The 57,671-nt window shown below is 68.6% G+C and carries 45 protein-coding genes (2 of these 45 cut by a window edge); 21 read left to right on the plus strand and 24 right to left on the minus strand.

Going from position 1 to position 57,671, the window contains the following annotated elements; translation table 11 throughout:
• Positions 1-1,476, minus strand: the 5' portion of a protein-coding gene (locus HL658_RS04785; RefSeq protein ID WP_180280701.1) for an ABC transporter substrate-binding protein. It extends 516 nt beyond the left edge of the window; only the first 1,476 of its 1,992 coding nucleotides appear in the window; the start codon lies at positions 1,474-1,476; the stop codon falls past the left edge of the window.
• 233 nt (positions 1,477-1,709) lie between these two features.
• Between HL658_RS04785 and HL658_RS04790 the strand changes: the two genes are divergently transcribed.
• On the plus strand, positions 1,710-4,013 hold the full coding sequence (locus HL658_RS04790) for an NADP-dependent malic enzyme (RefSeq protein ID WP_180280702.1): 2,304 nt from the start codon (positions 1,710-1,712) through the stop codon (positions 4,011-4,013).
• Positions 4,014-4,037: 24 nt separating this feature from the next.
• Here HL658_RS04790 and HL658_RS04795 read toward each other — a convergent pair whose 3' ends face one another.
• A complete protein-coding gene (locus tag HL658_RS04795; RefSeq protein WP_180280703.1) occupies positions 4,038-5,150 on the minus strand; it encodes a hypothetical protein in 1,113 nt (370 codons plus the stop codon).
• Positions 5,151-5,608: 458 nt separating this feature from the next.
• Between HL658_RS04795 and HL658_RS04800 the strand changes: the two genes are divergently transcribed.
• On the plus strand, positions 5,609-8,854 hold the full coding sequence (locus tag HL658_RS04800) for a DEAD/DEAH box helicase (RefSeq protein ID WP_343055007.1): 3,246 nt from the start codon (positions 5,609-5,611) through the stop codon (positions 8,852-8,854).
• A gap of 139 nt (positions 8,855-8,993) precedes the next feature.
• On the opposite strand, the gene HL658_RS04805 is transcribed toward HL658_RS04800, so the two are convergent.
• Together HL658_RS04805 and HL658_RS04810 are read right to left on the minus strand one after the other, a co-directional pair.
• Positions 8,994-11,219: a hypothetical protein gene (locus tag HL658_RS04805; RefSeq protein WP_180280705.1), complete on the minus strand. Its 2,226-nt coding sequence runs from the start codon at positions 11,217-11,219 to the stop codon at positions 8,994-8,996.
• Between the two features lie 413 nt (positions 11,220-11,632).
• Entirely contained in the window at positions 11,633-12,679 is a 1,047-nt protein-coding gene (locus HL658_RS04810; protein ID WP_180280706.1) for a glutamine synthetase beta-grasp domain-containing protein, read from the minus strand.
• Between the two features lie 862 nt (positions 12,680-13,541).
• Here HL658_RS04810 and HL658_RS04815 point away from each other — a divergent pair.
• Entirely contained in the window at positions 13,542-13,721 is a 180-nt protein-coding gene (locus HL658_RS04815) for a DUF2735 domain-containing protein (RefSeq protein WP_180280707.1), read from the plus strand.
• A gap of 4 nt (positions 13,722-13,725) precedes the next feature.
• Here the strand turns inward: HL658_RS04815 and HL658_RS04820 are convergent, their stop codons facing one another.
• Positions 13,726-14,982, minus strand: a complete 1,257-nt coding sequence (locus HL658_RS04820) for an Hsp70 family protein (RefSeq protein ID WP_180280708.1) — start codon at positions 14,980-14,982, stop codon at positions 13,726-13,728.
• 112 nt (positions 14,983-15,094) lie between these two features.
• Here HL658_RS04820 and HL658_RS04825 point away from each other — a divergent pair, with 112 nt between their 5' ends.
• On the plus strand, positions 15,095-16,156 hold the full coding sequence (locus tag HL658_RS04825; protein ID WP_246337315.1) for an extracellular catalytic domain type 1 short-chain-length polyhydroxyalkanoate depolymerase: 1,062 nt from the start codon (positions 15,095-15,097) through the stop codon (positions 16,154-16,156).
• Between the two features lie 41 nt (positions 16,157-16,197).
• Positions 16,198-16,623: a hypothetical protein gene (locus HL658_RS04830; protein WP_180280710.1), complete on the plus strand. Its 426-nt coding sequence runs from the start codon at positions 16,198-16,200 to the stop codon at positions 16,621-16,623.
• A 3-nt stretch (positions 16,624-16,626) separates the two neighbouring features.
• Here HL658_RS04830 and HL658_RS04835 read toward each other — a convergent pair whose 3' ends face one another.
• The 6 genes from HL658_RS04835 to HL658_RS04860 all read right to left on the minus strand — a co-directional run bounded on the left by HL658_RS04835 (position 16,627) and on the right by HL658_RS04860 (position 23,470).
• Positions 16,627-18,393: a hypothetical protein gene (locus tag HL658_RS04835; RefSeq protein WP_180280711.1), complete on the minus strand. Its 1,767-nt coding sequence runs from the start codon at positions 18,391-18,393 to the stop codon at positions 16,627-16,629.
• A 155-nt stretch (positions 18,394-18,548) separates the two neighbouring features.
• Positions 18,549-19,175, minus strand: a complete 627-nt coding sequence (locus HL658_RS04840) for a glutathione S-transferase family protein (protein ID WP_180280712.1) — start codon at positions 19,173-19,175, stop codon at positions 18,549-18,551.
• Positions 19,176-19,192: 17 nt separating this feature from the next.
• Positions 19,193-19,876, minus strand: coding sequence for an N-acetylmuramoyl-L-alanine amidase (locus HL658_RS04845; RefSeq protein WP_180280713.1), 684 nt, complete (start codon positions 19,874-19,876; stop codon positions 19,193-19,195).
• A 39-nt stretch (positions 19,877-19,915) separates the two neighbouring features.
• Positions 19,916-20,794: a DMT family transporter gene (locus tag HL658_RS04850; RefSeq protein ID WP_180280714.1), complete on the minus strand. Its 879-nt coding sequence runs from the start codon at positions 20,792-20,794 to the stop codon at positions 19,916-19,918.
• Positions 20,791-22,620 (minus strand): ABC-F family ATP-binding cassette domain-containing protein, encoded by a 1,830-nt coding sequence (locus tag HL658_RS04855; RefSeq protein ID WP_180280715.1) that lies wholly within the window; start codon positions 22,618-22,620, stop codon positions 20,791-20,793. Before HL658_RS04855 ends, HL658_RS04850 begins: the two co-directional genes overlap by 4 nt.
• 100 nt (positions 22,621-22,720) lie before the next feature.
• Positions 22,721-23,470, minus strand: coding sequence for a TerB family tellurite resistance protein (locus tag HL658_RS04860; protein ID WP_180280716.1), 750 nt, complete (start codon positions 23,468-23,470; stop codon positions 22,721-22,723).
• 300 nt (positions 23,471-23,770) lie between these two features.
• On the opposite strand from HL658_RS04860, the gene HL658_RS04865 reads away from it, so the two are divergent.
• The 5 genes from HL658_RS04865 to HL658_RS04885 all read left to right on the plus strand — a co-directional run bounded on the left by HL658_RS04865 (position 23,771) and on the right by HL658_RS04885 (position 31,640).
• On the plus strand, positions 23,771-24,331 hold the full coding sequence (locus tag HL658_RS04865; RefSeq protein ID WP_180280717.1) for a GNAT family N-acetyltransferase: 561 nt from the start codon (positions 23,771-23,773) through the stop codon (positions 24,329-24,331).
• A 126-nt stretch (positions 24,332-24,457) separates the two neighbouring features.
• Positions 24,458-24,841, plus strand: coding sequence for a hypothetical protein (locus HL658_RS04870; RefSeq protein WP_180280718.1), 384 nt, complete (start codon positions 24,458-24,460; stop codon positions 24,839-24,841).
• Positions 24,842-24,948: 107 nt separating this feature from the next.
• A complete protein-coding gene (locus HL658_RS37625; protein WP_180280719.1) occupies positions 24,949-29,112 on the plus strand; it encodes a PAS-domain containing protein in 4,164 nt (1,387 codons plus the stop codon).
• Between the two features lie 123 nt (positions 29,113-29,235).
• Complete coding sequence (locus HL658_RS04880) at positions 29,236-29,640, plus strand: response regulator (RefSeq protein ID WP_180280720.1); 405 nt, start codon at positions 29,236-29,238, stop codon at positions 29,638-29,640.
• A gap of 5 nt (positions 29,641-29,645) precedes the next feature.
• Positions 29,646-31,640: a response regulator gene (locus tag HL658_RS04885; RefSeq protein ID WP_180280721.1), complete on the plus strand. Its 1,995-nt coding sequence runs from the start codon at positions 29,646-29,648 to the stop codon at positions 31,638-31,640.
• A gap of 36 nt (positions 31,641-31,676) precedes the next feature.
• On the opposite strand, the gene ggt is transcribed toward HL658_RS04885, so the two are convergent.
• The 6 genes from ggt to HL658_RS04915 form a co-directional block, all read right to left on the minus strand.
• On the minus strand, positions 31,677-33,434 hold the full coding sequence (ggt, locus tag HL658_RS04890) for a gamma-glutamyltransferase (protein ID WP_180280722.1): 1,758 nt from the start codon (positions 33,432-33,434) through the stop codon (positions 31,677-31,679).
• 101 nt (positions 33,435-33,535) lie between these two features.
• On the minus strand, positions 33,536-33,832 hold the full coding sequence (cowN, locus tag HL658_RS04895; protein ID WP_180280723.1) for a N(2)-fixation sustaining protein CowN: 297 nt from the start codon (positions 33,830-33,832) through the stop codon (positions 33,536-33,538).
• Positions 33,833-34,044: 212 nt separating this feature from the next.
• The gene (locus HL658_RS04900; RefSeq protein WP_180280724.1) at positions 34,045-35,073 is read right to left on the minus strand and encodes an acyltransferase family protein; all 1,029 of its coding nucleotides are present in this window, start codon (positions 35,071-35,073) and stop codon (positions 34,045-34,047) included.
• Between the two features lie 69 nt (positions 35,074-35,142).
• Positions 35,143-35,829 carry a LytTR family transcriptional regulator DNA-binding domain-containing protein gene (locus HL658_RS04905; RefSeq protein ID WP_180280725.1) on the minus strand — a complete coding sequence of 229 codons (687 nt, stop codon included), beginning with the start codon at positions 35,827-35,829 and terminating at the stop codon, positions 35,143-35,145.
• A gap of 78 nt (positions 35,830-35,907) precedes the next feature.
• Positions 35,908-36,486: a TlpA family protein disulfide reductase gene (locus tag HL658_RS04910; RefSeq protein ID WP_343055008.1), complete on the minus strand. Its 579-nt coding sequence runs from the start codon at positions 36,484-36,486 to the stop codon at positions 35,908-35,910.
• A gap of 103 nt (positions 36,487-36,589) precedes the next feature.
• Positions 36,590-38,059, minus strand: a complete 1,470-nt coding sequence (locus HL658_RS04915) for a methyl-accepting chemotaxis protein (protein WP_246337316.1) — start codon at positions 38,057-38,059, stop codon at positions 36,590-36,592.
• Positions 38,060-38,392: 333 nt separating this feature from the next.
• Between HL658_RS04915 and argH the strand changes: the two genes are divergently transcribed.
• From argH to lysA, 3 genes are read left to right on the plus strand one after another with little or no spacing between them, the layout of a single operon-like run.
• Positions 38,393-39,805, plus strand: a complete 1,413-nt coding sequence (argH, locus tag HL658_RS04920; protein ID WP_180280726.1) for an argininosuccinate lyase — start codon at positions 38,393-38,395, stop codon at positions 39,803-39,805.
• A complete protein-coding gene (locus HL658_RS04925; protein ID WP_180280727.1) occupies positions 39,802-40,089 on the plus strand; it encodes a hypothetical protein in 288 nt (95 codons plus the stop codon). Before argH ends, HL658_RS04925 begins: the two co-directional genes overlap by 4 nt.
• The gene (lysA, locus tag HL658_RS04930) at positions 40,074-41,348 is read left to right on the plus strand and encodes a diaminopimelate decarboxylase (RefSeq protein WP_425485319.1); all 1,275 of its coding nucleotides are present in this window, start codon (positions 40,074-40,076) and stop codon (positions 41,346-41,348) included. Before HL658_RS04925 ends, lysA begins: the two co-directional genes overlap by 16 nt.
• A gap of 31 nt (positions 41,349-41,379) precedes the next feature.
• On the opposite strand, the gene HL658_RS04935 is transcribed toward lysA, so the two are convergent.
• Positions 41,380-41,871 carry a class I SAM-dependent methyltransferase gene (locus HL658_RS04935; protein WP_343055009.1) on the minus strand — a complete coding sequence of 164 codons (492 nt, stop codon included), beginning with the start codon at positions 41,869-41,871 and terminating at the stop codon, positions 41,380-41,382.
• 239 nt (positions 41,872-42,110) lie between these two features.
• Here HL658_RS04935 and recA point away from each other — a divergent pair, with 239 nt between their 5' ends.
• From recA to alaS, 3 genes are all read left to right on the plus strand, one after another.
• Positions 42,111-43,190, plus strand: a complete 1,080-nt coding sequence (gene recA, locus HL658_RS04940) for a recombinase RecA (protein WP_180280728.1) — start codon at positions 42,111-42,113, stop codon at positions 43,188-43,190.
• A gap of 82 nt (positions 43,191-43,272) precedes the next feature.
• Positions 43,273-44,067 (plus strand): response regulator, encoded by a 795-nt coding sequence (locus HL658_RS04945; protein WP_180280729.1) that lies wholly within the window; start codon positions 43,273-43,275, stop codon positions 44,065-44,067.
• A 122-nt stretch (positions 44,068-44,189) separates the two neighbouring features.
• Entirely contained in the window at positions 44,190-46,859 is a 2,670-nt protein-coding gene (alaS, locus tag HL658_RS04950) for an alanine--tRNA ligase (protein ID WP_180280730.1), read from the plus strand.
• A 1-nt stretch (position 46,860) separates the two neighbouring features.
• On the opposite strand, the gene HL658_RS04955 is transcribed toward alaS, so the two are convergent.
• Positions 46,861-47,193 (minus strand): Mpo1-like protein, encoded by a 333-nt coding sequence (locus HL658_RS04955; RefSeq protein ID WP_246337317.1) that lies wholly within the window; start codon positions 47,191-47,193, stop codon positions 46,861-46,863.
• Positions 47,194-47,289: 96 nt separating this feature from the next.
• Here HL658_RS04955 and HL658_RS04960 point away from each other — a divergent pair, with 96 nt between their 5' ends.
• Positions 47,290-48,135: an AAA family ATPase gene (locus HL658_RS04960; protein ID WP_180280732.1), complete on the plus strand. Its 846-nt coding sequence runs from the start codon at positions 47,290-47,292 to the stop codon at positions 48,133-48,135.
• 22 nt (positions 48,136-48,157) lie between these two features.
• On the opposite strand, the gene ccoG is transcribed toward HL658_RS04960, so the two are convergent.
• Both ccoG and HL658_RS04970 read right to left on the minus strand, forming a co-directional pair.
• Positions 48,158-49,642, minus strand: coding sequence for a cytochrome c oxidase accessory protein CcoG (gene ccoG / locus HL658_RS04965; protein ID WP_180280733.1), 1,485 nt, complete (start codon positions 49,640-49,642; stop codon positions 48,158-48,160).
• A 106-nt stretch (positions 49,643-49,748) separates the two neighbouring features.
• Positions 49,749-50,294, minus strand: a complete 546-nt coding sequence (locus tag HL658_RS04970) for an HD domain-containing protein (protein WP_180280734.1) — start codon at positions 50,292-50,294, stop codon at positions 49,749-49,751.
• Between the two features lie 51 nt (positions 50,295-50,345).
• Here HL658_RS04970 and HL658_RS04975 point away from each other — a divergent pair, with 51 nt between their 5' ends.
• The 3 genes from HL658_RS04975 to HL658_RS04985 all read left to right on the plus strand — a co-directional run bounded on the left by HL658_RS04975 (position 50,346) and on the right by HL658_RS04985 (position 53,882).
• Positions 50,346-51,539, plus strand: a complete 1,194-nt coding sequence (locus HL658_RS04975) for a vWA domain-containing protein (protein ID WP_180280735.1) — start codon at positions 50,346-50,348, stop codon at positions 51,537-51,539.
• A gap of 73 nt (positions 51,540-51,612) precedes the next feature.
• Complete coding sequence (locus HL658_RS04980) at positions 51,613-53,055, plus strand: NADP-dependent isocitrate dehydrogenase (RefSeq protein ID WP_180280736.1); 1,443 nt, start codon at positions 51,613-51,615, stop codon at positions 53,053-53,055.
• Between the two features lie 464 nt (positions 53,056-53,519).
• A complete protein-coding gene (locus HL658_RS04985) occupies positions 53,520-53,882 on the plus strand; it encodes a GcrA family cell cycle regulator (RefSeq protein ID WP_180280737.1) in 363 nt (120 codons plus the stop codon).
• A gap of 77 nt (positions 53,883-53,959) precedes the next feature.
• Here the strand turns inward: HL658_RS04985 and HL658_RS04990 are convergent, their stop codons facing one another.
• The 3 genes from HL658_RS04990 to HL658_RS05000 all read right to left on the minus strand — a co-directional run bounded on the left by HL658_RS04990 (position 53,960) and on the right by HL658_RS05000 (position 56,738).
• Complete coding sequence (locus HL658_RS04990) at positions 53,960-54,601, minus strand: exopolysaccharide biosynthesis protein (protein WP_343055010.1); 642 nt, start codon at positions 54,599-54,601, stop codon at positions 53,960-53,962.
• Between the two features lie 119 nt (positions 54,602-54,720).
• Positions 54,721-55,944: an NADP-dependent isocitrate dehydrogenase gene (locus HL658_RS04995; protein ID WP_180280739.1), complete on the minus strand. Its 1,224-nt coding sequence runs from the start codon at positions 55,942-55,944 to the stop codon at positions 54,721-54,723.
• A gap of 209 nt (positions 55,945-56,153) precedes the next feature.
• Positions 56,154-56,738 (minus strand): LOG family protein, encoded by a 585-nt coding sequence (locus tag HL658_RS05000; RefSeq protein WP_180280740.1) that lies wholly within the window; start codon positions 56,736-56,738, stop codon positions 56,154-56,156.
• Positions 56,739-57,011: 273 nt separating this feature from the next.
• On the opposite strand from HL658_RS05000, the gene HL658_RS05005 reads away from it, so the two are divergent.
• Positions 57,012-57,671, plus strand: the 5' portion of a protein-coding gene (locus tag HL658_RS05005; protein ID WP_343055011.1) for a LysM peptidoglycan-binding domain-containing protein. 501 nt of this gene lie beyond the right edge of the window; 660 of the gene's 1,161 nt are visible here — the first part of the coding sequence; its start codon is at positions 57,012-57,014; its stop codon lies beyond the right edge, outside the window.

Genomic DNA, 57,671 nt, shown 5'->3' on the forward strand with positions numbered 1-57,671 from the left:
GGAGTCGGGTCGGTCGCGGCGCACCAGAACCGTGAAGGACAGCGGGCGCCCGTCCGGCAGCAGGCGCAGCCCGTCGGCATCGGGCCGGTCCAGGCCGAGCCCGCCAAGGATCGCGTTGGCCCGATCCGGGTCATGGTCCAGATACTGGTGCGCCAGCCTTTGGTGGTAGTACCTGGATTCCGGACGCGGCGCGATCTGATAAGGCTCCCCCTTGCCGCCGAAGACCTCGTCGATGATCGCGCGGCGGTCGATCAGCAGCGACAGCGCCACACGGAAGTTCCGCTGCTGCAACAAGGTCCGCCACACCGGATCCCGATGCGTGAGGTTGAAGACGATCGGAACGGTATTGGCGTCGGTCGGAAGCAGCGGCAGCGCGCGGTACCGGTTGCCGCCCTCGGCGAGCGCCCGGGCCGCGAGGTCGTTGACCACGAAGTGACGCGCCTGAAGCCCCACGCGCCCGGCCCGCACCAGGACCGGGAGTTCGGCGGCGGACGTGGTGAGCGCCGTTTCGATCCGGTCGATGTAGGGCAACTGCCCGCCGGTGGAATCGATCTTCCAGTAATACGGATTGCGTTCGGCAACCAGCACCGGCGGCGATCCGGCCTCCAGCCGGTCGATCACCCAGGCTTCGAGGGTCGGCACCGGCTCCGCCGGCAACGAGGCGGTGCCGTCCGCGTCCCGCCGGCGCAGCAGGGCGTCCGGACCGGACGGCGCGCGCAGAAGCTGGGATTTGATCAGGAACCGCTCGACCCAGTCGCGATACCCCTCCGCCTTGGCTTCCCGGTCGGCGTCCGGGTTGTAGCGGAGGTGATAGCGGGTGAGCGCGTGCTTGGGCAGGTCGGTCGGCCCGCGTTCCATCTGCCCCGCCGCGAGCTGCAGGGGGAACAGGCTGTTGGGTGCCGGGAAGGTGAAACGCAGCGTGTGCGCGTCCGGCGTTTCCAGCCGGGCGCCGGCAACGGGGCTGCGCAGGATGCTGGGGGCCGCGGCCGTGATGTCGGGGTTGTTCAGGACATCCTCGAACCAGAACACCACATCTTCGGACGTCATTGGCCGCCCGTCCGACCAGCGCAGCCCGCGGCGCAGCCGGAAGGTGAAGCTGCTGGCGTCGGCGTTCGATTCGAAGGATTGTGCGACATTCGCAACAACCCGCGTCCACATCGGATCCCAGCGCACCAACGGCTCGTAGCCGATGGTGCGGTAAAGCAGAAGCCCATCGTAGCGACTGACCATCGCCAGCCCCCAGCTTCCGCCATAATCGCCGGGCCGGTCCAGCGGCTGGAGGAGCATGGGATTGTCCGGCAGCCGGCGTTCCACCGGTGGAAGACTTCCCGCTGCCACCCGTTGCGCCAGGACCGGCGCCTCGCGGAAGAACTGCGCACCGGCATAGGCCGGACTGAGCGAGCACAGCACCGCGACCGCCGCACCGAGCCGGCGGCGACCGCCCCCTGTTCCTGCGGTTCCCCCATTGTAGAGCATTCGCTTCCTTCCTGCTCGCTGTGCGTGAGCATACAGGAACCCGCGCCATGTCCGGAAGCGCACGGATTGAATCAAATCCACCATCAAATCTGGCGCTTTCCAGGACGCCGCGGTACGGCTCCGATGACGTTCTCCCGTTCCCGCCCGCCGTCATATGCGGTATAAGCGCGGGGGGAGAATCGGCGTGCGGTCGAATTAACCGAAAACCAGTTAATAGGGATGGAGAAAGGCTCATGACGGGCGATCTGGATGCCATGGCGCTCGAATATCACCGTCGTCCGCGACCCGGCAAACTCGCCATCGTCGCGACGAAGCCGATGGCGAACCAGCGCGACCTGGCGCTTGCCTACTCCCCCGGCGTGGCCGCCGCCTCCATGGCGATCGCCAAGGATCCCGCGCAGGCCGCCGAGCTGACGGCGCGCGCGAACCTCGTGGCCGTGGTCACCAACGGCACCGCGGTGCTGGGGCTCGGCAACATCGGGCCGCTGGCCGCCAAGCCCGTCATGGAGGGCAAGGCCGTCCTCTTCAAGAAGTTCGCCGGCATCGACTGCTTCGACATCGAGATCGCCGAGACGGACGTAGACGCCCTGATCGACACCATCGCCCGGCTGGAGCCCAGCTTCGGCGCCATCAATTTGGAGGACATCGCCGCCCCCGCCTGTTTCGAGGTGGAGCGGCGCCTGCGCGAGCGCATGCGCATCCCGGTGTTCCACGACGACCAGCACGGCACCGCCATCGTGGTGGGGGCCGCGGTCCTCAACGGGCTGAAGCTGGTCGGCAAGGAGCTCGGGGACATCAAGGTGGTGTCCACCGGCGGCGGTGCGGCGGGGATCGCCTGCCTGGACCTGCTGGTGATGCTGGGGATCAAACGCGAGAACGTGTGGCTGGTCGATCTCGCCGGTGTGGTCCACAAGGGCCGCAACGAGCAGATGAACCCCTTCAAGGACGCCTACGCCCGGGACACGGACAAGCGCACCCTGGACGAGGTGATCGACGGCGCGGACCTGTTCCTCGGCCTGTCCGGGCCGAAGGTTCTGAAGCCCGAGATGGTCAAGCGCATGGCGACCAATCCGCTGATCCTGGCGCTCGCCAATCCCGAGCCGGAGATCATGCCCGACCTGGCGCGCGAGGTTCGGCCCGACGCCATCATCGCCACCGGCCGGTCGGACTTCCCCAACCAGGTCAACAACGTGCTGTGCTTCCCCTTCATCTTCCGCGGGGCGCTCGACGTGGGCGCCACCACGGTGACGGAGGAGATGAAGGTCGCCGCCACCCACGCCGTGGCCAACCTCGCCCGCGCCGAGCCGTCGGACGTGGTGGCCGCCGCCTATGGCGGGGAAGAGCTGCGCTTCGGCCCGGACTACATCCTGCCCAAGCCCTTCGACCCGCGGCTGATGATCGAGGTGTCGTCGGCGGTCGCCAAGGCGGCCATGGACAGCGGCGTCGCCACCCGGCCGATCGCCGATTTCCACGCCTACCGCGAAGTGCTGGCGCAGCATGTGTTCCGCTCCGGCCTCGTGATGAAGCCGGTGATGACCAAGGCCAAGCAGGCGCCCAAGCGTGTCGTCTACACCGAGGGCGAGGACGAGCGCGTGCTGCGCGCCGCCCAGGTTGCGGTCGATGAGAAGATCGCCGAGCCGATCCTGATCGGCCGTGGCGACATCATCGAGAAGAAGATCGCCGAGCTGGGGCTGCGCCTGAAGCCGGGCAAGGATGTCGAGGTGATCGAGGTCATCCGCGACCTGCGCTATCACAATTACTCCGAAATCTACCGCCGCCTGATGGGCCGGCGCGGCGTGTCGCCGACCCACGCGGCCAACGTCGTGCGCACCCAGCCCACGGTGTTCGGCGCGCTGATGGTGCGGCGGGGCGAGGCGGACGCCATGGTCTGCGGCACGACCGGCCGCTATGGCGACCATTACCAGCACGTGATGGACATCATCGGCCTGCGCAAGGGCGCCAAGACCGCGGGCGCCATGAACCTGCTGATCCTGGAGAAGGGCACCTACTTCCTCTGCGACACCTACGTGAACCCCGACCCGACCGCCGAGCAGGTGGCGGAGATCGCGCGGCTGGCGGCGGAGGAGGTGCGGCGGCTCGGCATCGAGCCGAAGGTGGCGCTGCTCTCCCACTCCAATTTCGGCAGCGCCGACACGCCCAGCGCCCGCAAGATGCGCAAGGCCTACGAGCTGATCGCGGCGGAAATGAACGACCTGGAGGTGGACGGCGAGATGCACGCCGACGCCGCCCTGTCGGAGGCCATCCGCAACCGGGTGCTGCCGGACTCGCGGCTGCGGGGGGAGGCGAACCTGCTGGTCATGCCGACGCTGGACGCCGCCAACATCGCCTTCAACATGCTGAAGGTGCTGGGCGACGCGCAGAATGTCGGACCGATGCTGCTGGGCGCCGGCCGGCCCGTGCACATCGTCACGCCGTCGGTGACAGTGCGCGGCCTTCTGAACATGACCGCGGTCGCCGTGGTCGATGCCCAGCTCGCCGCACCGGTCAACGCCGCGCCGCGGCCGGCAGCCGAGTAACCGGGGTAGGGCAGGGGCGGGCGGTCAGAAGGCTGCCCGCTGCTCCCGCCGGCGGTCCAGCGCCACATCGAACTGGCGCAGCATGTCGTACATCGACTCGAAGAACAGCTTCTTGTCCACCGCCTGCCGCATGAAGCGGCTGTAGGTGTGGACGAGGCTGTTCAGCGCCGAGATGCAATAGCCCATCAGCCAGTATTTCTGCCGCACCGTGCGCAGGAATTCGCGGAACGGGTGCGGGTTGCCTTCCATGAAGGTGCGGAAGCAGGTCTCGTACTCGCCGAGGATCGAGCGGATATCGTTCAGCGCCCCCTCGATCTGCTTGCCGACCTTCTCGATGTACATGAGCAGGTTGGTTTCGAACATCTTGTGCGCGCGCAGGTCGATGGGCAGGCAGTCCGGCGACTTCAGCCATTTCACGATGTTCCGGATGGGCGGGGCCAGCCGGCGGAGCTGGTATTCGTAGAAGGTGATCCCCTTCCAGGCGCCGAACACCGGCTCGGCCTCCGACTGCTCGATGCCGAAGGCGGTGACGAACAGGCGTGCTTCCGGCATGTCGGTGTGCCAGATGGCCTGCAGGAAACGCTCGATGCGCTGGCCGACCCCCTCCGGAATGCCGAGCGCCTTGCGGATGATCGGCTCGATCCGGCCGCCGATCAGCAGGCGGATTTGCGCCTCCTCGTCCTCGTTGATCTTCAGGTAGCGCGGATCGATGGAGAGCCGCTCCGCCTCGAATCCGATCTTCAGCAGGAAGGCGTCCAGCGACGGGATGCTGTCGATGGCGTCGAGCACGGCGAGGTCGTGCAGCGTCGCCTCTTCCTGGCTGGCCATGTCGATCCCAAACAGCTCGTCCAGGACTGCCTTGTAGTTCTTGCCTCGCATGTAGACGGCGTAACCGCCGGCTCGCGGCGCCGTCGTGGTGTGCGGAACATACAGTCCCGTCTCGATGGGCCGGACGAACACCTCGCTGGGAAGCATATCCTCCGATGATTCCGCCGCCGAGTCGAGCTCGTCATTGAAATTCGGGTACTTGAAGACAATGCAGTTGTTCAGCGCCGCGGTTTTGAACAGCAGTTTCTCAGGCTCAATGCCTTGGCTGAGCTGCAGGACGTGGAAGGATACGCTCGATCCACCGGTCATGATTTGTTCAAGGATGGGCGACGTACTTTCGCTCTTCCGATCCTTGCGGCGGTTGGGAGGCATCATGGCCGAGGATACTCCTTCACGACGAGATACGCTGTACCCGACACCGCTTCGGAAATGACGTGTCGAGCATCCTGGTCTCCACAACCAGAAATACAATGCCTCAAATTTGATTCATTTATTACCCTAGACTGATACCTTTATTCGGTCAACAGCGGTTTTGTGAGCAAACTAACCGCTGTTCATTTTAATTAACCAAGTTTATTTACGATTTTTTCATAGCCGCCTTTCGTTCGTGTGCGCTGCAGCGTGAAGGAACCGCGGCGGATGACTGGATTGTCGGCGCAAGGGTGGCTTTGCCGCTCCGCAGGCACTATGGTGCCGGGTTCCCGTTCCCCACTCCCCCGGTCCGGATGCCTTCGTCACTGCCTGCCCTGTTCGATTCCCCGCCACCCGTGGCGGCTCCCTTCGCCGAGGAGGATCTGGCGCGCGTCTTCGAGGCGCGGACGCTGCGGCGCGGGCGCGATCTGGTGCTTGCCGGCGCGGTGCGGATCGCCCGTGGACCGGGGCGGGTCGAGGCGCGCGTGACCGATCTGGGCCGCGAGCTGGCGGTGATGGTGGCCCCGGTCTCGCGCGGGCGCCGGGTCGCCTTCGACCGGACCTGCGGCTGCGGACGGCCGGGCTGCGCCCACATGGCCGCCGCGGCACTGGCTGCGCTGGACGCATGGCCGGAGTGGCGGCGCACCTCGCTGCTCGATCTGATGGGTGAGTCGTCCGCCCCGCCTCCTACTGCGGCGCCGGTTCCGGCGGCGGCCAGAATGCCCGTGCGGCCTTCCGCATTGGCGCCGGTGCCGCGCCCGGTCCTGCACAGCGTTCTGTGGCGGCTGGAGCCGGGCAAGGACGACGTTGCGCTGTACGTCGCCGCCAGCCTCGTGCCGACCAGCGGCCCGGGAGCCGGGGAGGGGGAACCGGCGTCGCCGCGCGACGTGCTGGAACGGGCCGCTCCCGACGCCGAGGAGGATCGCAACATCGCCCGCCTGCTCGGCGGCGGCGGTGTGGTGCGCACACCCGTCCTGAAGGTGCGGCGGGATGCGGTCGACCGCATCCTGCGCGCCCTGCTGGCAACCGGCCGGCTGCGCTGGCACCGCGGTGGGCGGTTGGTCGAGGGGCCACCGCGGGCGCTCCGCGCCTTCCGCGACCAGAAGACCGGCAAGCTGCGGCCGAGCGGGTTGGCGCCCGGATCCGTCCTGGTGCGCGGGCTCGCCTATTGGTGCATCGATGCCAAGGCCGGGCAGATCTGCCCGATCGAGCTTCAGGTGGTGGATCTGCCGAAGCCGAAAGCGCCGGTGGTCGCCGCGTCCCCCGTGCCGGTGCCGGCGCACCTGCGCCCCGACCCGCCCGCCGCGGCGCCGCGGGCCGGTGGCGGCGACGCGGCGCGCATCGTCGAGCGCACACCGAGCGTGATCGCGCGGCTGGGCCGCGTGGTGTCGCCGTCCGACGGGCTGGTGGATGTGCTGCGCCTGTCCTTCGACTATGGCGAGGACGGAACCCCGGTCGAGATCGACGCCGACGACCAGCGCCAGTTCGCCCGCGCCGAGGATGTGGACGGCTCGCCCCTGTTCATCCGCCGCGACCGTGATCTGGAGCAGGAGGCTCTCCAGCGCCTCGCCACGCTGGGATTCGCCCAGGCCCGCATCGATCCGCCGAAGGGTTCGCTCAACCCCCGCGGCGCCCGCGTGCATTGGCTGACCGGGCGCGATGTCGCCGAGCGCTGGCAGGACTTCATGGCCGTCCAGGCACCGGCCCTGCGCGCCGATGGCTGGGTGGTGGAGATCGGGGCCGATTTCGGCGCCCGCGTGGTGGAGCCGGGCGGGGAGGTGGCGGTCGCGGTCCGCGACGCCGGCGACGGCTGGTTCGACCTGGACGTGGGCGTCGAAATCGACGGCGAGCGCCGCCCTCTGCTGCCGATTCTGGCCGGCTTGGTGGAGCGCGGCGGGATGAGCGCTGCCCGCGTGATCGACGGTCGCGCCCATGTGGTGCTGGAGGACGGCTCGGTGCTGGCCCTGCCGGCCGACCGGGTGGAGCGGCTGCTCAGCGTGGTGGAGGCAATGATCGATCAGGCGCGCCGGGTGGACAACACCCTGCGCGTGCCGCTGGCCGAGGCCGACGCGCTGGTCGATATCGACGATCTGATCGCCCGGCGCCCCGACAGCGCGCGGCAGATCACCGCCTTCCTCGACCGCATGCGGGCCGACGAGCCGCTGCCGGAGGTTCCCGTCCCCTCCCGCTTCCGGGCCGAGCTGCGCGATTACCAGCGCGCCGGACTGGCGTGGCTGCAGGGGCTGCGGGCGGGCGGGGTGGCCGGCATCCTAGCCGACGACATGGGCCTCGGCAAGACCGCGCAGACCCTGGCGCACATCGCGGTGGAGCATGACGCCGGGCGGCTGGACGAGCCCTGCCTGATCGTGGTGCCGACCAGCCTCGTCCCCAACTGGGTGGCGGAGGCGAAGCGCTTCACGCCGCACCTGTCGGTGCTGGTCCTGCACGGGCTTGAGCGGCACGGGCTGCACGGAGAGACCGACCGCGCCGACATCGTGGTGACCACCTACGGTGTGGTCGCCCGCGACCTCGAGGTGATGAAGCGGCGGACGTGGCACATGATCGTGCTGGACGAGGCGCAGGCCATCAAGAACCCGGACAGCAAGGCCACCCGCGCGGTCTGCGACCTGAAGGCGCGGCACCGGCTCTGCCTGTCCGGCACGCCGGTGGAGAACAATCTGGGTGAACTGTGGAGCCAGTTCGCCTTCCTGATGCCGGGGCTGCTGGGCGACCGCAAGGATTTCCAGAAGCGTTTCCGCAACCCCATCGAGAAGCGCGGCGACGCCACCCGCGCCAGCCTGCTGCTGCGCCGCATCCGTCCTTTCCTGCTGCGCCGGACCAAGGCCGACGTCGCCAAGGAACTGCCGCCCAAGACCGAGGTCATCCGGCGCATCGAGCTGGATTCGGCCCAGCGCGACCTCTACGAGGCGATCCGCCTGTCGGTGCACGAGAAGGTGCGCGCGGCCATCGCCGCGGCCGGCATCCAGCGCAGCGCCATCACCGTGATCGACGCGCTGCTGAAGCTGCGGCAGGTCTGCTGCGACCCGCGTCTGGTCAAGGTCGCCAACGACGTGACCGACAGCGCCAAGCTGCAAAGCCTGATCGACATGGTGGAGGAGATGGTGCCGGAGGGGCGCCGGATCCTGGTCTTCTCCCAATTCACCTCGATGCTCGACCTGATCAAGGCGGAATTGGACCGGGTGGGCATCGCCTATGTGGAGCTGACCGGCCGCACCCGCGACCGGGCGGAGCCGGTGGCCCGTTTCCAGCGCGGCGAGGTGCCGGTCTTCCTGATCAGCCTGAAGGCCGGCGGGCGCGGCCTGAACCTGACGGCGGCCGACACGGTGATCCACTACGACCCGTGGTGGAACCCGGCGGCGGAGGACCAGGCGACCGACCGCGCCTACCGCATCGGCCAGGACAAGCCGGTCTTCGTCTACAAGCTGATCGCCACGGACACGGTGGAGGAACGCATCCTCGACCTGCAGCGCCGCAAGGGAAACCTGACCGCCGCCACCATCGAGGGCACCGGCACCCTGACCGGCGCGCTGGAGGATGGCGACATCGATTACCTGTTCCAGAAAGCGGAAGGGGAGGGGTGACACCCGTCAGGCGCATTCCACTTTCCGCACGCCGCTGTCCCACCGCCGCGGGTGTGACGGGAGGTCGCGAGCAACGCCGGCACCGGGCGTATCGGGCATCCCGGTGCCGGTCACGTTAACGGCGACGGATAAGATCGATTCATGCGCGGACGGTTTTTACCAGATCGGGAAAGCGGACGAGCTTGTCTTTGACCTGATCCAGGCCGAAGCCGGCAAGGAATGGAGTGGCGAGGTCGTTCAGCGTGTCGAGCCGCTCCAATCCCGTGTAGTGCAGCAGAACGGCCAGCAACAAAGCAACAGCCACGGAGATCATCGTCGCCATCCCATCGATGGTGCGAATGCGTCGCTCGACGTTCGAGTTTTCCAGAACCTCGATGTCTATCGCGGACTTATAAAGCTCTACGCTGCCACGGGCGATCCGGCATTCGACGGTCAATGGCTTGCCCGGTTCGGGCGGCGGGAGAAATGGTTTCAGGAGCGGCCAGGAACGAAGCGATTGCACCGGCTGTGTCGGCTTGCGGAAGAAATGCACGCAGATGCGTCCCAAGGCGTTGGACGTGCCGTCTCCGAACGACCATTCATAGTCACGCTGTGCTGCAAGCGGGCTGCGATTCAATCGGTCATCATCGAAACGGAATTCGAAGCGCGCCGTTGTTCCCGCCTTGGGTTTGGTCGGGGCGCAAACGATCCGGCCAAGCCCGTTCGTGACGGCCTCGTCGATTTCCTTGTTGGTGACACCGTCCTCGGCGGCATCGAGAAGGTCGCGTGCACGGCCGAGGCCACGATCCCCCGCTCGGATCGCCTTGAGAAGGTCGTCCCTGAACCCGTTCGTCCCCAACTCCGGATAACGGAGCAGCAGTTCCGACTTGTACCGCATGACATACAGATGCGCCTGGAAACAGGACTGGTCGAAATCGATCAGGTGGGATCGATCGATCTGGACATCCCCCTCCATCGCCACCAAAGCCGCCGGCAAATCGATCGTGACGAGTTTCTCGATGAACGGATCGTCGATCAAGGACCCTTGAGAATTGTTTACCCGTTCCAGAAGGCGTGTGATTTCCGTCTTCAGGGAGGCTTTCATTCGATCCGTGTCATCGATCGCGCCGGCAAGCGCCTCGGCATCGGTGCATACGGTCTCCGCCAGAACCAAGTTGCTTCGCAGGATCGCATCCTCGCAGCGACTGATGAGATGGGTCAGTTGCGGAATGGTGCTGGGCGGCAGATCATCAAGCCGGACGATTCGTGTGCGCAACGGGGTCAGGCGATCGAAACACGCCGATTTCTTTTCAAGGTCGGCGACTTCCGTTTCGAGCTGATCGAGTTGAGGCGTCGCATTCATCGCGTACCATGCGACGTTCTGAATGGCAAGCGACAGTCGGTTCCGTTCGACGTCCAGCTTCAACGCTGCCGGACCGCGTCGGCTCGAGTCCGGCGCCGTTGATCCGTCGAGGCTGGCGATGCGCCGCATGATTTCGGCCTTTCGGCGAACCACCGGCAACCAGGTGTTTATGGCCAGTGACAACAAGGCGCCCATTCCCACCAAGAGGAAAACGCCTAGAATGTTCCACCTCTGATCGTAGTTCGGCGCCACCGCGATCGACATGGTCTGCTTCGGTAGCTTTTCGTCCGTGTCCTTGATCTGCAAAAGCCCGTCGTAACGGCTGCCAAGCGACTGAAGGGGCATCTCCACCGTGACCGGCTGCGTGTGGCCGGGTGCCAGCGTGAAGGTTGACGGTTGGATCGTTGCGTCGATCCGTCCCGCCATCCCGTTGAGGGGCACCGCGAACTCCAGCGCGATGTTGCGCGTCGGGGCCGCCGGTGGGTTGGTGAGCTCAAAGCTGAAAATCCGGTGATGCGGCCCGTCCGGGCGGAACAGGAGGCCCCCCTTCACCATGATCCCGGCAGACTGGCGCACGGAAAGCGGCGGAACCCAGCCGGCGTCGAGGGCTTCGATCACAAGCCGCCCACCACTCTTGTCGCCGACCCTGACATCCAGGAAAGCCCGGTAGGGGCCCGGTGGGCTCAAGCCCGAAAGCTCCGCGGGAATCCGCAGGATCGCCATTGGCGGTACGTTGGCGATGATGGTTCCATCCTGCAGTCGAACCACAGGATCGCCTTCGGCCGGTTTCAGTTGGAATTTGCCGGATGGTTCAGGCACCAGCTTCACCGGAACCGGTTTGCTGCTGCCATTCTCCAGTATTAAGGTCTGAGTGGCGACGTGATTGGAAGCGCTGACCAGGGGGACTGCCGGCTCCGTCCAGACCGTGACCGCTTCCATCGAAAGGCCGGCCGCCGAGGCCCCTGCCGATGGGAACAGGATGAGCGACAGTGCTGCCACAATCCGACACACTACGAGGGACATCTCTACCTCCCCGCGTATGCCGCCGTTTCACCGGACGCAGATGCACCGTTGCGGATGCGCAATCCGTAGCCGGTCAGGCGAGCATGTTTTTCCCTGATCGAGCGTGGCCCGGCAATTGAACGGAATCAACCGGAGAAATTGGAACGAAGAATTTCTCCCCACCGGAAAGTGTCGCGGAGCGTGTCGTGCCGGTGCTTCAGCGAAGCCTTGGGCATCCAGGTTTCGGCGGATGGGGGATGGCGTTTTGATGAGCCGCGCCGCGCGATGGCCCGAAGGGCCGAAGGGGTATTCATCAGGCTGGCTCCCCGGCCAGCATCCATCACGGCGCTGGAACACCCTGGCCTTTCGCGGCCTTGATCCCGCCGGACGGAGTCACGGCGCGGACGCTCGCACGCCCGCGCCGTGTTGGACCATTACGCCGCAACCGTCTCGGTCGCTTCCGCACTGGTCGGAACCGTGGAGATGGTCTTCAGGATCTGCGAGGCGATCTGGTACGGGTCGCCCTGGGAGTTCGGTCGGCGGTCTTCCAGATAGCCGCGGTAGTCGTTGCGCACGAAGCTGTGCGGCACGCGGATGGACGCACCGCGGTCGGCCACGCCGTAGCTGAAGGTGTGGATCGACTGCGTCTCGTGCTTGCCGGTCAGCCGCATGTGGTTGTCCGGGCCGTAGACGGCGATGTGGTCCGCACGCGCGGCCTCGAAGGCGGCCATCAGCTTCTCGAAATACTCCTTGCCGCCCACCTCGCGCAGGTAGGTGGTCGAGAAGTTGGCGTGCATGCCCGAGCCGTTCCAGTCGGTGTCGCCCAGCGGCTTGCAGTGATACTCGATGTCGATGCCGTACTTCTCGGTCAGCCGCTCGAGGAAGTAGCGGGCGAGCCAGATCTCGTCGGCGGCGCGCTTGGAGCCCTTGCCGAAGATCTGGAATTCCCACTGGCCCTTGGCGACCTCGGCGTTGATGCCTTCGTGGTTCAGGCCGGCGGCGAGGCAGATCTCGAGGTGCTCCTCGACGATCTGGCGGGCGATGCTGCCCACCTTGCTGTAGCCGACGCCGGTGTAGTACGGACCCTGCGGGGCCGGGTACCCGTTCTCCGGGAAGCCCAGGGGCCGGCCGTCCTTGAAGAAGAAGTACTCCTGCTCGAAGCCGAACCAGGCGCCTTCGTCGTCCAGGATGGTCGCGCGCATGTTCGACGGGTGCGGGGTAACGCCGTCCGGCATCATCACTTCGCAGAGCACGACGGCGCCGTTCTTGCGCTCGACGTCCGGAACGATGCGCACCGGCTTCAGCACGCAATCGGAGCTGCGGCCTTCCGCCTGCTTGGTCGAGCTGCCGTCGAAGCCCCACAGCGGCAGCTGTTCGAGCGTCGGGAACTCGTCGAACTCCTTGATCTGCGTCTTGCCGCGCAGGTTGGGTACCGGCGTGTACCCGTCGAGCCAAACATACTCGAGCTTGTACTTGGTCATTGTTGGTCTCTCAATGGCTGATGCCACAGGGCTTGCGGAAGACCCGGTGTGTGCCTGACGCACCGACCCGTCCGGACGGCAGGGACGGAGATGGAGAAAGCACAAGCCGTGCCAGACAGCGGAAAGAGGCAGGACCTATGGCCTTTCCACGCCGGGAAACCGCTCGGTCCCGCCCAACGCCGCAGATGTGCTCGAGTTTTGCGCAAGTTCTCGGTGCAAAAACAGGCGCGATGAATAATTTGCGCGCATATTAGGCGTCTGCGAAACTCGGGGTGAGGGCTGCGCATCCAAAAGTGGATTTACTGACCTTGCCCTCGTGCGTTCCTTAAGTTTTTTGCAGTCGCGAACGATTTCGATTGCACGTGATTTGGCAATGCAGCACCCTACTGGCACGGATATGTGTTATTCACCTGGACTTGGGGCCGCAGGACCTGTTTTGCGGCCTCCTTTTCCTTTTAGGTGGGGAATTCGCTGATCCGTTGCCGGCACGCGCTGTGCCGCATCCTGCGCAATCCTGCCCCGCCATCGCTGTTGAGCTTCCGTGCATCCCGAGAAGCGTGACCAACATCGATTCCGGCCACCGTGCTTCGGAAACCAGCCACCGGGAAAGCCGAAGTCTCCCGTTATTCGTGCCGAAACTGCAGGCAAAAGCACTGTCTGCTTAAGGAATGGACGATTGTAGCTGTTCTTTTCGCAACTGCATCATTCAAGACGTGGCGCAAAAAACAGCACAATGATCACTGCCAATCATACAGTCAGGTGATACTTTTGGATGAGGCGACGATTTGCGCTTGGGATCAAAGTTTGTTACGGTGTGTTTAGTCTGATGCTTCGAATGCACCATCGGACGGAGGACCGAACCATGATCCACGCTGTCGAACCCAGGACCGCCACCATCTACCAGTTCCCCCTGAAGGCACGCCGGACCGCCCCGGCCATGACCGAGGGGCGCGTTGCCCAGCCCGTCGTCACCGACGGCTGGTACCATGAAGCCGCGGTTCAGGAGGCGGTCGACGAGGCCACGCGCCGCCGCACGCGCTGATGCCTCAGCGCCTGCCGTAACGGCGCCCGGCCTCGATCGCCAGCCCCTGGCCGACCGAGCCGAAGGTGTCGCCCTCGATCACGCGGGCTCCCGGCAGGCGGCCGGTGATGGCCCGGCGGACGTGCGGCAGCAGGGTGGAGCCGCCGGTAAGGAACACGGCGTCAACCCGTGTCTCGTCCACGCCCGCGTCGCGCAGGCAATCCTCGGTGCGCGCGGCAATGCGGGCCGCCAGTGAGGCGGTCGCTTCCACCATGGCCTCGGCGGTGACCGCGGGCTCCTCCCCGCCGTCGCGCCAGCCCAGATGCAGGACCGTGCGCGGGGTGCCGGTCAGCGCGATCTTCGCCCGCTCCACATCCATCGCCAGGGCATGGCCGCGGTGTTCCTCCACCACGTCGAGCAGGCGTCCGATCAGGTCGGGGCGTGCGGATTCCCGGTGGATGCGCTTCAACTCCGCCACCGATTTGGCGGTGTACAGGAAGTTGATGCGCGACCAGGTGGCCAGATCCAGATAGACGCTGCGGGGGGCCAGCAGCCCGGCCCGCTTCATCGGGCTGCCGAAGCCCAGCATCGGCATCACCGCCGACAGGCTGAGATCGCGGTCGAAGTCGGTGCCACCGATGCGCACGCCATCGTTGGCCAGGATGTCCGCGGCGCGGTCGGTGCGGTGCCGCCGCTCCGGCCCGATGCGGACAATCGAGAAGTCCGACGTGCCGCCGCCGATGTCGGCGATCAACGCCAGCTCCTCCCGGTCCACCTGCATCTCGTAATCGAGCGCCGCGGCGATCGGTTCGAACTGGAAGGAAACGTGGCGGAAGCCGACGGCCCGCGCGATCTCTTCCAGGGCACGTTCAGCGGCGGCATCGGCATCGGCATCACCATCCACGAAATGGACCGGCCGGCCATGCACCACCGCGTCGAGCGGCCCGCCGGCCTGCGCCTCGCCGCGCCGCTTCACCTCGCCGAGGAATTGGGCGATCACGGCCCGGAAGCTGATGCGGCGAGTGTCGAGCTGCGTGTCCGCGTCGATCAGGTCGGTGCCCAGCGCCGACTTGATGGAGCGCATCAGGCGCCCATCCGCCCCGGCCACATAGGCCTCGATCGCCGCGCGGCCATAGGCGGTGGAGTGCGTCTCGAAATCGAAGAACAAGGCACTCGGCAGCGTGACGCTGGCGCCTTCCAGCGGCAGGAGCCGCGCTCCACCTACCCCGCCGGTGCCCAGCGTCGTGTTCGATGTGCCGAAATCCAGACCGCAAGCCGTCATGCCGCCCTCCGCCGATCAGGGGCGCGACGCTATAGCGGTGTTGGCCCGCCGGATCAACCCGCTATGATGCTGCGTTGCACAATCCCGTCCCGCCCGAATGGATCCTTCCGACATGTCCCAGCCGACCCGACGCAGCGCTCTGCGCGACGCCCTGACGCTGCTCCGCCGCGCCCTGGCAAAGCTGAGGGGGCTGCTTCCGCAGGATGCCCGCCGGACGGCACCCGACGGCCGACCGCCCGTCGCCGAACCCCCGCCGGCTGCGGCTCCGGCTGCGGTTCCGGCACCGGCTGCAGCGCCGGCCGGGCAGGGGCGATTCCTGGAAGGCAGCGTGGAGGCCGCGGCCGGACGTCGCGACTACAAGCTGTACGTCCCGGCCAATCTCCCGGCCGGCCCCTGTCCGCTGCTGGTGATGCTGCACGGCTGCACCCAGTCGCCGGACGATTTCGCGGCGGGGACCCGCATGAACGCGCTGGCCGAGGAACACGGTCTTCTGGTCGTCTATCCGGCCCAGCCGGAGTCGGCGAACGGCTCCAGATGCTGGAACTGGTTCAGCCCGGCGGATCAGCGGCGCGACGGCGGCGAACCGGCCCTTGTCGCCGCCATCACCGATCGGGTGATGGCGGAGCATCGTGTGGATGCGGCGCGGGTGTATGTGGCCGGCCTGTCGGCCGGCGGGGCAATGGCGGCCATCCTGGGCGCCACGCATCCCGACCGGTACGCCGCCCTCGGCGTGCATTCCGGCCTGCCCTGGGCGGCGGCAAGCGGGGTGCCGTCCGCCTTTGCGGCGATGCGCCGGGGCGTGTCCGCGCTTCGCCCGCTCCCGCGGCTCGACGGTGTCCGGGGCGCGCCGCCAGTCATCGTGTTCCACGGCGACGCCGACAAGACGGTCGCCGCTGTCAACGGCGAGCGCGTGGTCGAGCAGTACAGCGCCGCGTACGGCGACGTGACGCTGGTGGCGGAGGAGGGCAGTACGCCCGACGGCCGCGCCTGGGTCCGCAGCGTCGGCCGCACGCAGGACGGGGCGGTGGTCCTGGAACAGTGGGTGGTGAAGGGAGGTGGTCACGCCTGGTTCGGCGGCAACCCGGCCGGCAGCTACACCGACCCGGCGGGTCCCGACGCCTCGTGCGAGATGCTGCGCTTCTTTCTCGGGCATTCTCGCGCGAACATCCACTGAACGAATTCACAACGCCTCGGAAACACGCTAGATATGGAGGCATGCCGATCCTCCGACGCTATCGCTGGTTCTACCCGATCGACTGGCCGCAGATCAGCCGCCATGTGCGGTTCGAGCGGGCCGGCGGGCGGTGTGAACAGTGCGGGCGACCGCACGGGGAGCGCGTGCGCTGCCTGGGCGACGGGCGCTGGCTCGACAGCGCCGGAAACACCTGGCGCGACGGGCAGGGGCGGCCGGCTCCCTGGCCCGACATGGTGGAGTATGCGGGGTCCCGCGTGACGCGGGTGGTGCTGGCCGCCTGCCACCGCGACCACAACCCGGCCAACAACCGGCCACGCAACCTGATGGCGCTCTGCCAGCGCTGCCACATGCTGCACGACCGGGAGGAGCACCGGCGGCGCTTCCGCATCACCATCCTGCTGCGACGCGCGCTGGGAGACCTGTTCCTCGGGCTCTACCGCTACTGATGATCAGGCCGGCTCCAGCGCCTCGACCGGCTCGACCGTCACTCCGGCGTTCGGCGGTGCCGCCCACAAGGTGATCGTCTCGCCGTTGGTGCCGGTGACATTCTCCGGCAGCACCAGCTCGACGCCGGCGGGTGGGACCGGGGTATCGACGGCCAGCGTGAAAGCATCGGCGGTGCCGATCGCCCGCAACTCCTCGCCCGAGGCCAGCCGCAGGATAACTGGATAGTCGGCCGTTTCCAGGCTGCGGTCGAAGAACAGGGTGATGCGCCCGGCCCCCTCCCCGGCCTCGCGGCGTTGCGCGCGCACGATGCGCGGCGGCTCGTCGTACCCGCTGCGCGCCACGAAGGCCGGACCTTCCAACGGCATCTGTTCCGTGCCCTGCAGTTGCCCGGCCTCGAACCGCTCCGGCTGCCAGCCGTCGGGCACACCCCAGCTCTCCAGCGACACATACTCCCCCGCCACCGGCTTGGCGATGCGGAAGTCGCCACTGGCTCCATCGACGAAACGGAAGTCGGGATCGTAGGTGCCGTGCGTCTCCTGCCCGTTCTTCGTGAGCACGGACGGGAAGGCCCGGTTGTTGAGGTCGTAATCGAAACGTACGGAGCGGTCCCAGCCGTCGGCCATGAATTTGGAGCCGACCAGCGCGCGGTCGGGGTTGCACACCCCGGGGGCATGGTCGCATTCGGCGCAGAACTGCACCGCGTTGTTGCGGTGGATCAGGTTGCGGGTGCTGCCTGCCTTGATCTCGTCGATGCGCAGGTACCAGGAATTGTTGAAGGACTCGAAGGGGCCGGTGGGGTAGGGCGGCTCCGGGTCGAATTTCAGAACGCGGCCGCCGGTGTTGTCGTCGATGACCGTTCCCGGCTTCTCGGTGAACCAGCCGCGGTTGGCGAACACCGCCCAATAGCCGCCGCCGACGCCGTCGAAGGACAGCCAGGCGTGCGCGTTGCAGATGCTGTTGTGGTGGATCCACAGGTTGGTGGCGGTGCCCTCCGGCTCGACCACATTGTCGCGCACGCGGTCGTAGGCGTTGCCGTACACCTCGACATCCACGTTCAGCCGCCCGTCCGCCGCCTCGTCGCGGGCCCGCAGTCGCAGGGCGTTGTAGGCGTAGCGGACGCTGTTGTTGCGGAACACCACCCCGCCGGCGATGCCGTCGGCCCCCAGCAGGGCGCCGTTCAGGTAGCGGTAGGAGACGTGGTGCGTGTGCTCCCAGGTGATCTGGGTCCATACGGCGCCGGACGGGTCCTGCGTCCAGTCGCAGCCCTCCACCAGGATGTTGCGGCACCCCTCGCCCCGCGCGAACACGAAATAGAGGCTGTCGATCGCCGTGATGTTGCGGACGGCGACGTAGCGGCTGCCCTCCATGTAGACGAAGCAGGGCCAGCAGGAATCGACCACGAAATCCTCGATCACGATGCCCTCGCAATCCAGGATCTGGAAGAAGGCGTAATCGTCCTGGCGCGGCAGGTCCGGATAGAGCGGCACCGCGGCGTTGGTGCCGCAGAGCAGCGTGCGCGATCCCAGCCCGCGGATCGTTATGGGGTTGTCCGGCGTGGCCTTCAGCCCGCTGAGCCGGATCGGCATGGCGTCGGCCTGCGTGCCCGCGCCATGGCTGTTGAGCGGCGGCCAGTACTTGTTGTCCAGGAATTGCAGCACGTCGCCGCCCTGGAGCTGCTGCTGGAAGGCTTCCACCAGCGAAAACGTCTCCTGGATGCAGCCGTCCACGACACGGACATCACCGAGATAGGTGACGTAGAGCGTGCGCACGCAGCCGTCCTGAACAATCGGGGGGCGAACCCCCTCCACGCAAACGCTCATGTCCCGCCCTGCCCCCGAACCGCTTTGCAATTATTCGGGTATGAGCGGGCAATGGCGGTTCGTCAAGCGGCGGACAGCGCCGACCCCGGCAGCGCGGATCCCGGTCAGGCCATCCCGTTGCGCGCCACCACCGGGGCGAAACGCGGGTCGGCGGTGCAGCGGTCGGCGATCGCGGTCAGCTTCGGCGCGTGCTCCGCGAACCACGGCCGGCGCGGCTGCCAGGTGACCATGACCGCAAGGTAGAGGTCGATGGCCGAGAACCGCTCCCCCAGGAACCAGGGGGTGGCCTTCGCGGCCTCCTCCACCTGGCGCCAGAGGCCGCAGCGATACGCGCTCGTCCGCCGCACCAGTTCCTCCTGCGCGTCGGTGCCGGAGACCCAGCGCGTGGGGTCGTCGGCGACGGTGAAGGTCGGGTAGACGCTGCCGACCAGATAGAGCAGCCAGCGCAGGAACACCGCCCGCTCCGGCGCGTCGGCGGGCGGCACGATCCCCGCCTGCGGGTGGCAGTCGGCCAGATGCAGCACGATGGCGGCGCTCTCGGTCATCACCGTGCCGTCCGGAAGCACCAGCGTGGGCACCTGCATCAGCGGGTTCACCCGCGCCAGCTCGTCGCGGTGCGGACCCGCTTCCCAGGGCGGCGCCTCCGCCACGCGGTATGGCTCTCCGGTGTGGTGCAGCAGCGCTTCGACCACGAAGGATCCGGCCCGTTGGGCCGCGTAGAGCGTGTGCATGGGCGGCGTCCTCTCGCTCATCGACCGGTTTGCCTCAGCAACGCGCGAAGGCGTCGCAGGGTTTCCTCGTCCGGTGTTCCGGTCAGGTGCTCGGGATGGAAATGGCGCTGGAAGGCGAGCAGGGCGAGCGGTTCTGCCGGGTCGTAGCCGTACCGGGCAAGCAGCGCGTCCGCGGCAGCGACGGAAACCGGGGTGCCGTCTTCCGGGCCCGGTTCCGGCCACAGCCCGACGCCCTGCCGGGCAAGCCAGGGCCAGTCGAACAGCTCGCCGGGGTCCTGCTTGCGGGAAGGCGCGATGTCGCTGTGGCCCAGCACATCCTCCGGCCGGATGGCGTGGCGGGCAACGATGCCGCGGCAGAGCTCCGCCACCGCTTCCATCTGCACGGCGGGAAAGGGGCGGTAGCCGAATTCGTGGCCGGGGTTGACGATCTCGATGCCGATGGAGCGGCTGTTGACGTCGGCGGCACCGCGCCAGCAGCCGGCACCGGCGTGCCAGGCCCGCCGCTCCTCCGGCACATGGGCGTAGACGGTGCCGTCCTCGTCCACCGTGTAATGGGCGCTGACCTCCGACGCCGGGGTGCAGAGCCGGCGCAGCGCGGTGGCTGCGTCCCGCATGCCGGTGTAGTGCAGCAGCAGGATCTCGATCCGGGCGCCCTCGGCCCGCGGCCCGTGGTTGGGAGAGGGGAGGGCGACCATGTTCATGCCGGGGGCCTCATGCCAGTCGCCTCATACCGGGGGGCCTCATGTCGGGTTCGACACCTTGTCGCTGACCGTTCCCGGACGCCGTAGCACGATCACCCCCACCCCGGCCACCGTCAGAAAGCCACCGACGGCGAGCGTCAGAGTGAACGGGTCGTCCAGGATCAGGACTCCCGACAGCACGCCGAACACCGGCACCAGAAGCATGGACGGCACGACCTGGTTCACATCGTAGACCCGGAGCAGCCGGTACCAGATCCCGTAGGCCACGATGGTGGATGCGAGGGCCGTGTAGACGAGCGCCGTCCAGCCGGACGCGGTGGCGTGGGTCAGCGCGTGCCACTGCCCCTCCTCCACCAGCAGTGACAGCACGAAAAGCTGGGGGGCCGCCAGCAGCGCCAGCCAGGCGTTCAGCGTGTAGCCGTCGATGACGCCGATGCGCTTGATCTGCATGCTGGCGCAGGCGAAGGCGAAGCTCGCCGCCACGATCAGCGTCAACGGCCAGAGGCTGCCGCTCATCCTCGGCTCCCCGGCGATCAGCGCCACGCCGGCGAAGGCGATCCCCATCCCCGCCGCGCGCCGCCAGCCCAGCCGGTCCTTGAAGAAGACCGCCGCCAGCAGGGACGAGAAGGGCACCTGCAACTGCGCCACCACCGAGGCGGTGGCCGCGTCGACGCCGCCGATCCCGGTGAACATCATGGGGAAATGGATGCTGCCCAGGATCACCGACAGCAGTGCTATGCCCGGCAGCTTCTCCCGCGGCACGCGCAGGAAGGGGAACAGGACGGCGGCCACCAGACAGAAGCGGACGCAGGTTAGGAAGAGAGGCGGGAAATCCTGGAGGCTGACCTTGGCAGCCACGAAGTTGAAGCCCCACAGGCCGACGACCAGCAGGGCCAGCAGCGCGTCCTTCGCGGTCATCCGCGACCGCCTTCCAGTTCCTCCCGCAGCGCCTCCAGCTCCAGCCAGCGCTCCTCGGCGGCTGACAGCTCGGACGTCGCGGCCTCCAGCCGCGCGGTGGAGCGGGTGAAGCGGTCGGGGTCGCGCGTGAACAGCGCGGAATCGGCGAGCAAGGTCTCCAAGCCCCGGATCTCCTCGGTCAGACGGTCCATGCGCGCCGGCAGTTCGTCCAGCTCGCGCTGGTCCTTGTAGCTCAGCTTGCCCTTCGCCTTGGGCGCGGCGGCGGCCGGTGTGGCCGGCTTCGCCTTGGCCGGCGCCGCGGCCCGGTCGGCGCGGGCGGGGCGCTGCAGCAGATAGTCGGAATAGCCGCCCGCATACTCGGTGGCCGTGCCGTCGCCCTCCAGCGCGATGGTGCTGGTCACCAGCCGGTCCAGGAAGTCGCGGTCGTGGCTGACCAGCAGCAGCGTGCCCTGATAGTCGGCCAGCACCTCTTCGAGAAGGTCCAGCGTGTCCATGTCCAGGTCGTTGGTCGGCTCGTCCAGCACCATCAGGTTGGACGGGCGGGCGAACAGCCGGGCCAGCAGCAACCGGTTGCGCTCGCCGCCCGACAGCGCCTTGACCGGGCTGTCGAGCTGGCGGGTGTCGAACAGGAAGTCCTTCAGATAGCCGGCGACGTGGCGCGGCTGGCCGTTGACCATCACCTTGTCGCCGCCATGCGGGCAGAGCACGCGGCGCAGCGTGTCCTCCGGATCCAGCGCCTCGCGCTTCTGGTCGTAATAGGCGGGCTCCAGGTTGGTGCCCAACCGGACCGTGCCGCTGTCGGGCGCCAGCTCGCCGGTCAGCATCTTCAGCAGGGTGGATTTGCCGGCCCCGTTCGGCCCGATCAGCCCGACCCGGTCGCCGCGCAGGATGCGGGTGGAGAAGTTGCGGACGATGGTGCGCGGGCCCTCCGGGGTGTCGAAGCTCTTGGCGATGCCCTCGGCCTCGATCACCATCCGGCCGCCGCGCTCCGCCTCGGCGATGGCGAGCTTGGCCTGCTGGCCGCCCTTGATCCGCTCGGCCCGGTCCTCGCGCAGAGCGTACAGCGCGCGCACGCGGCCCATGTTGCGGGTGCGCCGGGCGGAGATACCCTCGCGCAGCCACTTCATCTCCGTCTCGATCTTGCGGTCGAGCTTCTGGGCCGCCAGCTCGTCGGCGGCGAACACCTCGGCCTGCCACTCCTCGAACTGGGCGAAGCCGCGCTCGCTCACCCGCAGCGCGCCGCGGTCCAGCCACATGGTGCGGCGCGAGAGCTTGTTGAGGAAGGCGCGGTCGTGGCTGATCAGCAGCAGCCCGCCGCGGTAGGCCTGGAGATGCTCCTCCAGCCACTCGATCGTCGGCAGGTCCAGATGGTTGGTCGGCTCATCCAGCAGCATCACGTCGGGCTCTCCCACCAGCGTGCGGGCCAGCGCCGCGCGCCGCGCCTCGCCGCCCGACAGCCCCTGCGGAGTGCGGGCCGGGGCCAGTTGCAGCCGGTCCAGCACCGCCTCGACCCGGTGCTCCTCGTCGCGCTCCGCCGCGGGCAGGCCAGCGGCGACATAGTCGTGCACGCTGGTGAAGCCGCTGAAGTCCGGCTCCTGCGGCAGATAGGCGACGCGCACGCCGGGCTGCAGGAAGAGGTCGCCGGCGTCGGGCTGGATCATGCCGGCCAACACCTTCATCAGGGTGGACTTGCCGGTGCCGTTGCGGCCGACGAGGCAGGCCTTGTCGCCGCGGGCGATGGCAAGGTCCAGCCCTTCGAACAGCGGCCGGCCGCCGAAGGTGACGGAAACGCCCTGAAGGGCGGCGATGGGTGCGGGAGGGGGCATGGCGCTGGCGTGTGTGGCGGGTCAGCAGGATAGCGGTTTCGGCGGGCGGCGTAAGGGGGCGGGTGCGCAGACGTGCCCTGCGGCCGGCCCGCGCGCGGGCTCAGACGCGGGCGCCCTGCTTCATGATGCGGTCGTAGGCGGCGTTGATGGCCGCCATGCGGTCGGTCGCCACCTCGATGAACTCGGGCGGCAGGCCCTGGGCGATCAGTCGGTCGGGGTGGTGCTCGCGCGCCAGACGGCGGTAGGCGGCCCTCACCGCTTCCTCCTCGGCGCCGCACGGAAGGCCCAGCACCGTGTAGGGATCGCAGGAACTGTCGCCATGGGTGATCCGGTGACCAGACACGAGGCGCGCGAAATCCGCCTCCGAAAAGCCGAAGATGGTGGCGAGCGTGTGCAGGTAATCCAGCTCCGCGTCGTGCATCACGTCGTCCGCCTCGGCGATCAGGATCAGACTTTCCAGCAGATCCTCCAGCACCGGATGGGCCGGGCCGAACAGGCCCGCGATCTGCCGGGCGTAGGGCTCGAAGCCGGCGGCGTCGCGGCGCGCGAGGTCGAAGACGTAGCCGACGTTGCCCAGCTCCTCGGGCTCGGCGTGGAACAGGCGCATGAAGGTATCCACCTCCACCCGCTTCACGGTGCCGTCGGACTTGGCCATCTTCGCCGCCAGCACGATCACGCCGATGGTGAAGGCGATGGACTGGGTCGCGTCCCCGTCCGCGTCGGCGGAGGCTTCCTCCCCGTCGCGCTTGCGGTCCACGGCGTGGCCGGCCAGCGTGCCGAGCAGGATGCCGATCGGCCCGCCGGTCAGCAGGCCGGCCGCCCCGCCCAGGATCTTGCCCCAGATGCTCATGCCCGTCTCCCGCCGCCAGGGCCGCCCGTCGGCCGTCGCGGCGCAGCATAGCCAGCGCGTCCACCCGCGCCAACAAGCATGAGGAACCGCCCGGTCATTCCCGCTGCTTGACCAATACGTCAATGCTGCATTGCAGCAAACGCTGTTCCGGCCTGGTTGCCGCTTCGCATGTTGCGGTGCACAATAACGCCATGACGGCCAATGGCCGCAAGAACAGGTGCGCGGATCCCGAAGGGCTCCGCGGTGACGGGTGGATGATCCAGGACGTGCGTCGGGACCAACGATGACGCGAGACCGACCATGCCCGTATTCCGCAAGCTGTTCCCCGCAGAGCGGGGCCATTACCGCGACCATCTTCTCCGGCTCGGTGTGTCCGACCGCTACGCCCGCTTTGCCGGCACGGTGGGCGATGCGGTCATCGATCGCCACGTGGCACGCATGGACTGGACCCGCACGACCGTGATCGCCGCGGTCGAGCGGGGGGCGATCGTCGGCGCTGTCGAGCTGTGCACGGATCGCACCGTCTGGCCGGACAACGCCGAGATCGCGATCAGCGTGGAGGCCGCCCACCAGAGCGGCGGCATCGGTTCCGTGCTGGTGCGGCGCGCGCTGACCGTGGCCCGCAACCGGTCGGTCGCACGGGTGCATCTGCTGTGTCTGGCCGAGAACCGCCGCATGCGCGCCATGATGCGGCGGCTCGGCGCCCGCCAGGAGGCGGATGGCGGCGAAGTGACGGCCATTGTCGAGCTGCCGCGCCCGAGCCAGTACTCGCTGGCGCTCGAAGCGCTGGAGGATGGTGCCGGCGCCGTCAACAGCCTGCTCGACCACATGCACGGCGGCCGTGCCCTGCGCGCCGCCTGAATTGGCGTTCTCCGCCGTCGGGCATAGGTCGTTTCCCCGGTCGGACCCCGCTTGAAGAGGTTCGATCGCGTAGCAAATTGTCAGTAAGGGATTGCGCAGCGAACGCTGCGGGGGTTGGAGGTACGAGTGATCAATCCGGTGATCACAGCCGCCGCCGGCTGGTCGGAGGCTGTCGAGGAGCGCGCGAAGCGCTTTCTGGACTACAGTGTCGGCACCGAGGGACCAGGTGTTCCGGTGACCGTCGCGACGCTGCTTGCGCGCTGCCAGTATGATCCGGTCGCCAGCGCACGATTCCTCATGCTGGTGCCACCGCTGACCGCCCAACGCGAGTTCGCGAAGACGGTGGCCGGCTTCCGCATCGATGGAGAGCCGTGCCCCGATCCGGCCGCGGTCGCGCGCGCCGCGCTCGCCCATGCCGGCCGCGCGGTGGCGATGGCGGACATCCATCCCGAACGGCGGTTGCTGGCCGGTGCCGTGTGCTTCCTGCTGCGGCTCGCGCGTCCGCGGTGAACCATAGGCTGCGCTGATAGGCTTGTCGCGCCATCCGCTGCGGGTTGCTACAGTCCCGCGCCGGAGCGGAACGGAGAAGCCTTGGAATGCGTGCCGGTGGTGTCGGCGTGACGGTTTTGCTTTCGGCCGGGATGGCCGCGGTAGCGGTGTTGTCCGGGCTGGCCATGGCGCTCGGCCTCGCCGCTGCCCGGCAGCTGGACATGGCGGGAACGGTGACCATGGCCGCCATGGCGGCTGCCGGTGCCGTGATCGTTGCCCTGGTTCTCGTCGTGGCGGTGGTCCGCGTCCAGCGCGGCATCGCTCTGCGCGCTGACCTTCTGGCCGCGGATGCCGCCGAAAGCCGGGATGCGCTGCGCCAGGTGACGCAGCGTCTGGAATCCCTGATCGACGGCTCCATCCAGGGGGTGGTGATCCATCGCGGGCTGGTTCCGCTGTACGCCAGCGACAGCTACGCCCGCATGCACGGTCTGGCCACCGGCCAGGATGTGGTGGCGCTGGGCAGCCTGCGCCCGCTGATCGCCACAGAAGCGCGCCCGCAGGCATGGAAGGCGCACATCCGCGCGCTGTGGGGGCGGACGGCCCAGCGGCCGGAGCGGCTGCGCGGCCGTCGGCGGAACGGCCGCCTGATCTGGCTGGAGACGGTGGACCATCGGGTGGACTGGCAGGACGGACCGGCGGTCCAGACCACGGTGGTGGATGTGAGCGCGCGCGTCGGCGCGGAAACCGCCGCGGTGGAGGTGACCTCCCAGCTCCGCTCCGCCATGGACGCGCTGGATTGCGGAGTCGTGCTGTTCGACCGCAACTGGAAGATCGAGCTGTTCAACCGCCGTTATCTGGAGCTGTGGAACCTCACCCCGTTCGACGTGCTGGACCACCCCACCATGCCGGAGCTGCTGCGCTTCGGCGCGCAGCGCGGCGACTTCCCCGGCGTCAAGCCGGACCAGTTCCTGCGGGAACGGGTGGAGCTTCTGAACGCCGGCCTTCCCTACACCTACGAGCGGCGCACCATCCTGGGGCGCGACGTGGAACTGCGCGCCACGCGCCGCGCCGACGGTGGTTGGGTGATCACCGTGACCGACGTGACCGACCTCAACCGCACGCTGATCGCGCTGAAGGAGAGCGAGGCGCGCTTCCGCGATCTGGTCGAGGGATCGCTCCAGGGCATCATCATCGTCCATGATTTCCGCGCCGTCTTCGCCAACCGGGCCTTCGCCGACATGGTGGGTTATCCGGACACGGCGTCCCTGTCCGACGGCTCGCTCATCGATCCGTTGATCCCGCAGGAGGATCGCGAACGGGTCATCCACCGGATGGCGGAGCTGGAATCCGGCCGCGCGTCGCCCGACCGTGCGCTCCGGCAACGGCTGGTGCGCCGCGACGGGCGCGTCATCACGGTCGATCTGTGCACGCGGCGCGTGGACTGGAAGGACAGTGCGGCGGTCCAGGTCACCTGCGTCGACATCACGCCGCAGGTGGAGGCGGAAGGGGCTGCCGCCGCGCGCGCGGCCCAGCTCCGCGCCGCCTTCGAGGCGATGCCCAACGGCGTGTGCATGTTCGATCGTGATTTTCGCATGGTGCTCCACAACGATCTGTACCGCCGCCTCTGGTCCTACCCGCAGGAACTCCTGGACCGTCGTCCCACCGTGCCGGAGCTGATGCGCTATTGCGCCGGCCGCGGCGACTTCGCCGGCCGTGACGTGGAGGCGGAGATCGCCGCCGTCCTGAAGGCGCTGCGTCGGGGCGAGGCCGTCGATACCGAACTGCAACTGGCGTCCGGCCCGGTGCTGGCGTTCCGCGGCTGCGGGCTGACCGACGGCGGCTATGTCTACAGCTACACCGACGTTACCGAGCGCCGGCGGGCGGAAGCGGAGCTGGAGAGCAACCGGCAGCGGCTGGACCTCGCCGTGCTCGCCACCCGTGCCGCGGTGTGGGACGAGAACCTGCGCGACGGCACCGTCTGGTGGTCGCCGGAGTACACGCGCATGCTGGGCTATGGCGCGGATGAACTCCAGCCGGCCATCGGTGTCTGGGAAAGCCTGCTGCATCCCGACGACCTGCCGGTGGTCACCGCCAAGGCGCAGCACTACCTCAGCGGCGGGACGGAGAACTACCACGCCACCTACCGCCTGCGCCGGAAGACGGGCGGTTGGGTCTGGGTCGAGGACTACGCACGCGTGCTGCGTGACGCGAACGGGCTGCCTGTGCGCTTCGCCGGCATCATGCTGGACGCCACCGAGCGGAAGGAGGCGGAAGAGAGGCTGCGGCAGGCGAAGGAGCAGGCGGAGCAGGCCGCGCGCGCCAAGTCGACGTTCCTCGCCACCATGAGCCACGAGATCCGCACGCCGATGAATGGCGTGCTCGGCATGCTGGAGGTGCTGGACCGCACGCCGCTCGACACCGAACAGCGCGACGTGCTCCGTGTCGTCCGCGAATCCGCATCGGGTCTGCTCACCATCCTCGACGACATCCTGGACTTCTCCAAGATCGAGGCCGGCCGGCTGGAGATCGAGCCGGTGGCCGTCAACCTCCGCGACCTGGTGGAAGGGGTGGCCGAACTCCTGGGCGCACGGGCGCGGGAGAAGGGGCTCGACCTCGTGTGCCGCCTCGATCTGGAGGGGCGGGAGCGGCGCTCGGTGGATCCGGTGCGGCTGCGGCAGATCCTGATCAACCTCGTCGGCAACGCGGTGAAGTTCACGGAGGCCGGCCATGTCGCCGTCGCCGTCACCAAGGGGGAGCAGGCCGGCACCGTCCGGATCCTGGTCGCCGACACCGGGCCGGGGCTGGACGCCGATCAGCGCGCGCGGCTGTTCCAGCCCTTCACCCAGGTCGATCCGTCCACCACCCGCCGGTACGGCGGCAGCGGCCTCGGCCTCTCGATCTGCCGGCGGCTGGTGGAACTGATGGGCGGCACCATCGCCGTGGACAGCGCCCCCGGGGCCGGGGCGGCGTTCCGCGTCGAGCTGCCGATGCCGCCCTGCGAAGGGACCGACGACGCGCCGGGCGGGCTTTTCGGGCTCTCCGTGTTGCTCATCGACGATTGCCCACCGGTGCTCGACGCGTTCGCCGACGCGCTGGAGCGGGCCGGGGCGGCGGTGGCCCGCTCGGCGGACGCGACCGACGGATTCGCGCGGCTGCGCCGGGCCCTGGCCGACGGACGGCCCTTCGACATCGTGGTGACGGATCACGCGCCGGGCGCCATCGACGGGCTCGGCCTGGCGGGGGCATTGAAGCGGATCCGCGGACTCGACCGGACGGGCGTGGTGATCGCCACCGTGCTGGAGGACGCCGGGCTTCTCGGCCGCGCCGACGAGGCGGGCACGGAGATCCTGCACAAGCCGGTGCGTGCGGGGCTGCTGCGCGGGGCCGTGGCGCGCGCCGCCGGGCGCATGACGCTGGAGGCGCTGCCCGACCATGCCGACGCTCGGGACGAGCGTTCCGGCGATCCGTCCGACAGCCGTTTCGTACCGCCGCCGGTGGAGGAGGCGAGGACGGCGGGGGCGCTGATCCTCGTGGCGGAGGACAACCCGACCAACCGCACCGTGGTGATGAAGCAGCTTGGCCAGCTCGGCTTCGCGGCGGAAACGGCCGAGGACGGGGCGCAGGCGCTGGATGCCGTGCGCACCGGTCGGTACGGCCTTCTGCTCACCGACTGTTTCATGCCCGAACTGGACGGCTACGAGCTCACCCGCCGGATCCGCGTGGGCGAGCGCGAGGGCGGGGGGCGTCTGCCGGTCGTGGCCCTCACCGCCAGCGCGCTCGCCGGCGAGGCGGAGCGCTGCCTGGCCGCCGGGATGGACGACTATCTGTCCAAGCCGGTGGCGATGGGCAGCCTGCACCGGGTGGTGGCGCGCTGGCTGCCGGCGGCACTCCCCCTGAGACGCCCGGCGGCAACGGCCTCCGAGTCGGTCCCCGCGGGCACCGCGGCGGTGGTCGGGGGGGGCGACGAGGTGCTCGACCTTGCCCATGTGCGGGAAATCTTCGGCTCCCTCGACGGGGCTGCCGAACTGCTGGGTTACTTCGTGGAAACCACGGAGCCCACGGTGGCTGAGGTGCTGGCCGCGGTGGCATCGGGCGACGCGGAGGAAGCGCGGCGGGCGGCCCACAGCGTCGCCGGAGCCGCCCGCACCGCGGGCGCCCTGGAGCTTGCCCGGCTGGCGTCCGCCATCGAGGTCGCCTCGGCGGCCGGCGATCTGACCGCGGCGGGGGCGATCGGCGCGTCGTTGCACGATGCGTTCGCACGTGTGCGCGAGAGGATTGCGAACGGACTGTAACTTCATCCGACGCGCGATCGGGCGTCCGTTCGCCTCCGGAGGAGTCGTGCACGTTGCCCGGGGCGCCGACTCCCTTTATTTGTGTCGGGTCAGTCGGGCGGATGCCTGTGGGGAGGCGCTGGGATGGAACAGAAGACCGTGGACTACGAGCAGTTCACCATCCTCGTCATCGAGGACCAGCCCTTCGTCCGGCGAACGATCATGCAGATCCTGACGCAGATCGGCTTCCGCCGGATCGCCGAGGCGGACAATGGCGAGACCGGGATGCAGGAGTGCATCCGCACCAACCCCGACATCATCGTCTGCGACATCGACATGAAACCGGTGTCCGGCCTGCAGTTTCTGGAGACGCTGCGCAACAGCTACGACGTGCGCAACAACCGCACCCCCGTGGTCTTCCTGACCAACCACACCGAATCCGAGATCGTGAAGAAGGCGATGTCGCTCGGCGTGAACGGGTTCGTGGTGAAGCCGCCCTCCGTCGGCGCTCTCAAGGAGCGGGTGGACCGCCTGCTGGGATCACGGTGAGCGCGATGCCGGCCATGACGGCGGTCGCCGCCGGGGATGCCGGCGCCGCGGCCCTCGCGGCACAGCTCGACACGGTGCTGGCCGCGGTCGGCCAGGGCGTCCTGGTCGTCGCACCCGACCGGCGCGTGCTGCGCATCAACGAGCCCTGCCGGGCGATCCTGCGGCTGCCGCCGGAGCTGGCGACCGCCGGCACGCCGGTCGCGGACATCGCCCGCTTCTGCGCGCAGCGCGGCGATTACGGTCCCGGCGATGCGGAGGAACAGGCGCGTGCGCTGATCGCCCTGTTCGACCTGAACGAACCGCAGAGCTACGACCGCTCGACCCCGGGCGGACCGGCCGTGACCGCGCGCAGCCTGCCGCTGCCCGATGGCGGTGTCGTCATCACCTACACCGACGAGACCGACTACCGGCACGCGGTGGACGACCTGCACACCGCCGCCGCAACGCTGGAGGAATCGGTCACCGACCATGCCGGCGACCTGGAGCGGCTGACCGCGGCCCTGGACGTCGCGAGGCACCGGGCGGCGGAGGCCACGCGCGTCAAGGCGCGCACGCTGGCCCTGATGAACCAGGAACTGCGCATCCCCGTCGGCGGCATCGTGGAGTCGGTGCGGGCGCTGCTGACCGCGCCGCTTGGACCGCAGGAGCAGTCGCACGTCTCCCGCATCCTCAATTCGGCGACGGCGCTGCGCCTCATCCTCGACGACCTCGGCGATCTGGCACGGCTGGAGGCGGACGAGATCACGCTGGAAGCGGCCCCCTTTTCGATCGAGACCGTGGTGGGCAGCGTGCTGTCCGCCATGGCGGAGCGGGCGGAGGAGACGGGGCTGCGCCTGACCGGCGCGGTCGACACCGTGGTGCCGGAGCTGGTGACCGGCGACGCGGCGTGGCTGCGCCACGTCCTGGCCGAGCTGGTGGCGCTGGCGCTGCGCGACACCGAACGGGGCACCATCGCCGTCACCGTGGAGCCCGGTCTGCTGCCGGGCATGGGCCTCGGCGTGCGGTTCGCGGTGGAAGGGGCGGGTCCGGAGGCGGTGGCGAGCCTGCGGACCTGGCTGTCGGACGGGCCGCTGCCCGATGACATCGCCCAGACCCGGCGCGCCGGTCTGCGCGGGCTGGGGCTGCACATCTGCCGCAGGATCGTCGCCCTGATGGGCGGGGAGATGGGGGCGTCGGACGCGGAGGAGCGTGGAACCCTGTGGTTCACGGCGGCTCTGCCCGCCTGTCCCCAGGTGTCCGCGGGACCCTGCGCCCGCTCCCGCTGCCTGAAGATCCTTGTGGTGGAGGACAACCCCGTCAACCAGCGCGTCAACACCTGGCTGCTCGAGCGCGAGGGGCATTGCGTGACCGTGGTGGGCGATGGCGCCCAGGCCGTGCGCGCCGCGTCGGACCACAGCTTCGACGCGGTGCTGATGGACCTGGATCTGCCGGGACTGGACGGGATCGCCGCGACGCGCCGCATCCGCGCGCTCGACGGGCCGGCCGGCGGCGTTCCCATCATCGCGATCACCGGCAGCGCCCTGCCCATGGACATCGAGCGCTGCCGCGAGGCGGGCATGAACGACCATCTGCCCAAGCCGGTCAACCCGGCGGCCCTGGTCCGCGCGCTCACTCGCCTGACCGCCGGTGACGGAACGGGGGGCGCCGCCTCCGCCGACGAGGTGATCGACGAGGTGGTGCTGGGTGCGCTGGAGGGGGTGATCGGCCGCCCGACCGTGGTCCGGCTCGTCGCGGAGTTCCTGGAGCGCGCCGACGCGATCGGCCCCGAACTGGCCGCCGCCAGGCGCCTTCTGGACATCGACGCGCTGGCCGGGCTGGCCGCCGAATTGAAGGGGGTCGCCGGCTCCGTCGGGCTGACCGGCGTGTTCGAGACCGCCCGGCTGCTCGACCGCCTCTGTCGCGAATGCCGCCGCGAGGAGGCGCTGGACACCGCCGTTCTGCTGGCCCGCCGGCTGGACCAGGGCTGCGGCCGGCTGCGCGCCCTGTGGGGGGCGGTGTAGGGCGCGGCTCCGGTCCCCGGCTCTCAGCCTGCGCCCTCAGTCTCCGATCGCCACGCCTTCACGCCGGGTGTCGGCACCGCCGATGTAGCCGTTGCCGGTGGCGACGATCGCCTGGATGCCGGAGGTCAGCTCCAGCACGCGCACAGGGTGGTTGCGTGCCTCCAGCCCGGCCTTCCAGCCCTCGGCCTCGGTGCGTTCCTCCAGCTCGGTCGGGCCGTTGCGGCTGCCGAAGTTCGGGAGGTCGATGGCGACCTGCGGGTCAAGACCCCAATCGAGGATGGCGACCAGCGTCTTCGTCACATAGTTGATGATGGCGCTGCCGCCGGGGGAGCCGACCACCGCGTGCAGGCCGCCGTCCTCCCGGAACACCAGCGTCGGGGCCATGGAGCTGCGCGGTCGCTTGCCGGGCTCCACCCGGTTTGCGACCGGCTTGCCGTCGGCCACGGGGGCGAAGCCGAAATCGGTCAGCTCGTTGTTCAGCAGGAAGCCGCGCACCATCAGCCGGGCGCCGAACCCATCCTCGATGGTGGTGGTCATGCTGACGGCATTACCCTTGGCGTCCACCACCGCAATGTGGCTGGTGCCGTTCTCGATCCCCTCGGACGCGCCGTAGACGCGCGTATCCTGATAGGGCGGGTTGCCCGGCTCCGCCTTCTGCATGGAGCGCTTCGGGTCGACAAGACGGGCGCGGCTGCGCACGTAGCGTGGATCGAGCAGCCCCTTCACCGGCACCTTCACGAAGTCGGGGTCGGCGAGATAGAGCGCTCGGTCGGCGAAGGCGAGGCGCCCGGCCTCGGCGAACCAGTGCACGGCGTCCAGCGAGCCGGGTCCCATCGATGCGAGGTCCACCGTCTCCAGCACGCCCAGCATCTGCTGCACGGCGATGGCGCCGGAGCTGGGCGGCCCCATGCCGCAGATGGTCCACACCCGGTAGCCGCCGCACACCGGCAGGCGCTCCTTGACCGCGTAGCCCTTCAGGTCATCCTCGGTCATGTCGCCGGGGTTGGTCGGGTGCCCGGCCACCGCCTTCACGATGTCGGCGGCGATCAGGCCGCTGTAGAAGGCGTCGGCTCCGCGCTCGGCCAGCGTCTTCAGCGTTGCCGCCAGCTCCGGATTTTTCAGCCGCACGCCGGGCGCCAGCGGACGGCCCTCGGCGTCGTAAAAGTAGGCGCGCGCCGCCGGGTCGGACTTCAGGTGCTTGTCCAGCGCGATCAGCCCGGCCAGCCGCGGGCTGACCGTGAAGCCGGTGTCGGCCAGCCGGATCGCCTTTTCGAACAGGCGCGGCCAGGGCAGGCTGCCGTGCTTCCGGTGGGCGAATTCCAGCAGGCGCACGGTCCCCGGCACCCCGACGGAACGCCCGCCGACCACCGCGTCGTAAAAGGGCATCGGCTTGCCGTTGGCGGCCAGGAAACGCTCCGGCTTCGCGGCGGCGGGTGCCGTCTCCCGTCCGTCGTAGGTGGTTGTGGTCTTGGTGGCTGCGTCATAATGCACCAGGAAGGCGCCGCCGCCGAGCCCGGAGGATTGCGGCTCCACCAGCGTCAGCACGAGTTGCACGGCGATCGCCGCGTCCACCGCGCTGCCACCGTTGCGCAGCACCTCGCGCCCGGCTTCCGCGGCAAGCGGGTTGGCGGCGGCGACCATGAAACGCGTCGCGCGCTCCACGTCGCGGGTGCCGCGGCCGGTCGCGGCCTCCGGCGGCACGATGTCGGTCTGCGCCCACGCCGGCGCGGCGGCCAGGAGGGCGAGCAGCCCGGCGCCGGCCAGGCGGCGCCAACGGTTCGCAAGCTCGGTCATCGGATCGGGAACTCCGCAGCGCTGGACAAGGGGACCGGCGATGGCCCTGCGCGACCATACGCCGCTGTCCGCCACCGGTTCCACAGCGCTTGCGGGTGTGGTCAGCAGCACTCGTCCTCGAGCTTGCGCAGCATGGCGAGCCCCACCTCGTCGCCCTGCTCCTCGAACAGCTCGTCGATGTAATAAACATGGGAGCAGGCGAGGCACAGCTCGTCCGCCTTGCGCGCCGTCGGGTCGTTCCCCGCCTCCGCGAGGCGCTGCTTGAAGCGTTCCCAGAAGGGGTTGGAGCGCGCAGGATCGGCGATGTGCATCAGCACCCGGTCGACCACGGCACGGGTGTTGGCGGTGCAGTCGATGCCCTGGAACGAGACGTAGCGGTCGGGAGCGGTGGTGTCCATGCCTTGGGGGTCTCCGGCTGGCGTTGCGGTTCGCCATCCTTGCCGACGTCGGCCGCTCCTCCGCAACCGCCCGTTCCGTGACAGGCCGTTGGCGTTCCCGAACGGCGGTGACGGCGCCCGAATGGACCCGAGACCCGCGTTCCGGAACCCGCCCGGCGGACTCCATCGCGGCCGATGCCGGGTCCGGCAGTCGGGACACACCGGTCCCGGTCTCAGCGCCGGGTCAGCAAGGGCGCCTCGATCCAGCGGTACGAGGCGGCACACACCAGCAGCACCGATGCCCAGGACAGCGCGACGAACGGCAACCCGTGGGGCATCACCTGCTCGAAGCCATGGAAGATCAGCGGGTGCACAAGATAGGCGCAATACGAGTACATTGCCGTCCGCGCGATCACCGTCTGAAGCAGGCCCTCCCCCGGACGCAGACGCATCAGGAGGACGAGAACGCAGCACCCGGTCATCGGCAGGATGCTGAACAGCAGCGTTTTGGCAAACCAGCCGGACATGTCGGCGAAGGCGAGCCCGTACAGCATGATCCCGGCCGCCGCCCCGGCGCCCATCAACACCGCCGGCCAACGCCGGCAATCCCGCCATTCCAGGTGAAGCCAAGCCAGAAGCACGCCCCACCCGATGGCGTCGAGACGCAGCGGCGTCACCTTGCGGTATGCGTCGTCCCAGACAAGCGCCGCATCGTAGAGCCAGAGGCGCAAGGCAAGCGGGATCAGGATCAGCAGCAGGATCCGGACGATCACCGAAGTGCGTGTCGCGCCCAGAAGCGAGACGGAGAACAGAAGGTAGAACCATTCCTCGATGGCGAGCGACCAGCTCACCCCGAACCATGACAGCAGCGGATCCCGCCACCAGCCCCATTGCAGGAACAGGGCGTAGTAGCCCAGGTTGGTCCACGCGCCGAGGGGCGGGCCGAACACCGCGGCAAGGGCAGCCACCGTGATGGCGTAGAGCGGGATCGTCCGCCGCCACCGCCGCATCATGAAGCTCGCCCAGGATGCCGGCCCGAACCCGTCGCGAACCCGCCGGATCAGGATCCCGCCGACCAGATAGCCGCTCAACACGAAGAAGAGCTCGACCCCCCACACGCCGAGATGAAAAAAGACCTCGTCGGGCAGCCCGAACGGCGGGCCGAGGCTCTGGTTGGAATGCGCAGCCAGAACGAAGACGATTGCCAGCGCCCGCATCGCGTCCAGTCCGGGCACATGTCCGGTCGGCGTGGTCTTTGTCATGGTCGGACGGCCGTCGGTCGGTGCAGGCGGGGAGCGGAAGCGGGAGGGTGTGGTGTAGGCAAATTTCCGCTAAAGCGCCAGTCGCCGCTTCAGCTCGTCGGTGCGGCTGCGGCTGACCGGCACGCGCGGCGCGCCCGGCGCCGCCATCACGAACAGTGTCCGGTCGCCCGTCCGCTCAACCGCTCCGGCGTGGCAGAGATTGACCAGATAGCCGCGGTGCACCCGCAGGAAGCGGGTAGGGTCGAGCCGCGCCTCCAACTCCGCCAGCGAAAGCGTGCACAGATGCGCGCCCGACGCCGTGTGGACGGCGGTGTAATGTCCGTCGGCCCGGACGAACAGCACGTCGGTCGGATCGACCAGCGCCACCCCCTGGCGCGTGGTGACGGGCAGCTTGACCAGCGGCGGCGGTGCGTCCACCTCGGGTGCCTCGGTCTGCCCGCTCGCCTCGATCAGCATGAGCGCGGTGCCATCGCCGCCGTCCAACGGCAGCCGCGTGGCCTTCACCACAAGCACCCGGCCGGGCAGGGCGACGATCATCGAACAGGCCTGCGCGCTGGCGTCCGCACGACCGGCGGCGGCCAGCAGGAACTCCACCTTGGCGCGGGTCTCCGGCGGGTGCAGGTCGAGCAGGGCGGTGCCGACCAGCCGCTCCGCCGGGCCCAGAAAGCGCTCCGCCGTCCGGTTCAGCGACCGTATCCGCCCGCCGGCATCGAGCAGCACAAGCCCGACGTCCATCCGCTGCAACCGGTACTCCATCGCCTCCATCCGCCGCCGCTCGCCGTTAGCGACTATAAAGGCGCGGGTGGGGGTTTGGCGAGGTGGCGGGGCGGATCGTTACACCCCGCCCATCCGCTTCCGCAGCTCCGCCACCATCGCCGGCCCGTCCCACTCCGCGGCGCCCTCGAATCGGGCGATCTCGCGGCCTTCGGCGTCGAGCAACAGGGTGGTGGGCAGGCCGCGCAGTTCCAGCGCTTGCATGGCCGCACCCGGCATGTCGAGCGCGATGGGCAGGCGGCTGAGGCCGGTCTTCTCCAGGAACGGCTTCACCTGATGCGCCCCGCCGCGATCGACCGACAGCGCGACCACCCCGAAGCCGGGGCCGCCAAGCTGTGTCTGCAGCCGCTCCAGAGCCGGCATCTCCTTGACGCAGGGCGCGCACCAAGTGGCCCAGACGTTGAGCAGCGTCATCCGGCCGCGCACGGCGTCCGCCGGCAACGGCGCGCCGTCGAGGTCGGTCCAGGCCAGCGCGGGCAGCGGCTTCGGCGGCGACACCTCCTTGAAGGCGCCGAGGGACACCACCGACGGCGACACCGGGGATGCCGGAACCGTCAGCAGCGCGCGCATGGCGTACCAGGTTCCGCCGAACAGCACGGCGCAGACGGCGGCGGCGATCGCCATGGTCCGGATGGTCACGGTTGTCCTCGTCCGACTCTGATCCCGACGGCGCCCGATTGGTCGGGCGCCGCGTTCAAGATCGCCACGACGGACGAGGTCTTCAAGCCCGGAGCTTCGCCGGTCAGCCCCTCTGCCCCGAAGCGCGGAGGTCGGTGGTCACGGCGCGGACGTTGTTGGACACGCCCTCGATGTCCTGCACCACCTTGCCGACGCTGGACGAGATCTCCCGCGTCGCCGTGTCCTGCTGCGCCACCGCCTGCGCAATGCCGCTGGAGATCGCCTGCACGTCGGTGATGATGGTGGCGATGCTGCGGATCGCCTCCACCGCGTTGCGCGCCTCCTGCTGGACCGAGGAGATCTGGGCGCTGATCTCGTCGGTCGCACGCCCGGTCTGCTGGGCGAGCGACTTCACTTCGTTGGCGACGACGGCGAATCCGCGCCCCGCCTCGCCGGCACGGGCCGCCTCGATGGTGGCGTTCAGGGCCAGCAGATTGGTCTGCGACGCGATGTCGTTGATCAGCTTGATGACCACGCCGATGCGGTCGGCCGCGGTCACCAGCGCCTGCACCGCCTCGTTGGTGCGTGTGGCCTGGTCCGACGCCTGTGAGGAGGAGGCCGCCGCCGTCGCGGCGCGGTTGCTGATCTCGGTGATCGAGGCGGACAGCTCCTCCGCCGCCGCGGCGACGGTCTGGGCGTTGCTGGTGGCGCGGTCGGCGTTCTGCGCCACGTTGGCGGTCAGCGAATCGGCGAGCCGTTCGATCGATCGCCGCCGCTCCGCTTCCGCCTCCGTCTGCCGCAGCTCCGCGTCCTTTTGTGCGTGCACGTCGATCAGCGAACCGCAGGCGCGCACCGGGCGGCCGTTGGCGTCGCGCGCTACCCCGCCGATCGCGCGGTACCAGCGGTAGGAGCTGTCCTTGGTGCGCAGCCGGTACATGACGTCGTAGCCGACGCGCCCCGTGCGGTCGTTCAGGCAGGCGCCGAAGGCGTCGAAGGTGCCCTTGACGTCGTCCGGATGAAGGCGGTCCGACCAGGACTGGACCACGTCGGGAAACTCCGCCGTGTCGCGGAAGCCGAGCAGCCGCCGGAACTCGTCCGACCAGCGCCACTGGCTCTGCGGGTGCATGGCGTCCTCGTTGTGGATCCTGGCGTCCCACAAACCGACGCCGGCGTTGCGGTCGAGCAGCGCCGACCGTTCGGCCTGATCGCGTTCCGCGTTCACATCGATCAGCGCACCGCAAGCCCGCTCGGCCCGCCCGGAGGCATCGCGCGCCACCCCGCCGATGGCGCGGAACCAGCGGTAGGAGCCGTCCTTCATCCGCAGCCTGTAGAGCACGTCGTATCCGGTCCGCCCCGTGCGGTCGTTGAGGCAGGCGGCGAAGGCGTCGGCGGTGTGCTGGGCATCCTCCGGATGCAAGCGGTCGGCCCAGGAGGAGACGACATCGGGAAATCCATTGCGATCGCCCTGTTCGAAGCCGACGAGCCGGCGGAACTCCTCCGACCAGCGCCACTGGCTCTGCGGGTGCATCGGGTCGCCGTTGTGGAGGACGGCATCCCATAGGCCGACGCCGGCGTACCGGCTGAGCAACGCCATTTCCTCGCCAGCGGAACTATCTTTCGCGCGCAATGACCTGTTTTTGCCAAAGATCATCAGGGCGTTCCTTCCTGTACACTGTATTCTTGTTTCGGCGAGCGGGCGCCGAGCGCAACGATGCTGCGCCTGATCTATCATGCGGTCCAGAAACTTTACGGAGACCTAATCGTTTCGCGCCGATCCATCCGCGACGTGGCGGTGAGCATTCCTTTCTCCTGGGTGTGTTCGACCGCATCGGAACCCGTGGCTCCGCTGCCGGACGCACAAACCGTTGCGGCGGGGGCGGAGTCCGGATACTCACTGACGGTCCCTCTTGCAGTGAATCCGCAGCCGATGACCGCCGACGCGCCCAAGCCGACCTCCTCCGCCGCCAGCCAGATGTGGGGCGGCCGTTTCGCCCGCGGTCCCGCGGCCATCATGGAGACGATCAACGCCTCCATCGGGTTCGACCGCCGCCTCGCCGACCAGGACATCGCGGGCTCCAAAGCCCACGCCGCGATGCTGGCCAACCGCGGCATCATCGCGCCGGAGGACGCCGCCGCCATCCGCGACGGGCTGGACCGGGTGAAGGCCGAGATCGACTCCGGCGCCTTCGTCTTCAAGACGGAGCTGGAGGACATCCACATGAACGTGGAGGCGCGGCTGGCCGAGTTGATCGGCGAGCCGGCCAAGCGGCTGCACACCGCGCGCTCGCGCAACGACCAGGTGGCGACCGATTTCCGCCTCTGGGTGCGCGACGCGATCGACCGGCTGGACGGCGGGCTGAAGGCGCTCCAGGCGGCGCTGATCGATCTGGCCGAGGCCAACGCCGACGCGGTGATGCCGGGCTTCACCCATCTCCAGGCGGCCCAGCCCGTCACCTTCGGGCATCATCTGCTGGCTTATGTGGAGATGCTCGGCCGCGACCGCGGCCGCATGGCCGACGCGCGGGCGCGGCTGAACGAATGCCCGCTGGGGGCCGCGGCACTGGCCGGCACCCCGTTCCCCATCGACCGCCACGCCACCGCCGCTGCGCTGGGCTTCGACCGGCCGGCGGCCAACTCGCTGGACGCCGTGTCCGACCGCGACTTCGCGCTGGAATACATGGCGGCGGCGTCGATCTGCGCCATGCACCTCTCGCGCTTCGCGGAGGAGATCGTGCTGTGGTGTTCCGACCAGTTCCGCTTCATCCGGCTGTCGGACGCCTTCACCACCGGCAGCTCGATCATGCCGCAAAAGAAGAATCCCGACGCGGCGGAGCTGGTGCGCGCCAAGTCCGGCCGCGTGATCGGCTCGCTCAACAGCCTGCTGATCACCATGAAGGGGCTGCCGCTCGCTTATTCCAAGGACATGCAGGAGGACAAGGAGCCGGTCTTCCTGACCGACGACACGCTGGCACTCTGCGTCGCCGCGATGGAGGGCATGGTGCGCGACATGGTGCCCAACCGCGCCTCGATGCGCGCGGCGGCGGAGCGCGGCTTCCTCACCGCCACCGATCTCGCCGACTGGCTGGTGCGGGTGCTCGGCATGCCGTTCCGCGAGGCGCACCATGTCACCGGACGCGCCGTGAAGCTGGCCGAGGAGGGGGGCAAGACCTTGTCGGAGCTGACGCTCGACGAGCTGCGCTCGGTCGAACCACGGATCACGGAGGACGTGCACGCGGTGCTGACGGTGGAGGCGTCGGTCGCCGGCCGCCGAAGCTTCGGCGGTACGGCGCCCGAACGCGTGCGCGAGGCGGTGAAGGCTGCCCGGGAGCGTTTCCTGTGATCGTAGTCCGCACCACAGTCCGCGGCGCCGCCGTCCTGCTGTTCGCCGCCCTGGCGTTGACCGCCTGTGGAAAGAAGCCGCAGTTCGTTGACCCGCCCCAGGGCAAGGCCGCGGACACCTTCCCGCAGACCTACCCGAACCCCGCCTTCGACCCCAAGCCCGGCCAGTCCCAATCCGGCCAAAATCAATCCAGCCAACCTCAACCCAGCCAGCCCCAATCCGGCCAGTCCGAGTCCAGACAGGCCATGCCGGGCGAGATCATCCCGGGATGGAAGTTCCCATGATCGGCTTCTCCTACCGATCCGGCGTGCTGCACGCCGAAGGCGTGCCGCTGACCGCGATCGCCGCGGCCGTCGGCACGCCCGTGTACGTCTATTCGACGGAAGCGCTCGAGCACGCCTACCGCGCGTACGCCCAAGCGTTCGAAGGGCAGGATGCGGGTGTCTGCTACGCGCTGAAGGCCAACAGCAACCTCGCCGTCATCCGCACCTTCGCCCGGCTCGGCGCCGGGGCCGACGTGGTGTCGGAAGGGGAGCTGAGGCGGGCGATGGCGGCCGGCATTCCGGCCTCGCGCGTCGTCTTCTCCGGCGTCGGCAAGACGCGTACGGAGATGCGCACGGCGTTGGAGGCGGGCATCCACCAGCTCAACGTCGAGTCCGTGCCGGAGCTTGAGGCGCTGAGCGAAGTCGCGTCGTCCATGGGGGTGGAGGCGCCCATTGCCATCCGCGTCAACCCCGACGTGGACGCCAAGACCCACGCCAAGATCGCCACCGGCAAGAAGGAGAACAAGTTCGGCATCGACTGGGACCACGCGCGCGCGGTGTACGCGCGGGCCGCGGCGCTGCCGGGCATCAAGGCGGTGGGCATCGCCGTGCACATCGGCTCCCAGCTCACCGACCTCGCCCCCTTCCGCGCCGCCTACACGCGGGTGGCCGACCTGCTGCACCAGCTCCGCGAGGACGGGCACGACATCCGCCGGCTCGACCTCGGCGGCGGCCTCGGCATCCGCTACAAGGAGGAGGCGCCGCCCGACCTGCCGGCCTACGCCGACATGGTGCGGTCGATCACCGGCAATCTCGGCTGCCAGGTGACGCTGGAGCCCGGCCGTTCGCTGGTCGGCAACGCCGGCGTGCTGCTGTCGCGGGTGATCTACGTGAAGCAGGGGCTGCACCGCCGCTTCCTGATCGTCGACGCGGCGATGAACGACCTGATCCGCCCGTCGCTCTACGACGCCTACCACGCCGTGCTTCCGGTCACCGAGCCGGTCTCGGGGGTGGAGATCGCCCCCATCGACGTGGTCGGCCCGGTGTGCGAGAGCGGCGACACCTTCGCCCTGCAGCGCCCCTTGCCGGCACTCGCCGCCGACGACCTGATCGCCTTCGGCTCGGCCGGGGCCTATGGCGCGGTGATGGCCTCCACCTACAACACCCGCCCGCTGGTGCCGGAGGTGCTGGTCAACGGCGACGCCTTCGCCGTCACCCGCCGCCGCCAGACAGTCGAGGAGCTGCTGGCGATGGAGGAACGGCCGGACTGGCAGGGGTGAGGCGGCCAGGAATGAGGCGGCCGTCCGCCGCTCACCCCACACGCCACGCGAAGTAGGGCCAGTCGCCGATATCCGGCAGGTCCTGCCGCTCCCATCCCGGCACGGTGAAGGGCCGGTCCGAGACCACCAGCCCTCCCGGCCGCATCAGCGGCGCGATCAGGGGGCCGAGCCATTCGGCTTGCCGTGCGTCGTGCTTGCGGTCGGGGCTGCCGAAATCGGCGTGGGCGAGGCGGGCGCAAGGGCCGAACAGGGTGGCCGCACCCGGCAACGTGTCGCGGAAATCACCCAGGAACAGCCGGTCCTCCTCGGGCACCAATCCCGGCCCCACATGCAGATCCCGGTCGAACACCAGGATGTCGCGCGGTGCGACGGAATGGCGCAGGAAGTCGTAGGTGCGGCCCTTGCCCAGCCCGACCTCCAGAACCATGCCGGGTGTGTGCTCCAACCGGTCGAGTGCCCAGCGCAGGGCTGTGCGCTGCGCCGTCAGGCGGGCGATCATGCGGTCGAGCAGACTGTCGGACACCGGGTCCCCCTTCGAACTTATGGTGTGAGCATGCACGAAGGGCGCCTTTGCGCATAGCTGGTGCGTGGCCGGACGCACAGCCAGCCGAATAACCGAGACATGTCCGGGCGCATAGCCGCGACTCGACACCTCCGGATGGGAACATTCCACGAAAATAGACTTGCGGATGAGAACGAAAAGAGTACATTAAGGGCCGTTGCACCTGAACGCCGACCGTGATCTAAGAAGGGGGACCGGGCATGTCGTCCGCACAGCTTCGTTTGGTCGAGAAGGATTCCATGGACAAGCAGAAGGCTCTGGACGCCGCCCTCAGCCAGATCGAGCGGGCCTTTGGCAAGGGCTCGGTCATGAAGCTCGGCGCCCGCGAGGCTTTGGTCGAAACCGAGGTGATCTCGACGGGCTCGTTGGGCCTCGACATCGCGCTCGGCATCGGCGGCCTGCCGCGTGGCCGCATCATCGAGATTTACGGGCCGGAAAGCTCGGGCAAGACCACGCTGGCGCTGCATGCCATCGCCCAGGCCCAGAAGGCCGGCGGCACCTGCGCCTTCGTGGACGCCGAGCACGCGCTCGACCCCACCTACGCCCGCAAGCTCGGCGTTGACGTGGACGAATTGCTCATCTCCCAGCCCGACGCCGGCGAGCAGGCTCTGGAGATCGCCGACACGCTGGTGCGCTCCGGCGCAATCGACGTGCTGGTGGTCGATTCGGTGGCCGCCCTGGTGCCGCGCGCCGAGTTGGAAGGCGAGATGGGCGACAGCCACGTCGGCCTGCACGCCCGGCTGATGAGCCAGGCGCTGCGCAAGCTGACCGGCTCCATCTCCAAGTCGCGCTGCCTCGTCATCTTCATCAACCAGATCCGCCTGAAGATCGGCGTGATGTTCGGCAACCCGGAAACGACGACCGGCGGCAACGCGCTGAAGTTCTACGCCTCCATCCGTCTCGACATCCGCCGCATCGGCGCGATCAAGGACCGCGACACGGTGGTTGGCAACCAGACCCGCGTCAAGGTGGTGAAGAACAAGATGGCGCCGCCGTTCCGGGTGGTGGAGTTCGACATCATGTATGGTGAAGGCGTGTCCAAGGTGGGCGAACTGCTCGACCTCGGCATCCAGGCCAGCGTGGTGGAGAAGTCGGGCGCGTGGTTCTCCTACGAGGGCACCCGCATCGGCCAGGGCCGGGAGAACGCCAAGAACTTCCTGCGCAACAACCCCGAGATGGCCAAGGCGATCGAGGACCGCATCCGCGGCAACGCCGGCCTCGTCGCCAACGCGATGATGGGCACCCCGGAGGCCGACGGCGAGGCCGCCAGTCCGGAGTAAGGGGCGGCAGGGCCACCGCGCTGCCTCCGTTTCCGCATGACGGAGGCGGTTGCGCGGGTTAGGATTGCGCACGGTGACAACCATGACGGGATGGATCGTGCGACCGTCGCGTCCTTTGAACATTCTGGTGGCCGACGATTCGCGCAGTATGCGGCAATTGCTGCGCAGCGCTTTCCCTTTTGGCGGTCGGCCTCTTCGTTTCGTGGAGGCCGCCAATGGGGAGGAGGCGGCGGAAGCCTACTCGGCCTCCCGGTCGGACATCGTTCTGCTCGACGTGTCGATGCCGGGCACGGGTGGCATTGAGGCGCTGAAGCGCATCCGCAGCTTCGATCCGGACGCCTTCGTGATCATGATCAGCGGGGATGATTCCGTGGAGAACCGGCAGCTTTGCCGGGAGGCCGGGGCCAGCAGCTTCGTCCGCAAGCCCGTCAGCCAGCAGGTGGCGCATCGCATCCTGGAGGCCTTTGCCGGGCGGCCGCAGCGCCCGGCGTCGGTGCTGGCGGTGGACCGCTCCGACCTGATGATCGTATCGCTGAAGATGGGCATGGACATTCTGCGTCTGCCGCACCGCATGTGCCGGGCCCATTCGGCCGGCGAGGCGCTGATGAGTTTCGGGAGCGTGCACTTTGACCTCGTCTTCGTCGATCCGCAGATGCAGGAAGCCGATGGGTTGGGCGTCGTCGCGGTGATGAAGACCATGCGTCCGTCGGCCCGTGTCGTGATGTTCAGCGACGATCCCACCGTCGATGCGGTGCGTCGCGCGCGCGAGGTCGGGGCCGACGATTACCTGTTGAAGTCCGTCGATCTCGACCATCTGCGCAAGGTGTGGGTCCGGTTCGCGACCGCCAACGGCGGTGAGTTCGAGCCTGCGTCCTAGCCGCGGCACGCGCCAAAGGGCACTGGCGGTCGGCCGCGCCCGATGGACAGGGCCGTCCAGTCACGGTAAAAGCGACGTTCCGGCCGGCAGGCCGGCACGCACTCCGGAGCCGCGCACCGACCATGAAAACCGCCAACGACATCCGCAGCACCTTCCTGAACTTCTTCGGCACCAACGGTCACCAGATCGTGGAGTCGTCGCCGCTCGTCCCGCGCAACGATCCCACGCTGATGTTCACCAACGCCGGGATGGTCCAGTTCAAGAACGTGTTCACCGGTGCCGAACAGCGGCCTTACCGGCGGGCCACCACCTCGCAGAAATGCGTGCGCGCCGGCGGCAAGCACAACGACCTCGACAATGTCGGCTACACGGCGCGGCACCACACCTTCTTCGAGATGTTGGGGAACTTCTCCTTCGGCGACTATTTCAAGGACGATGCGATCGCCTTCGCCTGGAACCTGATCACGAAGGAATACGGGCTGCCGACCGACAAGCTGATGGTCACCGTCCACTCCTCCGACGAGGATGCGGCGGCGATCTGGCGCAAGGTCGCCGGCCTGCCCGATGAGAAGATCATCCGCATCCCGACCGACGACAATTTCTGGCGGATGGGCGAAACCGGCCCCTGCGGCCCCTGCTCGGAGATCTTCTACGACCACGGCCCGCATGTGGCCGGTGGCCCGCCGGGCAGCGCGGACGCGGACGGCGACCGCTTCATCGAGATCTGGAACCTCGTCTTCATGCAGTTCGAGCAGACGGGGCCGGACACGCTGATCCCGCTGCCGAAGCCCTCCATCGACACCGGCATGGGGTTGGAGCGTCTGGCGGCGGTGCTCCAGGGCAAGCACGACAACTATGACATCGACCTGATGCGGGCGCTGATCGTCGCCTCGGCCGACGCCAGCAACACGTCGCCCGACGGGCCGCACGCGGTGTCGCACCGGGTGATCGCCGATCACCTGCGCTCCTGCTCCTTCCTGATCGCCGACGGCGTGCTGCCCTCGAACGAGGGGCGTGGCTATGTGCTGCGCCGGATCATGCGCCGTGCCATGCGCCACGCCCATATGATCGGCGCGCGCGAGCCTCTGATGCACCGCCTCGTCCCGGCCCTGGTCACCCAGATGGGCGACGCCTACCCCGAGCTGACCCGCGCCCGCGCGCTGATCGTGGAGACGCTGAAGCTGGAGGAGACCCGCTTCAAGCAGACGCTGGAGCGCGGCCTTCGCCTTCTGGAGGACGAGGTGGCGCGCCTGCCGTCCGATGGCGCACTGCCGGGCGACGTGGCCTTCCGTCTCTACGACACCTTCGGCTTCCCGCTGGATCTGACGCAGGATGTGCTGCGCGGCCAGGGCCGTGCGGTGGACGAGGCCGGCTTCAAGGCGTCCATGGAGGAGCAGCGGCGCAAGGCGCGCGAGAGCTGGGCCGGCTCCGGCGAGGCGGCGACCGAGCGCCTGTGGTACGAGCTGAAGGACGAGCTCGGCGCCACCGAGTTTCTTGGCTACGACACCGAGGTGGCCGAGGGCAAGGTGACCGCGCTGGTCAAGGGCGACGCCCGCGCCGACAGCGCCGCCGCCGGGGAGGAGGTGCTGGTCATCGTCAACCAGACCCCCTTCTACGGCGAGTCCGGCGGTCAGGTCGGCGACAGCGGCGTCATCTTCACCGCCGACGGCACCGAGGTGACCATCCGCGACACCCAGAAGAAGCTGGGTGCGGTGTGGGCGCATGTCGGCACCGTCACCAAGGGCACGCTGAAGCCGGGTGACGTGGTGGAACTGCGTGTCGATGTGGAACGCCGTTCCGCCATCCGCGCCAACCACTCCGCCACCCACCTGCTGCACGAGGCGCTGCGCCGCCGACTGGGCGAGCACGTCACGCAGAAGGGCTCGCTGGTGGCGCCGGAGCGTCTGCGCTTCGACATCAGCCAGCCCATCCCCCTGACCCCCGCCGACATCGCCGCGGTTGAGGAGGAGGTGAACCGCCGCATCCTGCTGAACAGCGACGTGGTCACCCGCCTGATGTCGCCCGACGAGGCGAAGGGGCAGGGCGCCATGGCCCTGTTCGGCGAGAAGTACGGCGACGAGGTGCGCGTGGTTTCCATGGGCGGGCGCGACGCCGGGGCCAACAAGGAGTTCTCGGTGGAGCTGTGCGGCGGCACCCATGTGCGGCGCACCGGCGACATCGGCGTCTTCAAGGTGGTGGCGGAGCAGGCGGTTGCCGCCGGCGTGCGCCGCATCGAAGCGCTGACCGGCACCGGCGCCCGCACGTGGTTCGGCGGGCGCGACGCCCTGCTGGCCGAGGCCGCGACGACCTTGAAGGTCCGCCCCGACGAGGTGCCGGCCCGCGTGGCCGCCCTGGTCGAGGAGCGCCGCAAGCTGGAGAAAGAGCTGTCGGAGCTGCGCCGTCAGGTCGCCATGGGCGGTGGTGCCGGCCCGGCCGCCGACGGCGGCGCGAAGGAGGTGGCCGGCGTCCGCTTCGTGTCGCGCATCGCCGAGGGCCTGCCCGCCAAGGATCTGAAGCCGATGGCCGACGAGCTGAAGAAGCAGGTCGGCACGGGCGTGGTCGCGCTGATCGCTGTCAACGACGGCAAGGCCTCCATCGTCGTCGGCGTCACCCCCGACTTGACCGACCGCGTCAGCGCCGTCGATCTGGTGCGCGCCGGCGCCGAGGCCTGCGGCGGCAAGGGCGGCGGCGGCCGCCCCGACATGGCCCAGGCCGGCGGCCCGGACGGTTCGCTCGCCGCCGCGGCGATCGAGGCCATCGAGAAGGCGCTGGCGGCGACGGTGGCGGCGTAAGTCACCGGACCCGGCGGTACGGGATGCCATACTGCCGGAACTCCCCCTCCAGCCGGCCGGTCAGCGCCAGACCCAGCATGCGGACGTCGCTGGCGAGCGATGCCAGCGGCGCGTCGAAGGTCTTGGGCCGGTTGCGTTCCACCAGGAAGTGGCCGGCCCAGGCGAAGCCGTAGCCGGTGACCACCGCGGCCAGCAGGAGCCAGCCGTTGAGCGTCACCGCCGCCGCGGTCAGCAGCAGGATGGCGAGGCCGGTCCCCGTCAGATGCAGGGCGCGGTTGAGCGGGTTGGTGTGTTCGGCCAGATAGCGCGGCCAGAAGCCGTCCGGTCCAATCATTCTCCGTGCCCTCCCCATGGTTCCGGCTCGACAGGCGGTGCGTTTCCCGCATAGATGGGGGCACGAACCGATCCGCGCCACCGCACAGGGACCGCCATGCGTTTCACCGGCACCGACAGCTACGTCGCCACCGAGGATCTGATGGTGGCCGTCAACGCGGCCATCGCGCTCGAACGCCCGCTCCTGGTGAAGGGGGAGCCGGGGACCGGCAAGACCGTGCTGGCGGTGGAGATCGCCCGCGCGCTCGGCCGCCCGCTGATCCAGTGGCACATCAAATCGACCACCAAGGCGCAGCAGGGCCTGTACGAGTACGACGCGGTCAGCCGGCTGCGCGACAGCCAGCTCGGCGAGGCGCGGGTGCACGACATCGGCAACTACATCCTGCGCGGCAAGTTGTGGGAGGCGTTCGAGGCGCCGGAGGCCCCGGTGCTGCTGATCGACGAGATCGACAAGGCCGACATCGAGTTCCCCAACGACCTGCTGCTCGAACTCGACCGCATGGAGTTCCACGTCTACGAAACACGCCAGACCATCGCGGCGCGGCAGCGGCCGATCGTGGTCATCACGTCGAACAACGAGAAGGAGCTGCCGGACGCCTTCCTGCGCCGCTGCTTCTTCCACTACATCCGCTTCCCCGACCGCGAGACCATGGAACGGATCGTCGATGTGCATTACCCAGGCCTGAAGCCGGCCCTGCTGCGCGAGGCCATGGCGCTGTTCTACGACCTGCGCGACGTGCCGGGCCTGAAGAAGAAGCCCTCCACCTCGGAGCTGTTGGACTGGATCAAGCTGCTGATGGTCGAGGACATCGATCCGGAGGCCCTGCGCGCCAAGGACAACCGCAAGCTGATTCCACCTCTCTGCGGCGCCCTTCTGAAGAACGAGCAGGACGTGCACCTGCTGGAGCGCCTGGCCTTCATCGCACGGAAGGAGGGGCGGTGAGCACCCCTCCCGCGGTCAACACTCACGGCGCCATGAACACGCTGGGGTGGCGGCCGATCTCGCCGGTGGCGGTGTTCTCGGCGGTCACCGTCACCTCGGTGGAACCGCTCTTCGCGGCGGCGGCGGGCAGGCGGGCGAAGACGCGGTAGGTGGCGACGCTGTCGGGCTCCGCGCTCAGTGTCAGGAACGGCCCGCGTCCGTCGAGCTGGGCGGTGGACAGCTCGGCTCCCGGCAGACCGGCGATGGTCAGGCGGTAGGTCGCCGCCTGATGGGTCTTGTTGAGGATCTTGACCGTGTAGGCGTTCTGGACCTCGCCGCTCGCCAGCGTCACGTACAGCGGTGCGCGGTCGCGCAGCACCGACACGTCCAGGCTGGGGCGCAGCCACAGGCTGCCGGCCATGATGCAGGCCACCGTCAGCATGATCAGCGAATAGATGATGGTGCGCGGGCGCAGGATGCGCACGCGGGCGCTGTGGCCCGCCTGCGTCGCGATCTGGTTGGACTGGGTGTCGAAGCGGATGAGGTCGCCGGGGTGGCCGGTCTGGCGCATTACCTCGTTGCAGGCGTCGATGCACAGGCCGCAGCCGATGCAGGAGATCTGCTGGCCCTTGCGGATGTCCGTGCCGGTGGGGCAGACGTACACGCATTGCTTGCAGTCGATGCAGTCGCCGAAGCCCTGCGCCTTGCGCTCCGCCCAGCTCTGCGACTTGCGGGCCGGAGCGCGCGTCTCACCGCGCCACGCCTCGTAGGTGACGACGAAGCTGTCCTCGTCCAGCATGGCGGACTGGTAGCTGCGCCAGGGGCAGAGATAGATGCAGACCTGCTCCCGCGCCCAACCCGCCAGGAAGTAGGTGGAGGCGGTGAACAGCCCGATGAAGGCGAGCACGGTGGAGGACACCTCGCCCGACAGCATCTGGCCCAACAGGGTCGGCGCGTCGTTGAAGTAGAAGATCCAAGCGCCGCCGGTGAGCAGCGCTATCAGCAGCCACACCGCGTGTTTGGTGAGTTTCAGGCGCAGCTTGCGCAGGGAGAGAGGTGCCTTGTCCAGGCGGATGCGTTCGGTGCGGGCCCCCTCGATCTTGCGTTCGACCCACATGTACAGGTCGGTCCACACCGTCTGCGGGCAAGCATAGCCGCACCAGACACGGCCGAACAGGGTGGACGCGAAGAAGATGCCGAGCGCCCCCAGGATCAGCAGCCCGGTGAGGTAATAGACCTCCTGCGGCCAGATCTCGATCCACAGGAAGTACGCGCGGCGTCCGACCATATCGACCAGCACCGCCTGGTCCGGAATGCCCGGCCCGCGGTCCCAGCGCAGCCACGGCGTGACGTAGTAAACGGCCAGCAGCACGGCCAGCGCCGCCCACTTGATTCGGCGCCAGGGGCCGGCAACGTCGGAGCAGTAGACCTTGGGCCGATGGACGAACAGGGAGCGCAGCGGCGGCGTCTCCTCGACATGGGAGACGTGCTCGTCTTGCGACGGAGGGACGGGGGTTATGACGGACATGGCGGCCTCGCACCACGGATGCTGACCGCCCAGGGTTACGACCGTCGGGGCGGCCTCGTCTGTGATGTGGTCACAGTGCGGGTCGCCCGTTACGGGGGTGCGACGTTCAGACACCCTGCAGCCCGGCGATACCGGCGTCGTAGGCCGCGTCGAAGGCCGCTTCCAGGCCCGCGTGGGTGCCGCGGATGCGGTCGACCACCGCCTTGGCCCAGTCGAAATACTCGCGCTTGCGCGCCTGGGTCCAATTGGCGGGCGGGCTGGCGGCCATGGAGCGCAGGTTGCTGGTCTTGTCGGCCAGCTTGACCAGCTTGGCCGCGTGCGACTTCGTCGCGGCGCCGTCGATCTGGCGCTGTTTGCGTTCGGCCTTGCTCAGGCGCTTGTCGTCCGTCACCTCCGCCACCACGGCGGCGACTTCGGCGCCGAAGGCGCGCTCCAGCTCCTCCCGCGTCGCGTCGGTGTCCTCCAGCGTGTCGTGGAGCAGGGCGGCCAGGATGGCCACGCGGTCCTTCCCCTCCGTCGCTTCGGCGACCAGCCGCGCCACCTCGGCCAGATGGTTGACGTAGGGTTCGGCGCGCACGCCCTTGCGGCGCTGGTCGGTGTGCTTGTGGGCGGCGAAATCGAGCGCGCGGGCGAAGTCCACGAGTGCGTTCATGACAGGCTTCCTTTCGACGCGCTATCATGCCGCATCCAGCGGGGCAGGACCATGTTCACGACCTTCTTCTTCGAGCTGCGGCAGGCGGGCGTTCCGGTCTCGCTGAAGGAATACCTGACGCTGATGGAGGCGATGAAACGCGGGCTGGCCGACTTCCGCGTGGAGGATTTCTATTACCTCAGCCGCTCCTGCCTGGTGAAGGACGAGCGCAACATCGACCGGTTCGACCGCGTGTTCGGCCGCGTCTTCAAGGGCGTGGTGACGGAGGGCGAGGGCGGGGCGGACGCCATCCCCGTGGTGGACCTGCCCGAGGAATGGCTGCGCAAGCTGGCCGAGCGCGTGCTGACCGAGGAGGAGAAGGCGCAGATCAAGGCCCTCGGCGGCTGGGAGAAGCTGATGGAGACGCTGGCCCAGCGGCTGCGCGAGCAGCAGGGGCGGCACCAGGGCGGCTCCAAATGGATCGGCACCGCCGGCACCTCGCCCTTCGGCGCCTACGGCTACAACCCGGAAGGGGTGCGCATCGGACAGGACGGCTCCCGCAACCGCCGCGCCGTCAAGGTCTGGGACAAGCGGGAGTTCCGGAACCTCGACGATACGGTGGAGCTGGGCACCCGCAACATCAAGGTGGCGCTGCGCCGCCTGCGCCGTTTCGCCCGCACTGGCGCGGCGCAGGAGCTGGACCTGCCCGGAACCATCAAGGCCACCGCCAGCAACGCCGGCTACCTCGACCTGAAGCTGGTGCCGGAGCGGCACAACGCGGTGAAGGTGCTGCTGCTGCTCGACATCGGCGGCAGCATGGACGACCACATCCGTCTGTGCGAGGAGCTGTTCTCCGCCGTCCGCACGGAGTTCAAGCATCTGGAGCATGTGTACTTCCACAACTGCGTCTATGAGAGCGTGTGGAAGGACAACCGCCGCCGTTTCGAGGAGCGGATCCCGACCTGGGACGTGATGAACACCTACGCCGGCGACTACAAGCTGGTGATCGTCGGCGACGCCTCCATGAGCCCTTACGAGATCACGCACGCCGGCGGCAGTGTCGAGCATTGGAACGAGGAGGCGGGGCAGACCTGGCTGATGCGGCTGCTCGCCCATTACCCCAAGGCTGTCTGGCTCAACCCGAGCGCCACCCGCTATTGGGATTACAGCACCTCCACCCGCATCCTGCAGCGGCTGATGGGCGGGCGCATGTACCCGCTGACCATCGAGGGGCTGGACGCGGCGATGCGGGAGCTGGTGCGGTAGGCCGGCAGTTCCGGCTTTGACGCGACCGCGGAACCGTGTAGCGTCCGCCCGCCCCGACGGAGCCTTGTCCAGCATGCCTGACGCCATCCCCATCACGGTCGCCCCCTGCGACGGCATCGGCCCGGAGGTCATGGACGCCGTGCTGGGCGTGCTGGACGCGGCCGGCGCGCGGCTGTCGGTGGAGCGGATCGAGGCGGGGGAGGCGGCCTACCGCAAGGGGCATACGGGCGGCATCGACCCGGCGGCCTGGGAGTCGGTGCGGCGCACCGGCGTGCTGCTGAAGGGGCCGGTCACCACGCCGCAGGGGCAGGGCTTCCGGTCGCTGAACGTGACGGCGCGCACGACGCTGGGGCTGTTCGCCAACGTGCGGCCCTGCGTGTCCTATCATCCGTACGTGCGTACGCGCCACCCGCGCATGGACGTGGTGATCATCCGCGAGAACGAGGAGGACCTGTACGCCGGGATCGAGCACCGCCAGACCGACGACGTGATCCAGTCGGTCAAGCTGATCTCCCGGCCGGGGTCGGAGCGCATCGTCCGGTACGCCTTCGAGTACGCGCGGGCCAACCACCGGAACAAGGTGACGGCCTTCGTCAAAGACAACATCATGAAGCTGACGGACGGCCTGTTCCTGCGCATCTTCCAGGAGGTGGCGGGGGAGTATCCGGAGATCAAGGCCGATCATCTGATCGTGGACATCGGCGCCGCCCGGCTGGCCGACCAGCCGGAACGGTTCGACGTGATCGTCACGCTGAACCTGTACGGCGACATCGTGTCGGACATCGCGGCGCAGATCACCGGCTCCGTCGGGCTGGCCGGCTCCGCCAACATCGGCGATGGCTGCGCCATGTTCGAGGCGATCCACGGCTCCGCCCCGATGATCGCGGGGCAGGGCATCGCCAACCCGTCCGGCCTGCTGATGGCCGGGGTGATGATGCTGGTGCATGTGGGGCAGGGCGACGTGGCCGCGCGGGTGCACAACGCTTGGCTCAAGACCATCGAGGACGGCGTGCACACGGTGGACATCTTCTCCCGCGGGGTCAGCCGCTACCGGGTGGGGACCGGCGCCTTCGCCGCCGCCGTGGTGGAGCGGCTTGGGGAGGTGCCGGCGACGCTGCCCAGCGTCGGGTACGAGAGCAACGCGCCAACCTTCTGGCGCGGCATCCGCATCGGCGAGCGCCAGCCGGCCGTGAAGACGCTGGTCGGGGTCGATGTCTTCATCCACTGGTCCGGCGGACCGCCGGCCGAGCTGGGCGGGCTGCTGGCGCCGCTGTCCACGCCGGCCCTCAACCTGTCCGCCATTTCCAACCGCAGCCAGAAGGTCTGGCCGGACGGCAACACCGGTGCCTTCTGCACCGACCATTGGCGCTGCCGTTTCCTGGCGCGCGAGGGTGGAGAGGCGACGCACGCCGACATCGTCGAGCTTCTGGGGCGGATCGGGGCGGCCGGGCTGGACTTCATCCAGACCGAGAACCTGTGCAATTTCGACGGCAAGTCCGGCTTTTCCGCCGCATGAACGCGCCCCCGCGACCCCATCCTTGTCACACGGATTTTTACAGCCATGGTCAGGCTTCGCATGCATACTATCCAGTCCACGTAGGAGCGTGCGGCTGGTCGCCGCACCGCGCGCCATGCGTGTGTATTTCGGAAATCGGACGCGGCGCCGCTGTGGCGACGGAGTGTCGCGCCGTCTTGGGAATCCTCGCGGGATTCCAAAGAGTTACTTCGGGCGATTCCGATTGGCTCGGATCGGCATCGAAGCGGATGTTTCACCGAACGCATGATGCGCGTGGCGGAGTCGAGTGATACTGCCACTTTTGCACAGGTTTGTTGTCTGAACCCCCTACCACCCTAGGCGTTTATCTGGTAGCTTCCTTTGAGGCCGGCACAAAATGTTGCGCTTTATGGAAAACGGCGGATTCGCCGGGGGGCATAAGCACCGGCCTGGGGAACGGGGAACCGGACCAGTGGAGACAGGGAATGAGTTGGACGGACGAGCGGGTTCAGCGACTGAAGGAACTTTGGTCACAAGGGCTGAGCGCGAGCGAAATCGCCGATGCCCTGGGTGACATCAGCAGGAACGCGGTGATCGGCAAGGCACACCGCCTTGGTCTGTCCGGCCGGCCGTCGCCCATCAAGAAGAAGCCCTCGCGGGGCGCGACCATTCTGAATCTGACCGAGCGCATGTGCAAATGGCCGGTTGGCGATCCAAAGCACCAGGATTTCCATTTCTGTGGCAAGCCGGCCCTCGCCGGGCTCCCTTATTGCGCGGAGCATGCGGCGGTGGCCTATCAACCGAACAACAAAAAGCGGGACGAGGATCGTTCGGTCGGCGCCGCCTGACCGGATCGACGGATCACGCAACATATGGCGAATGGGGGCTCGGAGCCGGTCAGGCTCCGGACCACCACATCCGGCGGTCAGGCGGTCGCCGTGACCACCATCCAGTACCCGGCGGCGATCAGGCCGGCGGATACCGCGACGGCCAGCAGCGACAAAGCGACGCCCGCCGCGACAGCCAACCCGTCGCGCATGATCAGCCCCAAAGCGATGACCAACACCGCGATCCCCGGCACCGTGTTGCCAAAGGGGATGGGAAGGGCGATCAACACACCCATCACCAGCACCAGGAACCCGAGTGGGCGCAGCATGGCCGGCCGCGTCAGGGCGGCGTAACGCGGCGCCAGCCACCGCTCGATCCGGTCCATCACGGGTACGGCGCGCACCAGCATGCCGTGGACCACACCGCTGCTCACACGCCGCCGCGACAGCCAGCCGGGCACATACAGCGCCTGCTGACCGGCGATCATCTGCAGCGACACCAACGCCAGCACCGTTCCGAACACCAGGCCGGCCGGCACGCCGGGGGTCGGCACGATGGCGGGAATGGACAGCAGAACCAGCAGAAATCCCGGCGCGCGCTCGCCCAGATGGTCGAGAAGTTCCCCGAACGTCACGTGGTCGGTCCGCAAGTGATCGCGGATCCGGTGCAAAAGGGCCGTCGCCGTGCCTGCCGGTGCCGCGGTCGCCCGGTCGCCCAATCCTTCGGTCATCGCCCTCATCCGTGATTGCCGGATGTACAGGTGGTGCGATGGGGTCGGAAGGGAAAGGGGGAACGAAAAAACCCCCTTCCCGCGGGTGGGAAGGGGGCTTGCGGTGCTTGGACTATGACCGGAGCGAATCAGCCCCAGGCCGCCATCTTCTTCTTCAGGTTCTCGTCGAGCTTGTCGAGGAACTGGGTGGTGGTCAGCCACGGCTGCTGCGGGCCGATAAGGATGGCAAGGTCCTTGGTCATGTGACCGGACTCCACCGTCTCCACGCACACCTTCTCCAGCGTCTCGGCGAAGCGCACGACATCCGGCGTGTCGTCGAAGCGGCCGCGGTAGACGAGGCCCTGCGTCCAGGCGTAGATCGACGCGATCGGGTTGGTGGAGGTCTCCTTGCCCTTCTGGTGCTCGCGGTAGTGGCGGGTCACCGTGCCATGCGCGGCCTCCGCCTCGACCGTCCGGCCGTCGGGGGTGATCAGCACCGAGGTCATCAGGCCCAGCGAGCCGAAGCCCTGCGCCACCACGTCGGACTCCACGTCGCCGTCGTAGTTCTTGCAGGCCCACACGAAGCCGCCTTCCCACTTCAGCGCCGAGGCGACCATGTCGTCGATCAGGCGGTGCTCGTAGACGATGCCCTTCGCCTTGAACTTGTCGGCGTATTCGCTGTCGAAGATTTCCTGGAAGATGTCCTTGAAGCGCCCGTCATAGGCCTTCAGGATCGTGTTCTTCGTGGACAGATAGACCGAGTAGCCGCGGTCGAGCCCGTACAGGAACGAGGAATGGGCGAAGCCGGCGATCGAATCGTCCAGGTTGTACATGCCCATGGCCACGCCCGAGCCGGGGAAATCGAACACCTCGTGCTCGATCACCTGACCGCCTTCGGCCGCTTCCCACTTGATCGTCAGCTTGCCCGGACCCGGCACCTTGAAGTCGGTCGCCTTGTACTGGTCGCCGAAGGCGTGGCGGCCGATGATGATCGGCTTCGTCCAGCCCGGCACGTAGCGCGGCACGTTCGAGCAGACGATGGGTTCGCGGAAGACGGTGCCGCCGATGATGTTGCGGATGGTGCCGTTCGGCGACTTCCACATCTTCTTCAGGTTGAATTCCTTGACGCGCGCCTCGTCCGGCGTGATCGTCGCGCACTTCACCCCGACGCCGTACTGCTTGATCGCGTTGGCCGCCTCGATGGTGATGCGGTCTTCCGTCGCGTCCCGGCTTTCGATCCCCAGGTCATAGTACTTCAGCTCGACGTCGAGGTACGGCAGGATCAGCTTGTCCTTGATGAACTGCCAGATGATGCGCGTCATCTCGTCGCCGTCGAGTTCGACGACCGGATTGACAACCTTGATCTTGGTCATGGGTGCAAAATCTCCCCTTGGGGTAGGGCGTGGTCTTTATCTTGGGCGCCGGGCGCGCCATCCAACGGGCGTGTCCCTGTCTCCGGCCGCGCGAAAACACGCGCACCGGGGCGGAGGCTGACGGCCCATTCTATAGCACCGCGTCGCGGCCAAAAGGAAGCCGCGGCCTTATGCCCGAGGAGGAATGGCGCTTTGCCGCAGGCGGGGGCTCACAGCCACTTGGATGCGGGCGGCAAGGACGGTTCCGGCTCGGCCGCCAGCGCGTCGAACACGTCCTCCACGCGGTCCACGATCCGGAACAGGTTGCGGTGGCCGGGCTGGCAGAAGCCTTCCCCGATCATGTGGTCGACGAGCCCGGCCAGCGGCGCCCAGTAGCCGCCCTCATCCACGATCACGATCGGCTTGTCGTGCAGGCGGAGCTGCTTCCAGGTCAAGACCTCGAAGGTCTCGTCCAGCGTGCCCAGCCCGCCGGGCAGCACCACGAAGGCGTCGGACCGGTCGACCATCATCCGCTTGCGGGTGTGCATGCTGTCCACCACGTGCAGCTCGGCCAGCGCGGTGTGCTCCACCTCCAGCACCTGGATGTGCTCGGGGATTATGCCGACCACGCGACCGCCCGCGGCGATGGCGGCGTCTGCCACGATGCCCATCAGCCCGACGCGTCCGCCGCCATACACCAGCTGCACGCCGCGCGACGCCAGACCGGTGCCGAGATCGTGGGCCGCCTTCTTGTAGCGGTCGGACACGCGGCTGGATGCGCCGCAATACACACACACCGAGTTCGGGAGGATCATATCCCGTGCACCCTTCCACATCGTTGGGCCAAGCGGCCCGTTCAGCCCGCCGGGGTCGCAGCCGGTTACACCATCATCGTCGGCATCACAAGCCGGTCGCGCAAGGGGCGGAATGGGTTCGCACCCCAGCGGTCCCATCACCGTCAACCGCGGGGGAGGTCTGCGCGTTTTGGTGTTCATGCCACCGCTTCGCCGTTGATCCGGACGGCTTACGCCCTGATAATCGCATGACAATTCCAGCGTCCGGCAAAGGCCGGCTTTTCGGTGGCGACGGTGAAAGGCAATCTGCTGTTCATTGGCGCGGGCGCTGCGGCCATGTTCGCCTCCGCCTACGCCCTGTGGATCGACCCGCCCCCGGTGCCGGTGCCACCCGACATGAGCGCCCCGAGTGCGGCGACACCGCCGCCGCGCCCCGCCGCCATGCGTCCGGTTTCCCCGCCGGCTGCCGCCGCGCCGGTCGCGGAGCCCCCCGCCAGGCCGGCCGCGGCACCGCTGCCGGCAGCCCCGCCCTCCGTTGCCGCGGAGGAGGTTGGTCCCCGCTTCGACGTGGTCCGCGTGACCCCGGACGGGGAGGCCGTGATCGCCGGGCGGGCGACTCCCGGCTCCACCGTCACCGTGCGCGACGGTGTCGATCCGCTCGGTGATGTCACCGCCGACCGTCGCGGGGAATGGGTGCTGCTGCCCGGCCGGCCGCTGCCGGCCGGCAGCCGCGAGCTGAGCCTGACCGAACGGGCCGGTCATGCGACGCCGGTCGCGTCCGAGCGGGTGGTCGTTCTGGTGGTGCCGGAGCACGACCGGGACATCGCCGGGCGCCCCGTGGCCGAGCCGGCGGGTGCGCTGGCGGTCGCGGTTCCGCGGGCCGGCACGGGTGCCGCCACCGTGCTTCAGGTGCCGCCGGCCGCCGCCGAGGCGCTCCGGGCGGATGCGACGCCC

Origin of the sequence: Azospirillum oleiclasticum (assembly GCF_013423485.1) — a bacterium.
GTDB classification, from domain to species: domain Bacteria; phylum Pseudomonadota; class Alphaproteobacteria; order Azospirillales; family Azospirillaceae; genus Azospirillum; species Azospirillum oleiclasticum.

Coding starts and splice junctions, on each gene's coding strand:
- HL658_RS04865 (WP_180280717.1), top strand. CDS start 23,771: ATGCCCGTATTCCGCAAGCTGTTCCCCGCAGAGCGGGGCCATTACCGC.
- HL658_RS04860 (WP_180280716.1), bottom strand. CDS start 23,470: ATGAGCATCTGGGGCAAGATCCTGGGCGGGGCGGCCGGCCTGCTGACC.
- HL658_RS05000 (WP_180280740.1), bottom strand. CDS start 56,738: ATGATCCTCCCGAACTCGGTGTGTGTGTATTGCGGCGCATCCAGCCGC.
- HL658_RS04960 (WP_180280732.1), top strand. CDS start 47,290: ATGCGTTTCACCGGCACCGACAGCTACGTCGCCACCGAGGATCTGATG.
- HL658_RS04850 (WP_180280714.1), bottom strand. CDS start 20,794: ATGACCGCGAAGGACGCGCTGCTGGCCCTGCTGGTCGTCGGCCTGTGG.
- alaS (WP_180280730.1), top strand. CDS start 44,190: ATGAAAACCGCCAACGACATCCGCAGCACCTTCCTGAACTTCTTCGGC.
- lysA (WP_425485319.1), top strand. CDS start 40,074: ATGGAAGTTCCCATGATCGGCTTCTCCTACCGATCCGGCGTGCTGCAC.
- HL658_RS04840 (WP_180280712.1), bottom strand. CDS start 19,175: ATGCACACGCTCTACGCGGCCCAACGGGCCGGATCCTTCGTGGTCGAA.
- HL658_RS04880 (WP_180280720.1), top strand. CDS start 29,236: ATGGAACAGAAGACCGTGGACTACGAGCAGTTCACCATCCTCGTCATC.
- HL658_RS04900 (WP_180280724.1), bottom strand. CDS start 35,073: ATGACAAAGACCACGCCGACCGGACATGTGCCCGGACTGGACGCGATG.
- HL658_RS04820 (WP_180280708.1), bottom strand. CDS start 14,982: ATGACGGCTTGCGGTCTGGATTTCGGCACATCGAACACGACGCTGGGC.
- HL658_RS04885 (WP_180280721.1), top strand. CDS start 29,646: ATGCCGGCCATGACGGCGGTCGCCGCCGGGGATGCCGGCGCCGCGGCC.
- HL658_RS04945 (WP_180280729.1), top strand. CDS start 43,273: ATGACGGGATGGATCGTGCGACCGTCGCGTCCTTTGAACATTCTGGTG.
- HL658_RS04905 (WP_180280725.1), bottom strand. CDS start 35,829: ATGGAGTACCGGTTGCAGCGGATGGACGTCGGGCTTGTGCTGCTCGAT.
- HL658_RS04795 (WP_180280703.1), bottom strand. CDS start 5,150: ATGACCGGTGGATCGAGCGTATCCTTCCACGTCCTGCAGCTCAGCCAA.
- HL658_RS04810 (WP_180280706.1), bottom strand. CDS start 12,679: ATGACCAAGTACAAGCTCGAGTATGTTTGGCTCGACGGGTACACGCCG.
- HL658_RS04995 (WP_180280739.1), bottom strand. CDS start 55,944: ATGACCAAGATCAAGGTTGTCAATCCGGTCGTCGAACTCGACGGCGAC.
- HL658_RS04955 (WP_246337317.1), bottom strand. CDS start 47,193: ATGATTGGACCGGACGGCTTCTGGCCGCGCTATCTGGCCGAACACACC.
- cowN (WP_180280723.1), bottom strand. CDS start 33,832: ATGGACACCACCGCTCCCGACCGCTACGTCTCGTTCCAGGGCATCGAC.
- HL658_RS04805 (WP_180280705.1), bottom strand. CDS start 11,219: ATGTCCCTCGTAGTGTGTCGGATTGTGGCAGCACTGTCGCTCATCCTG.
- HL658_RS04855 (WP_180280715.1), bottom strand. CDS start 22,620: ATGCCCCCTCCCGCACCCATCGCCGCCCTTCAGGGCGTTTCCGTCACC.
- ccoG (WP_180280733.1), bottom strand. CDS start 49,642: ATGTCCGTCATAACCCCCGTCCCTCCGTCGCAAGACGAGCACGTCTCC.
- HL658_RS04975 (WP_180280735.1), top strand. CDS start 50,346: ATGTTCACGACCTTCTTCTTCGAGCTGCGGCAGGCGGGCGTTCCGGTC.
- HL658_RS04790 (WP_180280702.1), top strand. CDS start 1,710: ATGACGGGCGATCTGGATGCCATGGCGCTCGAATATCACCGTCGTCCG.
- HL658_RS04825 (WP_246337315.1), top strand. CDS start 15,095: ATGTCCCAGCCGACCCGACGCAGCGCTCTGCGCGACGCCCTGACGCTG.
- argH (WP_180280726.1), top strand. CDS start 38,393: ATGACCGCCGACGCGCCCAAGCCGACCTCCTCCGCCGCCAGCCAGATG.
- recA (WP_180280728.1), top strand. CDS start 42,111: ATGTCGTCCGCACAGCTTCGTTTGGTCGAGAAGGATTCCATGGACAAG.
- HL658_RS04815 (WP_180280707.1), top strand. CDS start 13,542: ATGATCCACGCTGTCGAACCCAGGACCGCCACCATCTACCAGTTCCCC.
- HL658_RS04970 (WP_180280734.1), bottom strand. CDS start 50,294: ATGAACGCACTCGTGGACTTCGCCCGCGCGCTCGATTTCGCCGCCCAC.
- HL658_RS04990 (WP_343055010.1), bottom strand. CDS start 54,601: ATGAGGGCGATGACCGAAGGATTGGGCGACCGGGCGACCGCGGCACCG.
- ggt (WP_180280722.1), bottom strand. CDS start 33,434: ATGACCGAGCTTGCGAACCGTTGGCGCCGCCTGGCCGGCGCCGGGCTG.
- HL658_RS04985 (WP_180280737.1), top strand. CDS start 53,520: ATGAGTTGGACGGACGAGCGGGTTCAGCGACTGAAGGAACTTTGGTCA.
- HL658_RS04830 (WP_180280710.1), top strand. CDS start 16,198: ATGCCGATCCTCCGACGCTATCGCTGGTTCTACCCGATCGACTGGCCG.
- HL658_RS04915 (WP_246337316.1), bottom strand. CDS start 38,059: ATGGCGTTGCTCAGCCGGTACGCCGGCGTCGGCCTATGGGATGCCGTC.
- HL658_RS04845 (WP_180280713.1), bottom strand. CDS start 19,876: ATGAACATGGTCGCCCTCCCCTCTCCCAACCACGGGCCGCGGGCCGAG.
- HL658_RS04980 (WP_180280736.1), top strand. CDS start 51,613: ATGCCTGACGCCATCCCCATCACGGTCGCCCCCTGCGACGGCATCGGC.